We start from the raw sequence: 55860 nt of genomic DNA, 5'->3' as shown, positions 1-55860 counted from the left end.
GGCGTGCGCGCAGGCGTCCGACCGTGCCGCCGAGCGTGCTCGACAAGCCGTTAAGGGCGCCGGCCTGGTGGATCGGCGCTGCCGTCGCCGTGCTGGCGCTGGGCGCCTACCTGTGGCTCAAGCCCGCCGGGCAGCCGGCGGCGCCTGCCGCGGTTGCCGCAGTCCGCGCTCCCGCTGCGGCGCCGGCGCCAAAGCCCGCCGCAGCGCCGGCCGAGCAGGTCCTTGATGAAGAAACCGTCGCCTGGGAAACCTTGAAACAGCTGAACGGCGCGACGCCGCAGCAGGTCGACGCTTTCCTGAAAAAATACCCGGGCGGCCCGCATGCAGAAGCGGCGCGCGCCAGGCTGGCCGAACTGCAAGGCAGCGCCGCGGAGAACGTTGCAGCGGCAGCGGCCAAGCCGGCCGCGCTGAAAGACGCCGAGGCAAAAGCGGTCGATCCTACCGGCGTGGTCTTGCTGACCATCAAGCCATGGGGCAATGTGCTGGTCGACGGCAGCATGAAGGGCGTCAGTCCGCCATTGAAAAAACTGGTCCTGCCGGAAGGCAAACATCAGGTCAAGGTGGTCAATCCGAGTTTTCCTGAGCGCGTATTTGAAATTGACGTCAACCCGAAAAAATCGCGTACCATCGACTACGATTTTTCGTCCCACTAAATGCATTTCAGCCAAGAACGCGTCATGACCATCTCTTTTACTCGTATCAGCAGCTTCGCGATGCTGGCTGCCGCCATGATGCTCGGCGCTTGCGACAGCCTCGACAGCATCACCAAGCCGGCCGCGGCAGCGGCGACGCCGGGCGGAGCGGCAACCGCCGCAGCTGCCGCCGCCGCGCCTGAGCAGCCGGCGCAGCCGTCCGCCCTGGCCGACGGCATTGCCCTTTACAACAAGGGCAGCTACAGCGCCGCCGTCAAGCGCCTGGCGAATGCGCCCGAGATCTGGTCGGCGGATGTCGCGACCCAGACCGAAGCCCTGAAATACATGGCTTTCAGCTATTGCGTGACTTCCAGGAAAAAGCTGTGCAGGCAGCAATTCGACAAGGCCCTGAAGCTCGATGCCGGTTTCGACCTGGCCGCCGGCGAAAAGGGTCATCCGCTGTGGGGCCCGGTGTTCAACCAGGCCAGGAAAGCAGCGGCGACAACCGCAAAAAAATAAGGCCCTAGCGTCCGAAACTCGGCACGGTAAATCCCGGCAGCCGCGGGATCCGCTCAGCCATGAATTGCATGAAAATCGTGGCGCGCAGCGGCTGGTAGCGGCGCGACGGGTACAACAGCGAGGCTTCCTGTCCCGCTGCGCTCCATTCCGGCAGGATGCGCCGCAGCTGGCCCGATTCGAGCAAGTCATGCACCAGCCAGGACGGACAGATGCCGAGCCCGGCGCCCATCAGGAAACTCTCGCGTATTGCCAGCGAACTGTTGACCAGATAGCCGCTGCGGGTAGCGACCTGCACCGTGCCGCCGGGGCCGCTGATCTCGCTCACTTCGCCGTTGGCCGGCCGCGCAAAGCCGATGTAGCGATGGTTTGCCAGGTCCGCCGGCCGCCGGATCTGCGGATGGCGCGCCAGATAGGCCGGCGCCGCCACCAGGTAGCGTTGCGCGCTGGCGATCTTGCGCGCGATCATGTTGGGCGGCAGCGAACCGGCAAGCCGCAGCGCCACGTCGACGCCATCTTCCACCAGGTCGACAAAGCGGTCGTTCAGTATCAGCTCCACTTCGATTTCCGGATACAGCGCGAGGAACTCCAGCACCAGCGCATTAAGCCGCAGCTGCCCCAGGCCGAGCGGGGCATTGACGCGCAGCAGGCCGGCGGGTTTGCCGGTCAAGCCGCGGACATCGCTGACCGCCTCGCCGAATTCTTCCAACACCCGTTTGGCGCGTTCATAAAAACGCTTGCCTTGTTCGGTCGTGGTCAGGCTGGTGGTGCTGCGCTCCAGCAAACGCACTCCGAGTTCCTTTTCCAGCGCAGCGATGGTTTTGCTGACGGTCGGCTGCGTGCTGTGCTGTTCGCGAGCCACCGCCGACAGGCTGCCGAGTTCCACTGCCCGCACGAAGCTGCGGATTGCCTTGATTTGGTCCATGTCATTCCATTTTGGAATAAGTGATATCCAATTATCGCTTCTACCATGCTTATCGGGAAGGATATATCTTGGTGTACGCCTTATTCTTGACCAACCCAAGGAGTCACCACATGCATTTCCCCATGAACTGCCAGAAAATTGGCGCCGCGCTGGCTTTGCTGTCAGCTTTGGGAGCGCCGGCCGCTGCCGTGCCGGCGGCAGACCCGCAGTCTACGCAACCCGGCTGGAGCGCCAGCGGGACCGCCAGTCCGCAGCCGGTCTGGGAAGCCGGGTTTGCCTTGCCGACCAATATCCCCGCCAGTCTCTCGAACCAGACCGTACGCCAGGTCGCCCGCCTCAGCCTGGGCGGTAAGCGCGCCAGGGTGGTGCTGTCCAATGAATACGGCGCGACGCCGCTGACGGTGGGCGCGGCGCATATTGCGCTGGCCGGCGCCGGCGCGGCAACCGTGGCCGGTTCGGACCGCATGCTCACCTTCGGCGGCCGCCAGACGGTCACCATTGCGCCAGGCGCGCCGGCGGTCAGCGACCCGGTCGATCTCACGCTGGCGCCGCTGGCCCAGGTCGCGGTAAGCATCTTCCTGCCGCAATCCACGCCGCTCGCCACTTTCCACTGGGACGGCAAGCAGACCGCTTACATCGCGCCGGGCAACCTCGCTGCAGCGCCTCTGATCAAGATGGGCGAGACCGTGGAAGCACGTTTGTTCCTCAGCGCGATCCTGGTCGATGCCGCGCCTGCAGCCCGCGTGGTGGCGGCTTTTGGCGATTCGATCACCGACGGCGCAGGCTCCACGGCAAACCAAAACCAGCGCTGGCCCGACCTGCTGGCACAACGGCTGGCGACGCAGAACGTGGCGGTGATCAACGCCGGCATATCGGGAGCCAGGGTGCTGAGCGACAAGATGGGCGTCAACGCCCTCGCCCGCTTCGAACGCGATGTGCTGGACCAGCCCGGCCTCGATACGGTGATCGTGCTGATGGGCATCAACGACATCGCCTGGCCCGGCAGCAGCTTCACGCCGCAGGAGCCGGCGTTGGCCGAGGAGCGCCTGATCGACGGCTACCGGCAATTGATAGCGCGTGCGCGCCTGCGCCATGTACGCATCGTCGGTGCTACCCTGACCCCGTTCGAGGGGGCATTGCAGGACAGCGAGCTGAAAAGCTATTATTCCGCCAGCAAGGAAAAAACGCGGCAGGCGGTGAACCGTTGGATACGCGGCAGCGGCGAATTCGACGCGGTCATCGATTTCGACGCCGTGGTCAGGGACCCGCGGCATCCGCGGCGCTTCCTGCCGGCTTTCGATTCCGGCGACCACCTGCATCCTGGCGACCGCGGTTACCGCGCCATGGCGGAGGCGATTGACCTGGGGCAGTTATTGGGCGCGCGCTGACCGGCAGGGATCGCTCGGAATAGGCTAGTGCCTCTAATCGCCGCTAAAACAGGGCTGTTTCAGCGATCCGCCGGCGCTTTTCAGGTAGATTCCGGCCTGTCACCGACTTTTGCAGCGCCACTGCTTTTTGGAAGAAACTATGTCCCACCCCACCTACCCGCACCTGCTCGCCTCGCTCGACCTCGGCTTCACCACCTTGAAGAACCGGGTAGTGATGGGCTCCATGCACACCGGCCTGGAAGACCGCTTTTTTCATTACGGCAAGCTGGCGGAGTATTTCCGGGCGCGCGCCAAGGGCGGCGTCGGCCTGATCGTGACCGGCGGCATTTCCCCCAGCAGGCAGGGCTGGCTGCTGCCGTTCGGCGGCACCATGAACAGCATCGGCGACATCCACAACCACAAGCGCCTGACCAGCGCGGTACATGAAGAAGGCGGCAAGATCGTGATGCAGATCCTGCATGCCGGGCGCTACGGCTACCAGCCGTTCGTGGTGTCGGCTTCAGCCATCAAGTCGCCGATTTCGCCGTTCAAGCCGCGCGCGCTGAGCGAAAGCGGCGTCCAGTCCACCATCGCGGCTTACGTGCGTTGCGGCAGGCTGGCGCAACGCGCCGGCTACGACGGCGTGGAAATCATGGGCAGCGAGGGCTACCTGCTCAACCAGTTCCTGTCGCCGCGCACCAACCGTCGCCAGGACCAATGGGGCGGCAGCATCGAGAACCGCATGCGGCTGGCGCTGGAAATCGTGCGCCGCATGCGCGCGGCGGTCGGCGAAAATTTCATCATCATGTACCGCCTGTCCCTGCTGGACCTGGTGGAAGGCGGCAATACCGGCGCCGAAGTGGTGGCGGTGGCGCAGGCCCTGGAGCAGGCTGGCGTAACCCTGATCAATACCGGCGTCGGCTGGCATGAGGCGCGCATTCCCACCATCGTCACTTCGGTGCCGCGCGGCGCGTTTCGTGAAGCGACGGCGCGCCTCAAGCGCGCCGTCAAGATCCCGGTGATTGCTTCCAACCGCATCAACACGCCGGAAGTGGCGGAACAGATCCTGGCCGAGGGCGACGCCGACATGGTGTCGATGGCGCGGCCGTTCCTGGCCGATCCCGAATTCGTGCTCAAGGCCCAGCAGAACCGCGCCGAGGAAATCAATACCTGCATCGGCTGCAACCAGGCATGCCTCGACCACACGTTCAAGCGCCAGCGCGCCACCTGCCTGGTCAATCCGCAGGCTTGCCATGAAACCGAGCTGGTCTACCGGCGCACGGCAAAAGCGCGGCGGGTGGCGGTGATCGGCGCCGGCCCGGCCGGCTTGTCGGCGGCTACCGTGGCCGCCGAGCGCGGCCATCAGGTGACGCTGTTCGAGGCTGCGGCGCAGATCGGCGGCCAGTTCAATATCGCGATGCAGGTTCCGGGCAAGGAAGAATTCAGCGAAACCATCCGCTATTTCCATCATCGTCTCAAACGCACCGGCGTCGAGCTGCAGCTGAACCAGCGCGTCAGCCGCGAGCAGCTGGCGGCGCTCGGTTTCGACGACGTCATCGTGGCGACTGGCGTGACGCCGCGCAACCTGCGCATTCCGGGCATCGACCATCCGATGGTGCTGTCTTATCTCGACGTGCTGCAACGCAAGGCGCCGGTCGGCAAGCGGGTGGCGGTGATCGGCGCCGGCGGCATCGGTTTCGACTTGTGCGAATTCCTGCTGCACGATGCGCATGTGCCTTTGCCGGTGCCGATTGCGGAATGGATGGATGAGTGGGGCGTCGATCCGCTGGCGGCGGAATCGGGTGGGCTGCGGCCGGCGGCGGTAGCGGCGCCGGTGCGGGAAATCCATCTGTTGCAGCGTAAGCAGAGCAAGGTGGGGGCGGGATTGGGCAAGACTTCGGGCTGGGTGCATCGTAGCGTGATGCAGCGCAATGGCGTGCAGATGCTGGCAGGTGTGGATTACCAGCGTATTGACGATCAGGGTTTGCATGTCAGCATTGGTGGCGAAAGCCGGGTGCTGGCGGTGGATAACGTGGTGATCTGTGCCGGGCAGGAGTCCTTGTACGAATTGGTTCCGGATCAGGTCCTTGCACCGGGAAAGCCTGGCGAACCGGTGAAAACCAGAACGCAGCAGACCGGGTCGCGTTATCACGTGATTGGCGGTGCTTCGTTTGCCAGTGAGCTGGATGCCAAGCGGGCGATACGCGAAGGCGCAGAACTCGCCGCAGCACTGTAGTTAAATGGGGTCAGAGTTTTTTTTCGCGCCTTTTGCGAAAATTACTCTGACCCCATTTAACGGGCTACGGAGTACATTCGGCGGCGTGCGGTGGCATGCGATGGCCTTCGTTCGTCGTTACCTAAAACGTTTTCTACTCCGTGGAGGCAAGCCGGGGGCGGCCCGGCAGCCGCTCACTTTCTTTGCTTCGCCAAAGAAAGTAAGCAAAGAAAGGCGACCGCAAGCCGTTGCCTTCCCTTCGGTCAGGTCCCCAAATGAGCCAGCAGTCAGCCGGGTGGGAAGACAAACTCGCTTCGCTCAAACATGTCTTCCCACAATTCCCGGCTGACTGCTGGCTCATTTGGCAACGTCTCCATGCAGAATTCAAAATCAACCCCAACGTCAAAATCAACGGCAACAGCAACTTCAAAACCAACAGCCTCAGCCTGATTGCTTGTTGGCGAATTTTCCCGTTTTCCTCCTCGCTGGACGCCATCGCCATACTTGCTTATGATCGTATCCTCCGACTCCCACAAGGAAACGATTTCATGACAACCAGCCAACCCGCTGTGCAGCAAAGCGCCATTCCGCAATTACGAGGCTTGTATCCGCCGCTGGAGCCGTTTAAATCTGGTTTGCTGGATGTGGGCGATGGGCACCAGGTGTATTGGGAGTTGTGCGGCAATCCCGATGGCAAGCCTGCGGTGTTCTTGCATGGCGGTCCGGGTGGCGGGTGCAATGCCGATCATCGGCGGCTGTTCAATCCGGAAAAATATTGCGTCATGCTGTTCGATCAGCGCGGGTGCGGGCGGTCGACGCCGCACGCTAACCTGGAAGCCAATACCACCTGGCACCTGGTGGCCGATATCGAGCGGCTGCGCGAGTTGGTTGGTGCTGAAAAATGGCTGGTGTTCGGCGGCTCTTGGGGCAGCACCCTGGCCTTGGCTTACGCCGAGACACATCCGCAGCATGTCAGCGAGCTGGTGCTGCGCGGGATTTTTACCGGCACGCATGAAGAAGTGCAGTGGTATTACCAGGACGGCGCATCGCGCCAGTTCCCGGACAAATGGGAAGATTTCCTGGCGCCGATCCCGGAGGCGGAACGGCATGACATGGTGGCCGCCTACAGCCGCCGCCTGACCGGGAGCGATGAAAGCGCCAAGCTGGCCGCGGCAAGAGCATGGAGCGTGTGGGAAGGCAGCACGGTCAAGCTGATTCCCGATCCTGCGCTGGCCGAAGCGCATGACGAACCGGAGTTCGCGATTGCTTTTGCCCGCATCGAAAACCACTATTTCACCCACGGCTGTTTTTTCGAAGACGGCCAGCTGCTGCGCGACGTGGCGCGGCTGCAGGACATTCCGGGCGTCATCGTGCAAGGCCGCTACGATGTCTGCTGCACGCCGAAAACCGCGTGGGCCTTGCATAAGGCATGGCCTGAAGCGGAACTGCATATCGTTGCCGATGCCGGGCACGCCTACAGCGAACCGGGAATCTTGCATCAGCTGATCCTGGCGACCGACAAGTTCGCCGCTTAAGCAGGAAAGCAAGCAGGACGGGCGGCAGCCCTCCGCGGGACACCGCGCCGGCTGACCATTCAGGAGATCCGTTATGTCACGACGGTTTCACTTGCGATACATGCTGCCGTGGTGGCTGGCGGCCACCGGGATAGCCGCGCCGGCCGCCGCGGAAACCCTGAAAAACTGGTTCAACGATCCTTTCGTCCAGGTACGCGGCGCCGTGGCGGATTGCCCGCAGCCGCTGGGGCCGCTGACGAATGAAGAAGAGATGCGCAGGCAAACGCACTGGCGCAGTGAACGCGGCACCACCTGCTGGCTCGCCGGCAAATGCGACAAGCCGAACTCTTATCTGTACGATGCGCCGATCGCGCGCTCGGTACAGGCGCATTTTGCCGCCGAACCGGGATTCGCCCGCAACAGCAGCCTGTGGCTGACCTTCCAGCGCCGCTTCGTCTGGGTCGAAGGCTGCAGCGCCGATCCTGCCGTCGACGCGGCCGCGCTGGAAACCTTTGTCCGCGCTGAACCGGATATCGAACGGGTGATTGTTAACCTGCGTACCGGCGGCGGCAACCCACCCTACCCGCTGGCGCCGCCGGTGCCATTGGGGCCGCAGCCGGCCAGATAGATTCGGGGCTTGGCCATCCGTTCGATTTTCGATTGTTACGCATTTAACGTAACAATCGATGCCAGGAATATTCGATTTGCTAAAAACCGCAAACGGTTTAGAGTGGCCGTGCAATGCGCCGGATGATCCAACGCGCTGTGTATGGAAAGCAAAAGGCAAGGCATGAAATTGATCCTGATACCCCTGCTGTTTAGCACTTTACTGATGTCCGATATGGCGATGGCGGACGATCTGTCGATGTCCGTCGGCGACATGCTGAGCGACAAGGATGTGATGCAGGCGGCCAATGCCTGTTTGCTGAAACATCCGAAAGGCGGCAATGTGTTTGTTGAAAATGTCTATCCGATGAACCACGGCATGGTTGGCATCGTTACCGCGGACGCTTCGGGACGCCGCTACGACTGCAACGCCGAACTGGGGACCGGGAAAGTGCGCAGCAGCGAACCGATCATCGAACCCAAGGGGCCGCTGTTCGTATCGGCCAGGCAGATGCAGGCGCCGCCGCAAGGCGAATGTTTCAGCAGCAGCCCGCTGGTAATCGGCCGCCAGCTGCAAGGCTGGCTGCTGAGCCAGACCGGCAAGTGCGGCGGCGTTTCCTGGAACGGCATCGCCGCCGGCGCGAAAACGCCATGATTCTCTGACGAACAAGGCTTTTGACGTCGACGCGGCAAGCACCGGCAATAACCTGGCTGCAGCCTATGCCGCCCGTCAAGCCGCGGAAAACGGCGGGCTGAGGTTCATATAGCCATAAGCATGGCGCGCCTTGTGTGTAGAATAAATGCCGCTGGATCAGTTGCCGGGAGGCTGGGATAATCGCTGCACTTCAGCCATATTCAAACCAGAGGAGAAAACATGCAGAACCATGCCAAAACGACGTTGCTGGCCGCCGCCATCGGGTTGACCTTTAGCGTTGCCGCGCAGGCCCAGGAGCAAGTCGTGAAGATTGCGCACGTCGGCCCGATCACCGGCCCGGTTGCGCATGTCGGCAAGGATAATGAAAACGGCGCGCGCATGGCGATCGACGACCTGAATGCCAGGCATCTGGTCATCGGCGGCAAGAAAATCCAGTTCGTGCTGCAGGCTGAAGACGACGCCAGCGATCCGAAACAGGCTACCAGCGTCGCCCAGAAGCTGGTCGACGCCAAGGTGGCGGGGGTGGTCGGGCATCTGCAGTCGGGCACCTCGATTCCCGCATCGAAGATTTATTTCGACGCCGGCATCCCGCAGATTTCACCTTCCGCGACCAGCGCCAAATATACCGAACAAGGGTTCAACACCACTTTCCGCGTGGTTGCCAACGACTCCCAGCTCGGCGCTGCGATGGGCCGTTATGCGGCAAAAACCTTGCATGCAAAAAAGATCGCCGTGATTGACGACCGCACCGCCTACGGGCAAGGGCTGGCCACCGAGTTCCTCAAAGACGCCAAGGCGAATGGCGTCGAAGTGGTGTCGACGCAATACACGAACGACCGGGCCACCGACTTCAGCGCGATCCTGACCGCGGTCAAGGCCAAGCAGCCGGACCTGATTTTCTTCGGCGGCATCGACGCCAGCGCCGGCACCATGCTGCGCCAGATGCGGCAACTCGGCATCACCGCCAACTTCATGGGCGGCGATGCGATCTGCACCGGCGCCCTGCCGCGCCTGGCCGGCGAAGGCCTGATCGACGACAAGGTCTATTGCGCGATCGCCGGCGGGGTTGAAGATACCGCGCCGCTCGACGCTTTCAAGGCGGCTTACAAGAAAAAATACAATGCCGACATCGTCCAGTACGCGCCGTACACCTACGACGCCGTGATGATCATCGCCAAAGCCATGCAGCAAGCCGATTCGGTCGATCCAAAGAAATACCTGCCGGCGCTCGGCAAGATCCAGTACACCGGCGTCACCGGCAAGATCGCATTCGACGGCAAGGGCGATATCAAGAACGGCACGCTGTCGATCTACACCTTCAGGAGCGGCCAGCAGACCTTGCTGTCGCTGACCAGGTAGAACCGTCTAAGGAGACGTATTGGCGCAAGCAGCAAGCCGTACCGGGCGATTGTTCATGCTGATGGATGCTTTGCGCAGCCATCGGCGGCCGGTCACCGCTGCCTGCCTGGCGGAGCAGATGTCGGTCTCGGTGCGCACCATCTACCGCGACGTGCAGACCCTGGTCGAGCTGGGCGCGCCGGTCGAGGGTGAAGCCGGCCTGGGCTACGTGCTGCGCGCCGGCTTTTTCCTGCCGCCGCTGATGTTCAACGAAGACGAACTGGAAGCGCTGGTGCTGGGTGCGCGCTGGGTCAAGCAGCAAGGCGACGACGGCCTGGCGCAGGCCGCGGGGAATGCGCTCAGCAAGATCGCCGCCGCTTCGCCGCTCGACCTGCGCGACAGCATGGCGAACATGGGTTTGCTGGCAGCCAGCTTCCTTGAGGAAGCGCCCAGCAACAATACGCTGGGCCCGATCCGCGAAGCGATCCGGCGCCAGCACAAGATCAATATCAGTTATCGCGACGAGAACGGCAATGCTACCGAAAGACTGGTCTGGCCGATTGCGCTGGCGTTCTTCGAGGGCAAGCGGCTGGTCATCGGCTGGTGCGAACTGCGCAACGGCTTCCGCCATTTCCGCAACGACAGGATCAGCGCCTTGACGGTGACCAGGCTGCGCTATCCGCAGCAGCGCAGCGTGCTGCTGCAAGCCTGGCGCAGCGAGAATCCGTTCGGCGAAGACCAGTAGGCCGGCTTGTCGGAACGCTACTGACACAAGTTGTCAGCAGCCCGCGACTAAGATGCAGGTCTTGCATCAACAACTTCCGGGAGATCGTCGTCATGCGCCTTTACCATCACCCAATTTCATCCAATGCGCGGCGCGTCGTCATGACCGCGCACCACCTCGGCCTGCCGCTCGACCTGGTGCTGCTTGACCTGTCCAGCGCCGACCAGCGCAAGCACCTGCTGGCGATCAATCCCAACGAAAAAATCCCGGTGCTGGTGGACGGCGATTTCATCCTGTGGGAGTCTTGCGCGATCATGCAATACCTGGCCGACAAGACGCCGGGCCAGTCGGTATATCCGGCCGAGCTGCGGGCGCGGGCCGACGTCAACCGCTGGATGTTCTGGTCGGCCCAGCATTTCGCGCCGATGATCGGGATTTTTTACTGGGAAAATTTCATCAAGGGGCTGATCGGCGCCGGCCGGCCGGATCCGGTCGAATTGCAGCGCGCGCAGACCGACCTGGAGAGATACGCCGGCGTGCTGGACGGACATCTGGCGCAGCGCAGGTGGGTGTCGGGAAGCAGCCTGACCCTGGCTGACCTGGCGATCGCCGCGCCGCTGATGGCGGTCGAACCGGGGCGGGTGCCGTTGGCGCCGTACGCACACCTGCGAGCCTGGTTCAGCCGCATGCAGGAACTTGACGCCTGGCGCCAGACCGAGCTTGAAGAAGAGCTGTTGATAGCCTGACAGCTGCCGCCAGGCGGCATGCGCCGCCAACCCGTATCGCCCCTTCCTTTTGCCGGGCAAGACAGTCGCTATTTCTTTTTGGAAATAGCGACTCTGCTATTATGAAGATGCTTTTCTGCAACTTCTCAAGGTCCCAACTGCGCGGACCGTCCTGGCCGCCGCATCGATTGATTGAACAAACTGCATTTCTCACAAGGAAAGGATGTCCCTTATGGAGTGGCTGCATGAGTTATTCAAGAAATCTCCGGAGATAGCGCTGTTTTTATCGCTGGCGGTCGGTTATGCCGTCGGCAAGATCAAGTTCGGCAAATTCCAGCTTGGCGGCGTCGCCGGCTCCCTGCTGGTGGCGGTGCTGGTCAGCCAGGTCGGGGTGCATGTCGATCCCGGCGTCAAGGCCGTGCTGTTTGCCTTGTTCATTTATGCGGTCGGTTACGAGAGCGGTCCGCAATTCTTCAACTCGCTGGGCAAGCAATCGATCCGGGAAATCATCCTGGCGGCGGTGCTGGCGCTGACCGGGCTGGCGACGGTAGTCGTGATGGCCAAGCTGTTCGGCCTCGACAAGGGCCTGGCGGCGGGCGTTGCCGCCGGCGGCCTGACGCAGTCGGCGATCATCGGCACCGCCGGCGACGCCATCGCCAAGCTGGGGCTGGACGCGGCCGAGGTGGCGCGCCTGCAGGGCAATGTCGCGGTGGGATACGCGGTGACCTATGTGTTCGGTTCCTTCGGCGCCATCATCGTCTGCGTGAACATCCTGCCGAAACTGATGGGGCGCAGCATCCGCGACGATGCGATCAAGGCCGAGACCGCGATGCTGGCCGGCGTCAAGCTGCTGGGGCCGGAGCAGCAGGCGGCGCTGCCGGAGCTGGTCGGCCGCCTGTATGAAATCACCCAGGGCAAGATTTCGGTCGAAGAAGTGGAAAACCTCGATCCTGCCACCGCCATCACCATCGAGCGCGTCAAGCGCGCCGGCCAGGTGATCGAAGTCAGCCCGCAGCTGGTGCTGCAGTCGCATGACATCGTGCTGGTGGTCGGCCGCCGTGAAGCGGTGGTCAGCACTTCCGGTTTCCTCGGCAAGGAAGTGTATGCGGTGGAGGGCATGGAGCTGACCATGCAGCACCGGGAAGTGGTGCTGACCAACAAGGCATTCCACAACAAGAGCGTGGCGGAAATCCGCACCCAGACCGCGGGCGAGGTGCGCCACGGCATTTACGTGGTGCAGATCAGCCGCATGGGGCAGGTGTTGCCGATACTGCCTGAAACCATCGTGCAGGTGGGCGACGTGGTGTCCATTTATGGCGCTGAACAAGACGTCAAGCGCGTCGCCGATATCGTCGGTTATGTGATCGTGCCGAGCGCCAAAACCGATTTTGTCTATCTCGGCGCCGGGCTGGTGGCCGGATTGCTGGTCGGCCTGCTGGTGGCCAAGGTCGGCTCGATCCCGCTGACGCTGGGCAGCGGCGGCGGCGCCCTGCTCTCCGGCCTGCTGTTCGGCTGGTTCCGTTCCCGGCACCAGTCGTTCGGCGCCATGCCTGCCGCCGCGGTGCAAATCCTGAAAGACCTCGGCCTGGCGGGCTTTGTGGTGGTGGTCGGCCTGTCGTCCGGCCTGCAGGCGGTGCAGACCGTCAGGCAGCAGGGTTTCACCATCTTCGGCGTCGGCGTGGTGGTGACCATCCTGCCGATGATCCTGACCATGCTGATCGGACGCTATGTCCTGCGCTACGACAATACGGCGGTGTTCGCCGGCGCCCTCAGCGGTTCGCGCAGCGCCAACCCGGCTTTCGGCGAGGTGCTCGACAAAGCGGAGAACGCCATTCCTACCGTGCCCTTTGCCATTACCTACGCCCTCGCCAATGTGTTCCTGACCTTGCTGGGACCGCTGGTGGTGGCGCTGGTCTGATCCTGTTTGCGCATCCCGCTCCGCCGCGGCGGACCCAATCTATCGAATAAGGAGTACCAGAATGGATTTCAGCAACCCGGAAAAACTCGCCCTGCTCAGCCCGTTTGAATTGAAAGATGCATTGATCCAGGCGGCGTCGGGCGCCGACCGCGCCATGCTTAACGCCGGCCGCGGCAACCCGAATTTCCTGGCCACCACGCCGCGCCACGGCTTTTTCCAGTTCGGCCTGTTTGCCATGAGCGAAGCCGAGCGTTCTTATATCTATATGGATGGCGTCGGCGGTTTCCCGCAGCGCGAGGGCATCGAGGCGCGTTTCGAGATTTTCACCAAGGCCCATGCCGGCGTCGATGGCGTGCGTTTCATTGAAGCCGCCGTATCTTATGTGCGCGACCAGCTGGGCTTGTCGGCCGGCGCTTTCCTGTACGAGATGTGCGTAGCCATCCTCGGCTGCAACTACCCGGTGCCGGACCGCATGCTGGACCTGGGCGAGCAGATCGTCGGCCAGTACATCCGCCAGGAGATGATCGGCGAGCAGCCGTTCATCGGCAATTTCGACATGTATGCGGTGGAGGGCGGCACCGCCGCCATGACATACATTTTCAACAGCCTGCGCGAAAACCATATCCTCGAGGCCGGCGACACCATCGCCCTCGGCATGCCGATCTTTACGCCTTACATCGAAATCCCGCACCTCAACGACTACCAGCTGGTCGAGCTGCTGGTCGATGCGCCGGCCGAGAACAACTGGCAGTTCACCAGGAAAGAACTCGACAAGCTGCTGGATCCCAAGGTCAAGGCGTTCTTCCTGGTCAATCCCAGCAATCCGCCTTCGGTCAGGATCAACGATGAGACGCTGGCGTATATCGGCGAGATCGTCAGGCAGCGCCCCGACCTGATCATCCTGACCGACGATGTCTACGGCACTTTCGCCGACAACTTCATATCGCTGTTTGCGATCTGCCCCTACAACACCATCCTGGTGTATTCGTTCTCCAAGTATTTCGGCGCCACCGGGTGGCGCATGGGAGTGGTCGCCACCCATGAAAAGAATATCCTGGACGACAAGATCGCCGCCTTGCCCGAGGCGCGCCGCAAGGAGCTGGACCGGCGCTACAACTCGATCACCACCGAACCGCGCGCACTGAAGTTCATCGACCGGCTGGTGGCCGACAGCCGCACCGTGGCGCTGAACCACACCGCCGGCTTGTCGACGCCGGTGCAGGCGCAGATGACCTTGTTCTCCCTGTATTCGCTGCTGGATGAGCCGCAGAATTACAAGAAATCGATGAAGCGCATCGTCCTGCGCCGCAAGGAAGCGTTATACCGGGCGCTGGCCTTGCCGCTGCCGGTCGATGCCGATTCGGTCCACTACTACCATCTGCTCGACCTGGAAACGCTGGCCACGGCAATGTACGGCGCCGATTTCGCCAAGTGGATGGTGAAGCGCCTGAAGCCGAACGAAGCGCTGTTCCGGCTGGCGGAAGAAACCGGCGTGATCCTGCTGCCGGGGCGCGGCTTCGGCACCGCGCACGCTTCGGCGCGGGTGTCGCTGGCCAATCTCAACGAGTACGACTACACCAACATCGGCAAGGCGATCCGCAAGCTGGCGCTGGAATTCCATGTCCAGTTCGAGAAAGCCGCCGGTGGCGGCAAGGCGGCCGGCGCCAAGCCGAAAGCAACGAAGAGCGCCAAGAAGGCCAGGAAATAACGCTGGCGGCCGGCTCGCGCAAGGCCGCGGGCCGGCTGGCGGTCAAGGCCGGTAGCCGTCGTTCAGGGTTTTGAGGAAGGCGATCACGTCCTTGATTTCGCTATCCGTCAGCGCCGGCTTGTCGCCCGGCTTGCGGTCAAACGGCGCTTCGACGTTGACGTTGCCATGGTATGCCTCAGGCAGGTCGTCATACTTGCGCACCTTGCCGTCTTTCCCGCGCGGATACCATTTCTCCGGCTGGGTATCGCGCTGCACGTAGAATTTCATCACCTGCTCCAGGCTGCTGAAGGCGCCGTTGTGGAAAAACACCTGGCGCGTGGCGACATTGCGCAAGGACGGCGTCTTGAACATCCCGCAGTACTCGGTCTTGTCCTTGAGGTCGGTGCGGTCGGGGCCGCACAAACCCATGTCGTAATATTTCGGATCGGCGTTGGCCGGGATGTTCTTGTTGCGCGGCACGCCGATGGCGATCAAGCCGTAGTCGGTAAATTGCGGGAAGGCGCCGCTGGCCGCGATTGCGCTGATGTGGCAGGAGGCGCAGTTGCCTTTCGACGTATCGTTGAACAGGCGCAGGCCGTTCAGCTCCTGCTTGCTGAGCTGGACCTGCTGGCGCAGGAAGGCGTCGTACTTGCTGTTGTAGGGATAGAATTCGGTCGGGCTTTCCTGGAATACTTCCAGCGCCATCAGCGCCCATTTGAAGGCTTGCTCCCGGTTGTCGAAAATGTCTTCGCCGAAGGTGGCGCGGAACTGCGCCACGTAGCTGGCTTTTTTCAGTTTTTCCACCACTTCGGCCGCATTCGCATTGCCCATTTCGTGCGCCGACAGCAGCGGGATCCGCGCCTGGTCGTGGGTCGACGGCGCGCGGCCGTCCCAGTTGTGGCCGCCGGTGGGGCCGGCGTCGATGCTGTCGTCGCCGTCGTCGTCGAAGAAATGCTCGGTGAAAGCCGGTACGTTCTGTATGTAGCGCAGCGAAGGCACGGCGCGCGTGCCCAGCGTTTTCATTTCCTTGCCGCCCAGCTGCACCGCCAGGTTGTTGGGCGGACCGAATGCATGGTCGGGGCTGTGGCAGGTAGCGCAAGACATCTTGCCGGAGGCCGACAGCGAAGGATCGGAAAACATGGTGCGGCCGAGAGCGGTCATGTCGGCTACCGAGGGCTGCTTTTTCAGCGTCGGCGCATAGGTCGCGCCGACGTAGGCCGGTGCAGCGGGCTTGGCTGCTTCGGCGTCCGCATGCTGCTGGCCGCAGCCGTTCAGGAGAAGCACGGCGACGCCGCTCAGGAATGCAATGACCGCTGGTTTCATAGGAACGTTTGACAAGCCTTGGAGGACGAGCAGAGCGCCGCGTCGAATGGGAGGCAAGCCTAGCAGCGTTGTGTGACAGAACGATGACACATCCACATCCTGAAAATAAATGGCGGCCGCCGCTGCATTTCACACAGCTGAAATATTCGGGGCATACGATTGCGCTTTTTATCGCCCGGGGAGGGTTTATGAAGCGGACCATGCAATGGCTGCCGGTAACGGTGGCAACGGTGACACTATCGGCGGGCCTGAGCGCCTGCGGCGGCGGCAGCTCGATCGGCGAGGCCACCGGTTCAGTGACCAGCGGCCAGGTCACCGGCAGCTATTATGAAAACGCCAAAGTCTGCTTCGAAGACAAGGTCAAGAAGGCGACGTGCGACGCCGCATCGCCGGTAGCCAGGACTGCTCCCGACGGTTCGTTTTCCCTCAAGGGCCAGGGTGCGGTAGTGGCCACCGTCGATACCGACGCCATCCGCCACGAAGCGATAGGCGACAAAGGCAGCGCCGTCACGCAGAAACTGGTGTTCCGCGCGCCGCTCGGCCGCAGCGCCTTCATCAGCGCCATCTCGACCGAACTGACGGCCGCCATGGATGCCAACGGCGGCGATTTCGCCGACGCCAGCAAGAAGCTGGCCGCCAAGATCGGCACTGCCGAAGCCAACCTGCTGGCCGACATCAACAAGCTGAGCGGCAATGACCTGGCCAAGCTGAAAGCGGAAGCGCTGGCGGTCAATGCAGCCATCGCGGCGGCCATCGCCCAAGGCGGCACGGTCGACCTGGGCCAGGCCCTGGCCGGTGCGCTGGCGATGAACAACATCCAGAACGTGGTGGTGATCTTTGCCGAGAACCGCGGCTTCGACAACCTGTACGGCCTGTTCCCCGGCGCCAACGGCATTCCCGGCGTCAATCCGACCTCGACTTCCAGCTATGTGCCGCAAAAGGATTTCGACGGCAGCACCCTGCCGGTCCTGCCGCCGACCTGGGGCGGCATGACCCTGGCCGGCCAGAGCACCGTCATCACCCAGGCGCAATCGGCCAACCTGCCGAACAAGCCGTTCCAGATCGATGACGCCAACAGCCCGATCTATATGTCGTCGTCCGTGATCACGCGCGACCTGGTGCATCGTTTCTTCAATAACCAGATGCAGATCAACGGCGGCAAGAATGACAAGTTCGCCGCGTACTCCGATGCCGGCGGCCTCAGCATGGGCTATTACGACGGCAGCAAGATGAAGCTGTGGAATATCGCCAAGCAATACACGCTGGCCGACAACTTCTTCATGGGCGCTTTCGGCGGCTCCTTCCTGACCCACCAATACCTGATCTGCGCCTGCGCCCCGACTTACCCGAACGCCGACGCCGCCACCTCGCCGGCCAAGGGCAATATCTCGGCCGTCACGCTCGACGCCAGCGGCAACCTGGTCGGCCTGACCCCGGGCACCGGCAATCCGACTTCAGTATTGAACGGCGCCCCGGTCTACCTGAAGGACAGCACCATCACGCCGAAAGACGCTGCCGGGATGTTCTACGCGGTCAACACCATGCAGCCGCCGTACCAGCCTAGCGGCAACAACGCCGCCGCCGTGGCAGCCTACGCAGATCCAAGCAAGGCAACTACCCTGCCGGTCCAGACCCAGACCAACATCGGCGACGAGCTGACCAGCAAGGGTATCGACTGGGCCTGGTATGCAGGCGCCTGGAACGCAGCCTTGGCAGATGCGCCGAACGCCACCCGCAGCGTGATCTACGGCGGCAAGGTCCAGTTCCAGCCGCACCACCAGCCGTTCAACTACTATAGCCGCTTCGATCCGGCCACCGCCGCCGGCGCTGCCGAACGTGCCGCCCACCTGAAGGATTTCGACGCTTCGTTCCTGCAGGACGCCGCAGCCGGCAAACTGCCTGCGGTCGCGTTCTATAAACCGCAAGGTAATTTGAACCAGCATGCCGGTTATGCCAACGTCGCTGACGGCGATGCCCATGTCGCCGACGTCATCGCCAAGCTGCAGGCCAGCCCGCAGTGGAAGAACATGCTGATCGTGGTGACTTACGATGAAAACGGCGGCTTCTGGGATCACGTGGCGCCGCCCAAGGGCGACCGCTGGGGCCCGGGCACGCGTTTGCCGACTCTCCTGGTGTCGCCGTATGCGAAGAAAGGTTTCGTCGACCACACCCAGTACGACACCGCTTCCATCCTGCGCTTCATCACCAATCGTTATGCGTTGCCGGTGCTGCCTGGCCTCGCCGCCCGCGACAAGGCGCTGGTGGCGAATGGCGCCAAGCCGATGGGCGACCTGACCGGCGCATTGACGCCGGTGCCGCAAGAGTAATCCGCGCAAGTCAGCGGGGAAACAGATGAAGCCGGCTGCCTTGGAAAAGGCAGCCGGCTTTTTTCATCGCTGCCAGGAACCCATGGGCGCCAGCGCCGGCGACAGTTCCGCCTCGCTCCAGCGCAGCGGCAGCGAGGCTTCGACCCGTATCGCCTGCTCCACGCGGAAGCGCAGCAAGCGTTCGGCGCCCTTGAATGCCGCCACTTCGGGACCATCCCAGACCAGCTCGGCGCTGGCCGCCAGGTAGAGCACGTCACCGCTGGCGAAATCGATGAACAGCAAACCGGCGCGCGGATGCTCGACCAGGTTGCCGATGGTGTTGAAGAAAGAATTGCCGACGAAATCGGGCACCGTCAGCGTCTTTTCATCGTCTATGCGGACGAAGCCGGGTTTGCCGCCGCGATGCGACACGTCAACTCCGTACTGGCGGTTGCTTGCATCGGCAGGTTTGCCCATGAAGGCCGTGGCGATGAAGAAAGTGTCTGCGCCGGCGACCAGGCCTTGCATCGCGGCGTCGAGCCGGGTTGCCCTGTGCACTACGGGCGCCGCGGCGTCGTCGCCTTCGACCAGGGCGGGACGGCGCGCCTGGATGTATTTCGGGCAGTTGCCGAAGCTCTGGTCTACCTTCACCGTCCATCCTGCCGCGCCGAGTTTCTCGACCTTGCCGTTCATGCGGTTGCGGCGGCGGGTGTGCGGTTCGATGCCGAGCAAGCCGATGGCTGCGTTGGCGGCCAGCGTCTGCTGCAGCGGATCGGCTGCCAGCACATGCGGACGCATCTCCAGGTGCTCGGCGTCCGGCGAAGTCACGAAACCGGGCGCGCCGGTGACGATCGACGCCCACGGCTGCTGTTCGCGGTCGATGCTGCCGACGATCATGAATGGCAGCTGCTGGAAAAATTCGCGATGCTGGTCGGGCATGAAGCTGCGCAGCAGCTGGCCGCGGCTCGCCATCTTTTCAAGCATGCCGGCGCGCTGCTGCGCCGTGCGTTCGCCGCGATGGAAAGGCGTGCTGTCCGGGCCGGTTGCGGCGATTTCAGGATGGGACATTCTTGGCTCCTTGGCAGGGCGCTCCGATCGATTGATGACCGGGGCGCGGTTTCAGGCCGCCAGCACCGGCGGCGTGGCTTGCATGGCGACAAAACCGGGCAGGGCTTCAACCCGTCCCAGCCATGCGCGGATATGCGGGTAGTCGTCCAGCGCCACGCCGCCCTCCGGCGCATGCGCGATGTAGCTGTACGCCGCCACATCGGCAATCGTCACTTGGGCGCCGGCCAGGAACGGGTGGCTGGCCAGGTGCGGCTCCAGCAGGGTGAACAGTCGTGTGGCGGTGGCGCAGGCCGCGCCAAGGTCGAGCGGCATGCCGAACAAGGTCGCCAGGCGGGCGCTGGCCGGGCCGCGGAAAATATCGCCCGCGGCCAGCGACAGGAAGCGCTGCACGGTTGCCGCTCCCAAAGGATCGCGCGGCAGCCAGCCGGCGTCGCCGTATTTGCTTGCCAGGTAGACCAGGATCGCGTTCGAGTCAGCCAGCGTGACTTCGCCGTCTTCAATCACCGGCACCTGGCCGAACGGATTTTTCGCCAGGAACTCAGGCTTTTTCTGTTCGCCGGCGCCGAGGTTGACGTCGATCATTTCAAACGGCAGGTCCAGCAGGGACAGGAACAGCTGGACGCGGTGGGCATGGCCGGACAAGGGGGCGCGATAAAGACGGATCGGTTGTGCTGGGCGGACGGCTGGCATGGGAGATCTCCTGGAAGGCTGGAATAAAAGCACCGCAAGCGATGCCTGGCGCAAACTGCGTGATTATGTACCGAACAATCGGTACAATACAAAAGCAAAACCAGGTTGTCAAGTAAAAACAGGAAACCAACAAATGCCTTACTTGGCCGGCTGAGGGCCAAGCAGGATGGCGGGGAAATTTTCTATCATGCGCAAAAAGGGGCCGTTGCTGTCCAGGGCGCGAGACACGATCAGCGATCCCTGAATCGCCACCACGGCATTCTCCGCGCGTACGGCGGCTTCCACCTTATCCACGCCAGCTTCCTCGGCTACCCCGGCCAGCAAGGCCATCAGGGCCCGCATGCGCCCGCCCAGGTGCTGCTGGAACAGCGACCCGGCTTCGCCGATGGTGAATACGTCCATCAGGCAGGGCGCCATGCCATTGGCGTAATACTCGGTCAGCTTGCCGGCGAAGCGCTGCAGGCGGATGGCGGATGCCTCGCGGCTGTCCAGGGTGGACAGCACATGCTGGGTAAACCAGGCGCCGACCGCTGCCATGGCTGCGCTCGCCATGTCTTCCTTGCCGTTTGGAAAATAATGGTAAAGGCTCGACCGTCCCAGGCCTGTGGCCTCAGACAGGCGCGACAGGCTGCTGCCTTCATAACCATAGCGGCGGAAAGCAGCCAGGATGCGATCGACGACCTGGTCGCGGGAGAGAGTAGCTGCTGGCATGATATTTAGACCTGGTGAGTGTACCGAATGTTCGTTGTTATCAATGTAGTGGTGAAATACCAAAACAGCAAGGGTATCCATGCAAAATCCGCGCATGCCGGTTCCAGGCAGCTAACGGCTGCAGAATAATGGTTGCCTAGCTAACCATGTCGTTCTAGAATAAACCCATGTTTGACCACTGCCTTTATTTCAACACTACCGCCCTGGCGCGCATCGTCGAGCGTGAGTGGAATGCGGCCTACCAGCCGTTCGACCTGACTGCGCCGCAGGGTTTCGTCCTGCGCGCAGTGCTGCGGCGCCCTGGCCTGCTTAACAGCGAACTGGCCGATATCTTCGGCATCGCCAGGCCGACGGCGACGCGCTTGCTGGACGCGCTGCTAGCGAAGCAGCTCATCGAGCGCCGTCCGTCCGCCGCCGACGGCCGCGAATGGAATATCTTTCCGACCGCCGCGGCGCTGGCGCTGGACGGCCCGATCAACGCCGTCAGTGCGGAGGTGGCCCAGCGTTTGCGCGGACAGGTAGGCGGCGACCGCTTCGACGACTCGATCAGCGCCTTGCGCGGGGTCAGGGAAAGCATCGGCTGATTGCCGGTTTGTACACAAGACAGAAGGCAGGCACGCATGCCTGCCTAAATTTTTATCCAATTGGTTGTTTAGCTAACTTCTTTTGCGAAGGAATCGCCATGCCGTCCATGACAGGGGATATGCAAAAAAACGCAGGGGGCCGCATCGCGCTGATGGTGTTTGCCGTTGCCGCCGCGGCGTTCGGCGTCATCTTGTATTTCGGCGCCGACCTCAGCTTGCTGGACAGCCAGGACGCTTGCCTGGCAGCGCATGCGGCGGACCATGGCATCACCGCGCAGCAGCTGCGCAGCGACGCCAGCCGCCAGCCGGAACTGGTGGCGGCGCTTTCATCCTGTTCCGGCATGGCGCCTTGAATTGCGGCAGGCCGGCTTATTCGGCCTGCTGCGACACGGCACGGGAAGCCGGTGCCTGGCGGCTCAGGTATTGGGTTTGATGATACCCATCATGACCGCTCTGCTGATAGCGTGGCGGGTACTATAGACGCCCAGTTTCATCGCCACATTCTTCATGTGGAAATAGACGGTGCGCTGCGATATGCCCAGGATCAGTCCGATTTCGCTGCTGGTCTTGCCGTCGGCGCTCCAGCGCAGGCATTCCAGTTCGCGCGCCGATAAAATCGGTTCCTGGTTCGGAGCAACCTTGCGCCACAAGCGTTCCGCCGCTTCCTGCAGGTATACGCCAAGCAGCAGGGCGTCGGCCTGGGCCGCGACAGGCAACGCGGCCGGGCGCGCCGCATTGCTGTAGAAATCGAGGCGGCTCACCGCGTGCTTGCTGTGCAGCGCCAGGCTCATGCCTTGCGTGACGCCCTTCGCTTTCAACAATGGATAAACCTGTCCGCCATGCAGCAGGCACAGCTGGTCGACTTGCCAGTTCAGCGGCAGGCAAGAGCGCGCGAGATGCTGCCGGACCGGATCGGTCTTGTCGTCGGCCGGCTGGCTGAACTGCTGCAGCAACGGGTTTGGCAGGCTGCCGAACAGTTGCACCTGCGATGTGCCGTTGACGCTGGCGATCTCCATCTGCAGCATGAAATCGCAAATGCCGAGCTGCCCCAGCAGGCGCTGCATGCATGTGCGCAACTGCTCCCAGTCAGGGGCTTGCACGACCTGCAGCAGGTCGGGCGCGGATAATCGAGGAGCGGTTTCGCTTTGCAGCATGTGGTTTTCAGGATTCTATGATTTTATGTCGGCGGACTGGTCGCGTAAAAAATCCGCCAATGAATAAAAAGGTTCACGTAAATAATGCTTGGGGAAATCAAACAGCGCCCAGTAGTAGTCCTGGGCGCCGAAACAAATTTGTGCCGGCAAGCAATATGATAGCCAATCGTGGCGCAACGCGTCGGTATACATGCCGCCGCTGTCGGAAAAGAACGGCACCAGCCGCATTTCGCGCAAACCGGTCAGCAATTCCAGCGGCGCGCCATAGTCCTGCGCCACCTCCAGCTGCGACATCAGGCTGGCCTCGGTTTCCACCACCATCAGGGTCGCCTTGCCGTGGATGTCAAAGAACAGGATGCCGGTCGGGTTGGGAAACAGGTAATACTCGACGAAGCCATGCCGTTTGCACAGCTGCTCGACCAGCGTTTCCAGCGCCGGGTCGGACAGGAAGGTGAAGGAATGGCGCGACAGCAGGTCTTTCAGCGTCAGCGACTGGGCGTGGAAAAATTCCTTTTGCAGGCTGCGGATCTCCAGTTCCAGGCGGTCCAGCGCGTCGTGGTCGCTCTTCTTGATGAAACGGTCGATCAGGCCGCGGTTGAAGGCGTCGATGGCGATCTTTTCGTCGGCCTGGCCGGTAAACAGGATCTTTTTGCAAGGCAGGTCTTGCACCGCCTGGCAAAACGCCAGGCCATTCATTTGCGGCATGGCGTAGTCGATCACCAGCACCGACGGCAGCAGGAAACGCCGGCGGTTCATCGATTGCCGGTAAATCTGTTCGATATCGACCGCCACCGTGCGCCGCTCGAACGAGAATGCCTGTTCGTCGTAGTTGACCCGGATCGACTGGCTCTTGCTGGGCGAATGGCGGTAAGCGTCGCGCAGCCAGTCGAGAGCGGCCTGGGTATCGTGGAACACTTTGCGCGCCATGTGCGGCGGCAGCTGGAAAGCCAGGCTGTCCAGGAAGCTCTGGCTATCGTCGATGAGGATAGTCAGGGTCGGGTGTTGATAAACAGGTAACGAAATATTCATGTCGGGCACTGCAGGCGCAAGGGAAGAGGCAAAACGCCTGATAAGGAAAGACAGTTAATTTAACAGAGAGCGGACGTCTGCTGCTTTTTGTTGCACTATGGGTGGAAAATCCAGCACAAAAATGGTGTAGCCCAGCGGCCGCGAAACCACGCGTATGCGGGCCCCCCAGGCTTCCAGCACATCTTTGCAGAACGCTAGCCCGATGCCGGTGCCGCTGGATTCGGGATAAGCGTAAAAGCGTTCGAAAATCTGCGATGCGCGCCCGGCTTCAATGCCGCAGCCGGTATCGATAAACAGCAACCGGGGCCGGGCGCGGGCGCCGTCCAGCACGATCCGGACGCGGCCCTTGCCGACGCGCTGGATCGAGGTCAGCGCATTGCGCAGCAAATTGATCAGGACCATCGAGCACAGTTCCACCTGCCCCAGCAAACGAAAGTCGGAGCGCACCGTGACGGCCACCAGGTCGCGCTGTTCCTGGTTGACGAACGGATAGCGTTGCATCATCAGTTCGACGGCGGCCGCCATCGACACGATGTCCTTCGGGATCAGGTTCTCCCGGCCGGTCGAGGCGCTCAGCAGGAACAGGTCAATCACATTGTTCATGTGCCGCACTTCCAGCTCGATCCTGGCCAGCGCTTTTTCCATCGGCACCTGGCTTGGCGTCGCCTGCACGGCATTTTCCTGCAGCAGGCGGCTCAGGCCGCGCGCATTGGCGTTGATGCTGCGCAAAGGCGTGCGCAGTTCGTGCGATACCGTCGCCAGCGCGGTCGCCATGCCGGCCAGTTTTTCCTGCGCCAGCACCTTTCTGCCGACCTTGGCGAGCGACACCGTAAAGACAGCGAACAGCTGGATCGGCACTTGTTCCAGCACCTGGACGCTGAGCGGCATGAGACTGCCATGGATCGTTGCATAAACAGCATAAGCCAGTGCGCTTCCTATGACATAGGACAGGAAGGCTAGGGTGGTGTCGAAATGGAACAGGATGATTAACGCTATCAGCAGCGACTGGCCCCAGATCGAGGAGCCACCGTTCATCAGAAACATGAAAGTGAAGAAAAATGGCGCCACATAGGTCAGTCCGATAAAAAAATAGACGGTCAGCCATTTTTTTGGAATCAGGTGCCGGAGGAAGATAGCGGGCAGGCAAAGCACTACACCCAAAATCCGCAAGGCGAGATTTTCATAAGGTTGCGGAAACCAGTACGCCCACACAACGTAGTACAGCGGCATGCCGACGATGGCGACCCATGCCAGCACCATGAAACGCTCGATGGAGTTGTTGTATTGCCCATAAAAGTGGGACCACCATGTACTTGTGGCGTTGCGCCAGGCTGGCCAGCGCTGGCTTATCCGGCTCCAAATGCTTGTGTGCTCAATCATGGGAGGTGAAATATTAGCCTATTATAAATTGCTGCGCTGCACTTAGTTGATGGGCCGGCTGATTACCGCGCTTTCTCAACGATTTGCTCAGCTCGGCTCCAGATTCCAGGCAGGCGAGCGCTGGCTACTCTGTCTGGCATGTCAACAGAGTAGTGTCTTGGGAGAAAATTATGCCACTAACTACAAGCTACCATGCTGATTTAACTTCAGCAGCGGAGCAACGGTTGCCCGCGTTCGTATCAACTCGGATGGACGAGCATTATATTGATCGCATCGAAAGACTGCTGGGTGGCGAACACCTGCATAAATGGCGCGCGCCCGGTCCGGATGCGATTTACCTGTCCAGCAACGACTACCTATGCATCGCGGCGGAGCCGGCCCTGATTGAAGCCCAGGTATCGCGCCTGAAGCAGGGCGACGTTAATTTGCTGATGTCACAGGTGTTTATACAGGAAGGCAGTCCTCAGCACCGTCTCGAGCAACGGCTGGCGCGCTTCATGGAATCGGAAGACGGCCTTATCACGCAATCCGGCTGGAGCGGCAATGTCGGATTGATGCAAAGCATTGCCGGCCCCGGTGTGCCGGTGTATCTGGATATGCAAGCCCATGCATCGCTGTGGGAAGGCGTGCATTCCGGGCAGGCGCGTCCAGTGCCGTTTCTGCACAACGAGATCGAGCATCTGCGGCGCCAGGTGCTTAAGCATGGCGCGGGGGTGATTGTGGTCGACGCCGTCTACAGCACCTCGGGCAGCGTCTGTCCTTTGCCGGAAGTGCTGGCCATCGCCGAAGACAGCGGCAGCATTCTAGTGGTGGATGAGTCGCACTCGCTCGGCACGCATGGACCGGGAGGCGCCGGCCTGGTAGTGCAAATGGGCTTGTCCGAACGCGTGCATTTCCGTACTGCGTCGTTGGCCAAGGCGTTTGGCGGACGGGCCGGATTCATTACCTGTTCCAGCAAGTTCAAAGGCTATTTCCTGTCAGCCTCGCGTCCCGCCATTTTCAGTTCCTGTTTGCTGGGACATGAACTTGCCTGGTTCGATGCAGCGCTCGATTTCATTCGCAGCGCCGACGATCGCCGTCTTGTCTTGCACCGCAATGCGCGCCGCATACGCGATGGCTTGAGCGACTTGGGCTACAACGTCAGCGACGGCACCGAGCAAATCATCGCGCTGGAAGCCGGAACAGAGCCGATGACACTGGTGTTGCGCAAAGCGTTGGAAGAGGAAGGCATTTTCGGCGCGGTCTTTTGCGCCCCGGCGACACCCAAGAACCGTTCGCTGGTCAGGCTGACGCTCAACTCCGGCCTGACCGAAGTGGAAATCGAGCAGATCTTGCAAGCCTGTGCGGCGATTCGTGAAAAAGTCCAGCTGGCCGACTGGTCATCCAGCCGGCGCATGGCCGCCTCCGTCCGTCGACCTCGCTGACGGACATCCCGAAGGCCTATGGTCTTCGGGATGTCTCAGCCATGTTTCAACACCGGGCGCCGCACCGTGTTTCGGCTCCGGCTGCACCTTGCCGTAACAGTCGGGCCGTCCCGGGCTGAGGCTGCGGAAAAAGGCCGCGGATTTCACGCCATTGGATTTGCCGGCCTGCCTCATTTTTGCGCCCGCACCAGCAAATTGATTTTTGCCGCGGCGGCCAGCAGCATGGGCAGGCAGTGTTCCAGCAGGTGCGCTGGAGTCGGATTATTCACTTGGCCGCTGAGGTTGATGGCGGCGACCACCCGGCCGTTACGGTCGAACACCGGCGCGGCCAGCGACACCAGCCCCGGCTCCAGTTCTTCGTTGACCATGCACCAGCCCTGGATCCGCACCTGCCGGATGATTTCCAGCAGGCGCTGCGGGTCGACTACCGTTTGCGGCGTATGCGCCGGCAGCGCAGCGGCAGCCAGGCGCCGGCTCAGGACCGCGTCCGGCAAACCGGCCAGCAGCACGCGTCCCAGCGAAGTCGAGTAGGCCGGCAGCCGGCTGCCCACGCCCAGGTTGATCGACATGATCTTGTGCGCCGGGACCCGCAGCACGTACACAATCTCGTCGCCGTCCAGCACGGCGGCGGAGCACGACTGGCGCAGGTTTTGCACCAGGTCTTCCATCACCGGCTGGGCCTGGGTCCATACCGGCAGCGACGACAGGTAGGCAAAGCCCAGCTCGAGCACCCTGGGCGTCAGCCTGAACAGGCGGCCATCCACCTCGACATACCCCAGGTGCAGCAAGGTCAGCAGGATGCGGCGCGCTCCGGCGCGGGTCAGCCCGGCGGCGGCCGCGACTTCGGTCAGCGTCTGCGCCGGCGACCGGGCGCCGAAGCTGCGCAGCACGGCGAGTCCGCGCGCGAACGATTGTACGTAGCTGTCGCCTGGCTTTGGATCATGGACGCCACCATCTTCGTTGCTTGCGATCGCAGCTGGCGTGGGGAGCGGAGATGGTTTCGACATGGCGTTTGCCTTCAATCAGTTGCCGTTCGAGGGCGGCGGATGCAGACATCACTGTGCAAAGCAGGACCTGGGCAGACGCCCAGGCGCAACAAATCAGCAGTTGACACCGGCCTGCCTGCTGACTATTCTTTTCAAGTAAGTTCTTTATGCGAATATTTGTTCATTATAAGAACTTATGTATATTTTTCAACCGAAATGTTCGTAAAAACCATGATTAATAAAATTATTCCTTCGGTCGAACTGGCGCTCGCGAATATTCATGACGGCGCCACGGTCATGATCGGCGGTTTCGGCGGCGCCGGACAGCCGGCGGAGCTGATCGACGCCTTGATCGCCCAAGGCGCGCGCGACCTGGTGATCGTCAACAACAACGCCGGCAACGGCGAAACCGGCCTGGCGGCGCTGCTGAAGGCGCGGCGGGTGCGCAAGATCATCTGCTCCTTCCCGCGCCAGGCCGATTCGCAGGTCTTCGACGGCCTGTACCGGGCCGGCGAACTGGAGCTGGAACTGGTCCCGCAGGGCAACCTGGCGGAACGGATCCGCGCTGCCGGCGCCGGCATCGGCGCTTTCTTCACGCCCACCGGATACGGCACGGAACTGGCCAAAGGCAAGGAAACCCGCGAAATCAACGGCAAGATGTATGTGCTGGAACATCCGATCCATGCCGATTTCGCCTTGATCAAGGCCGAGCGCGGCGACCGCTGGGGCAACCTGGCTTATCGCAAGACCGCGCGCAATTTCGGTCCCGTCATGGCCAGCGCCGCCAAGGTGACGATCGCCTCGGTGCATGAAATCGTGGAGCTGGGCAGCCTCGATCCCGAGAGCGTGGTCACGCCCGGGCTGTACGTCCACCGGGTGGTGCAGGTGCCGCGCAGCGCTACCGGCCCGGCGGGCTTCAAAGCGGCATAAAAGGACAGGACATAATGACTATCTTGATAAATAAGTGGAACAGAGAACAAATGGCGGCGCGGGTGGCGCAGGACATACCTGACGGCGCCGTGGTCAACCTGGGCATCGGCCTGCCGACGCTGGTGGCCAACCACTTGCCGAGCGACCGCGAAGTCATCTTGCACAGCGAGAACGGCGTGATCGGCATGGGCCCGGCGCCGGCCGTCGGCGAGGAAGACTACGACCTGATCAACGCCGGCAAGCAGGCGGTGACGCTGCTGCCGGGCGGCTGTTATTTCCACCATGCCGACAGTTTCGCCATGATGCGCGGCGGCCACCTGGATGTCTGCGTGCTGGGCGCGTTCCAGGTGTCGGCCAGCGGCGACCTGGCCAACTGGCATACCGGCGCCGCGGATGCGATCCCGGCCGTGGGCGGCGCCATGGACCTGGCGATAGGCGCAAAAAAAACCTATGTGATGATGGAGCACCTGACCAAAGCAGGCGAAAGCAAGCTGGTCGCGGCCTGCACTTATCCGCTCACCGGCATAGGCTGCGTCAGCCGGATCTATACCGACCTGGCGGTGATCGACCTCGACCCGGACGGCGCCAAGGTCATCGCCATGGTCGACGGCTTGCGGTTCGAAGAGCTGCAGAAACTCACCGCGGTGCCGCTCGTCATGGCTTGCTGATTAACCGATCCTGGAGAACCTCATGTCCCACGCTTTCATTTGCGATGCCCAGCGTACGCCCTTCGGCCGTTACGGCGGCGCACTGGCCAGCGTCCGCGCCGACGACCTCGGCGCGATTCCGATCCGCGCCCTGATGGCGCGCAATCCCCAGGTCGACTGGCAAGCGGTGGCCGACGTCATCTACGGCTGCGCCAACCAGGCAGGCGAAGACAACCGCAACGTGGCGCGCATGTCGGCCCTGCTGGCCGGCTTGCCGCTGGAAGTGCCGGGGGCGACGCTGAACCGCTTGTGCGGATCGGGCCTGGATGCGCTGGGCACGGCGGCGCGCGCCATCAAGAGCGGCGAAGCCGGCCTGATGATCGCCGGCGGCGTCGAGAGCATGAGCCGGGCGCCGTTCGTGATGGCCAAGGCAGAGAGCGCATTTTCGCGCAGCGCCAGGATCGAAGACACCACCATCGGCTGGCGCTTCATCAACGCGGTGATGAAGCAGCAGTACGGCGTCGACTCGATGCCGGAGACCGCTGAAAATGTCGCCGCCGAATACGGCATCAGCCGCGCCGACCAGGACAAGATGGCGCTCGCCAGCCAGGCCAAGACAGTGGCTGCGCAAAACGCCGGTTATTTCGACAGCGAAATCACGCCGGTTGCGGTCCCGCAAAAAAAGGGCGAAGCCATCATCGTCGATAAAGATGAGCATCCGCGCGCTACCAGCCTGGAAGCGCTGGCCAAGCTGAAAGCCGTGGTCAGGCCGGACGGGACCGTGACGGCGGGCAATGCATCCGGCGTCAACGACGGCGCTTGCGCGCTGCTGCTGGCCGACGAAGCCAATGCCGCCAGGCATGGCCTCACGCCCAGGGCCAGGATAGTCGCCATGGCGACCGCCGGCGTCCCGCCGCGCATCATGGGCATGGGCCCGGCGCCGGCGACGCGCAAGGTGCTGGCGATGACCGGCCTGGCGCTGGCGCAGTTCGACGTGATCGAGCTCAATGAAGCGTTCGCGGCCCAGGGGCTGGCAGTGCTGCGCCAGCTCGGTTTGGCGGACGACGATCCGCGCGTCAATCCGAACGGCGGCGCAATTGCACTTGGTCATCCTCTTGGCGCTTCCGGCGCGCGCCTGGCAGCCACCGCGGTCAACCAGCTGCAGCGCATCCAGGGCCGTTACGCGCTATGCACGATGTGCATCGGCGTCGGCCAGGGCATTGCGGTGGTGCTGGAACGGGCCTGACCGCCGACGGAACGAAAAACGCTTGCGGCGCGTGGTATAAAACAAGGATCTGCCTTAAATTTACTGACTGCCCATGAGCTATCTCTGCGATGCCTCCCGCACGACACTGATCGTCGTCGACCTGCAGGAAAAACTGATGCCGGTGATCGGCGACGCCGCGCAGGTCTTGCAACGCGCGGTGCTGCTGGCGCAGGCCGCCAGGCTGCTGGAGATTCCCGTGATCGGCACGGTGCAGCAGCCCTTGCGGCTGGGGCCTACCGTTGCGCCTGTCCATGCGTTGCTGGACAGAACCATAGAAAAAACCAGCTTCGATGCCTGCGCCCAGCCGAAATTCATGGCGGCGCTGAGCAATGGCCGCGACGAGCTGGCGGTGCTGGGCTGCGAGGCGCATGTCTGCGTGCTGCAGACGGTGCTGGGTTTGCTGCACCGGCAGCGCCGGGTAAAACTGGTGAGCGATGCAATCGGTTCGCGCCGCGGCAGCGACAAGCAGGCGGCCATCGAACGCGCCCGCACGGCCGGCGCCGAAATCGTCAGCAGCGAAATGCTGATGTTCGAATGGATGGGCAATAGCGGCCATCCGAAATTCCGCGAAATACTCAAGCTGATCAAGTAAGCCGGCGGGTTGTCGCCCGGCGCGCCGTACGATCGAAGACAACATGGGGCATTTGCTGCCCCTGGATTAAGTCATCCCTTATGTATTTTTCAATCGAAATGATCAAAAATGTATCGGGCAATTTGATAAACATCATCAAGGCACGATATGGACGATTTGGACGATATGGATCTTCGAGAAGAGCATTGGCAAAAACTGAAACCGCTGCTATTGGGAGGCGACGCCGATCCCGGCGCCACCGGCCGCGACAACCGCTTGTTCCTGCGAGCCATCTTCTGGGTGGTGGATAACGGTTCCAAGTGGTCGGCGCTGCCGCCGGAATTCGGCCGCTGGCAGACCGCCTACGTGCGCTTCATGCGCTGGAACCAGGCCGGCATCTGGCGGCGGCTGGCGGACGAGCTGGCCGATGACCTGGACCTGCACGGCATGCTGAGCCGGACTGCCGCGTTTGGCGATACCTATACCCGGCGCGCAACGCAGAGGCTGAAAAATAAAAGCAGCCGGGATGCATACCTCTCGATGCTGGGCAAGACAGGCAAGCCCAGCCTGCATGCTTCAAGCGAGGAAATCATGCTGGAAAATATCGGCTCCAGCTGGATCTGGCTGCTGACCCGCAAATAAGCCGGAGCCGGCTGTGCAGGAGCTGGAATCCTGTGCGGCGGATCAGCCGCGGTTGCGGGAGAACTTGGCGGTCAGCTGGTTCAGTTTTTCCGCATGCTGGCGCGCTGCCTTTTCGGCTGCTTCCTGCGCCGCTTCGGCGGCGCGCTGGGCCTTGCGCTGTTCGGCGTTTTTCTTGAAACGTTCGCGCAGCGTCTCGGTCGCATGGGTGCGATGGACTTCCGTCACTTCGTCCGTGCTGTTGCCCTCGAGGTCGAACCTGTGCGTCGCTTTTTCCATGCCCTTGAGATAGCGCAGCGAATTGGTGTGCATGCCGAGCGCTATGCGCAAAGTCTTGCGGTTGAGTTCCGGCGACAGCGCGATGAGCTGCTTGTCGATGCCGATCGCGAGCGGCTGGTAATCGCGGAACACAGCGAATTTTTCCTGGAGTTCCTTGAGCAGGACGCGCGCGGTTTGGACAGGGTTGGGAGTGGTGACGACAGCAGGTGTATTCATTGACAACAAAAGCAGTGTGTTTTAGAACGATCAGGATATCACGGAGAAGCCGTCAAACTCTTGCCGCCACTGCGTTTTGCGGCCTGGAGCGTCTTTTTTTCCGTGGCGTGTTGTTCTGCGGAGAACCGCGGAGCTGCGAGTCTACATTACAGCCAGTCTACCGTGCATTGATCCAGCGACATACTGTCAATATTGCGAGGCGTCACTCTAAAGCCAGCGCCATCAATCTTTGTGCGCAGGTCCGGACGGCATCGCGCAGTTCCGGCGGATGGCGGATCTCGAATGCGAACGGCAGCCGGGCCAGCTGCCGGGCAAACCAGTCGAGGTCGTCCGACTGGTTGTGGACCAGCACGCCGTCTCCCGCCTGTTCGAAGATGCCGATGGCGTCCGACAAGTGATCGCGCGCCGACTTGAGATCGGTCTTCAGCAATACCTCTATCGCAAACGCGCGCGGCATGGTGGCCACCGAAAACGCCAGGTGCGCCAGGGCGTCGAAATCGGCGGGGCGGATAAAGCGCTGTTCCAGCAACTGCACCTGGCCGATGCGATCCAGCCGGAATGAGCGCAGGTCCTTGCGCAGGTGGCACATGCCGGCCACGTACCAGCGGCCGCCGCGATACACCAGGCCATAGGCGTCGAAATCGCGCTCGCTGTCGCCGCCTATGGCGCTGCGGTAGTGCAGGTGCACCCGCTGCCTGTTTTGCGCCGCCGTGCTCAGCGCAACCAGGGCGGCGTTGTCGGCCGGCGAGACGGCTTGCGACAGGTCGAGCCTGACCGTTTCATCGACGGCGCTGACCCGGCGCTTCAGGTTGGCCGGCATGATCCGCTCCAGCTTGGCCTGGGCGCTCGCCACGGCCGGCGCCGCCTCGGCCAGGCCCAGGCTGCGCGCCGCCAGCAAGCCGATCGACAAGGCCAGCGCTTCGTCGTCGGTGAACATCATGGGCGGCAGCTTGAAGCCGGCGACCAGCGCATAACCGCCGTGGCGTCCGCGATCGGTGGTGATCGGGATGCCCATTTCCTCCAGGGTCACGATATAGCGGCGCAGCGTGCGGCCGTCGACCTCCAGGCGCGCAGCCATCTCGGCCCCGCTCATCCGGCCATGGGTTTGCAGCAGTTCGAGCACTGCCAGCACGCGTGTGGTTGGGTGGTACATGCTTCGCAGGATATTTTATATATAGGACTGATTATGTCCTATATAGACATTATCTTCGGTTCCAGCAACAAAAAATCCAAGCCGACCAAATGCTGGAGGAGCGCCATGTATCGATTCATCGCCGCAGTTGTTCTGCTGTCGGCAATGCTTGGGGCGCCGCTTGCGCGAGGTTGCACGGTTCCATCAACCAGCCAGCGGCCAGCCATGCAAAACAACAGCCATCCCAGCGATTTCCAGGTGATCGAATTCCGCCGCTACCAGATCAAGCGCGGCGGCCTGTCCAGCTTCGTCGCCTATTTTGAAAGTTTTTTCCCGGAAGCCTTCCAGCAACTCGGTGCGCTGGCGCTTGGCCAGTTTTCCGAACGCGGGAACCAGGACAGCTTTACCTGGCTGCGCGGCTTCAAGAGCATGGACGAGCGCGCCATCGTCAACAGCGCTTTCTACTACGGACCGGTGTGGAAAGAGCACCGGACCAGGCTCAACGACCTGATCGTCGACAGCGACAACGTGCTGCTGCTGCGGCCGCTGCGCCGGGACAGCGGCGTCAGCGTGCTGCCGGCGGTTGACCCGGTGTGCGAAACAGGCGGCGCGCAGGGTGTGGTGGTAGCGCAAATCTTCGCGCTCAAGGCGGGCGATGTCGAACTGTTTGCGCGCCAGGCAGCCTCGGCCTTCGATGCTTACCAGGCGGCCGGCATGCGCCAGGCCGGGCTGCTGGTGACGCTCGATGCGAAAAACAATTTCCCGCAGCTGCCGGTCAGGACTGACGGCCTCTACCTGGTATGGCTGGGCATCGCCAGGGACGACCGGCAGCTGGAAACCGATTTTTATCCCCTGGCCGACCGCGCTGCCAGGCAGCTGGCGGGCGACGGCCTGCTCAGGTCGGCGCCGGAGCTGGTGATCTTCGATCCGGCCCGGCGCTCGCGCCTGCGCTGGCTGGCGGAATAGCCGCGCCGCCGCTGATCCTTCGTGCAAGCTTTTTACTTTTACTTTCAGGAGACATCAACATGCACCCATCCGCCAATCTCTGGCTGTACTTCATGATCGTATTCGGCGTCATCATCCTGCCGGGGCTGGATATGGCTTTCGTGCTGGCCAGCGCCTTGGTCGGCGGCCGCCGTTCGGGCCTGGCGGCGGTGGCCGGGATTGTCGCCGGCGGCATCTGCCACATGACCATGGGCGCCCTCGGCCTGGCGGTGGTGCTCAAGCTATGGCCCAGCCTGTTCAACCTGGTGCTGCTGGCCGGCGCCGCTTACATTGCCTGGATCGGCTGGTCGCTGTTGCGCAGCAAGAGCGGCTTCCACTTTGCGTCGGCGTCGCCGCAGCAGGCGGCCAAGGCGCCTGCAACCACTTTTTACCAAGGCATGCTGACCAGCCTGCTCAATCCGAAAGCCTACGTCTTCATGCTGGCGATATTTCCGCAGTTCCTGAAAATCGACGCCGGGCCGATCTGGAGCCAGGCGCTGGTGCTGTGGATCATCACCGCGCTTACCCAGGCCGGCGTGTACGGTTTCATTGCCATCCTGTCCAGCCGCACCCGCAGCTGGTTCGACGCCAATCCGCGCGGCAGCCTGGTCGCGGCGCAGGCGGTCGGCGCATTGCTGATTGCCGCCGGGATAGTTACCGGGATCGAGGGCTGGCAGGCGATATAGCCGGCGCACGGCCGCTGCACCGAAATAGAGTGCGGCGCACCATCTTCACGCAAAAAGTCCGGCGCCACGCGCTGCAACGGCGCGGCGGGTAAAATTTCCTTTGTCTTTGAAATTAAAAACCCCTTTTAAATCAATGATTTAAGTTGATGGCACGGCGTTTGCTCTGGATCAGGCCATAGGATCAACGAAGATCCGACCTTTTCTAACGCAGGTCCAATGATGGATCTGTTGGACAACGGCGTCCTCTTGGCCCGACCACTCTATGGTTGGGACGAGAGGACGCCTTTTTGTTTTTAAAGAGACAAAAAAATGGCAAACAAAGCGACCAGTATCCAACTCTTCAGCCTGCGTACACCTCAGATGCGCGCCTTTCACCTGACCTGGATGGCGTTCTTCGTCTGTTTCTTCGCATGGTTCGCCTGCGCGCCGCTGATGCCGCTGATCAAGGGACAGCTCGGACTGAGCATGGCGCAAATCGCCAATATCAATATCGCCGCAGTAGCAGTGACGATACTGGTGCGCTTGCTGGTCGGTCCGCTGTGCGACCGCTACGGCCCGCGCAAGACTTATGCCGGGTTGCTGCTGATCGGCGCCTTGCCGGTGTTCGGCGTGGCCATGGCGCAGAGTTACGAGAGTTTCCTGTTCTTCCGCCTGTGCATCGGCGCGGTCGGCGCCAGTTTTGTCATCACGCAATATCACACCTCGGTCATGTTCGCCTCCAATGTGGTCGGCACCGCCAACGCCGCCTCGGCCGGCTGGGGCAATGCCGGCGGCGGCGCGGCGCAAGCCTTGATGCCGTTGCTGGCGACCGCGTTGCTGATGCTGGGTGTCAGCGAGACCTTGGGCTGGCGTCTGGCGCTGCTGGTGCCGGGCGCGTTCATGCTGATCATGGCGGCGCTGTACTGGCGCTATACGCAGGATTGCCCGCAAGGCAATTACGCAGATTTGCGCGCCCGCGGCGTGGCGATAGAGGGTGGGAAAAAGGGCGGCTGGGCCAGCTTTCGCGCCGCCAGCGCCAACTACCGGGTGTGGCTGCTGTTCGTTACCTACGGCGCTTGTTTCGGCGTCGAGATTTTCATTCACAACATCGCCGCCATTTATTACGTCGACCACTTCGGCTTGTCGCTGAAGGGAGCGGGCATGGCCGCCGCCAGCTTTGGTTTGCTGGCCTTGTTTGCGCGTGCGCTGGGCGGCTGGCTGTCCGACCGCGCAGCGTTGCGCGGCAACCTGGACAGCCGCGCCGTCCTGCTGTTCGTGCTGATGCTGGGCGAGGGCCTGGGTTTGCTGTGGTTTGCCCATGCCGGCAGCGTGGCGCTGGCGGTGGTGGCGATGCTGACGTTTGGCCTGTTCACCCACATGGCCTGCGGCGCCACTTATGCGCTGGTGCCGTTCATCGACCGCAAGGCGCTGGGCGGCGTGGCCGGCATCATCGGCGCCGGCGGCAATGTCGGCGCGGTGGCCGCCGGATTCCTGATGAAGGGGCTGAGCGATACCCAGCAAACGCTGACCATGCTCGGCGCGCTGGTGACGGTTTCGGCGCTGTGCGCCATCGCCGTGCGCTTCAGCCCGGAACACAAGGCGCAGGAACAGGAATTGCACGATCTCGCACTAGCCACCAGAAATGCATAAAGGACGCACCATGAAAATCATCGTCATCGGTCACGGCATGGTCGGCCACAAATTCCTGGAATGCCTGGCGGATGCAGGCGCACCGGATATCGACGTCACGGTTTTGTGCGAAGAGCCGCGTCCTGCTTACGACCGGGTCCACCTGTCGGCGTTCTTTGCCGGCAAATCGGCACAAGACTTGTCGCTGGTGGCGCCTGGATTTTTCGAGCGCACCAGGATCGACCTGAAGCTGAACGCCAAGGCGCAGCTGATCGATAGCGCCGCCAAGACCGTCACTTTCAACCTGGACGGCGTCAGCCGCACGCTGCCTTACGACAAGCTGGTGATCGCCACCGGGTCCTATCCGTTTGTGCCGACCCTGGCCGGCAATCAGCGCAAGGATTGTTTTGTCTATCGCACCATCGAAGACCTGGAAGCGATGCTGGAATGCGGCAAGCGCTCGCGCAGCGGCGTCGTGATCGGCGGCGGCCTGCTGGGACTGGAATGCGCCAAGGCCTTGCGCGACATGCAGCTGGAAACCCATGTGGTCGAATTCGCGCCGCGCCTGATGGCGGTGCAGGTGGATGAAAGCGGCGGCCGCATCCTGCGCCAGAAGATCGAAGAGCTGGGCGTCATTGCGCATACCCAGAAGAACACCCTGGAAATCGTCGACGGCAAAAGCGGCACGCACCGCATGAATTTCGACGACGGCACCCATCTCGACACCGACATGATCGTGTTTTCGGCCGGCATCCGGCCGCGCGACGAACTGGCGCGCGACAGCGGGCTGAAGGTCGGCGAACGCGGCGGCATCGTGATCGACAACAGCTGCCGCAGCTCCGATCCGGACATCTATGCCATCGGCGAATGCGCGTTGTGGAACGGCCGCATATTCGGCCTGGTGGCGCCGGGCTACGACATGGCGCGCATCGCTGCCAAGCATATGCTGGCCGCTGGCGGCAGCACGGCGGCGCCGGAGTTCAACGGCGCCGACATGAGCACCAAGCTCAAGCTGATGGGCGTCGATGTCGCCAGCATCGGCGATCCGCACGGCAAGGAAGCCGGCAGCCGTTCTTACCAGTTCACCGACGAACGCAAGCAGATCTACAAGAAGATCGTGGTGTCGGAATGCGGCAAATACCTGCTGGGCGGCGTCATGGTAGGCGACGCCAGCGAATACGGCACGCTGCTGCAGATGATGCTCAACCGCATCGAGCTGCCGGCCTCGCCGGAATTCCTGATCCTGCCGCAGGCTGACGGCCAGGCCAGGGCCGGGCTGGGGGTCGATGCCTTGCCGGACACGGCGCAGATCTGCTCTTGCAACAATGTATCGAAAGGCGACCTGTGCGCAGCCGTGGGCGGCGGCGCCACCAGCATCGGCGCGCTGAAGAGCTGCACCAAGGCCGGCACTTCCTGCGGCGGCTGCGTGGCGCTGGTGACGCAGGTCATGAAGGCCGAGATGAAAAAACAGGGCATGGCGGTCAACAACCATGTCTGCGAACATTTTCCGTATTCGCGCCAGGAGCTGTTCCACCTGGTGAAGGTAGGCCAGATCAAGACCTTCGGCGCCTTGCTGGAACAGCACGGCAAGGGCCTGGGCTGCGATATCTGCAAGCCGGTCGCGGCCAGCATCCTGGCTTCCTGCTGGAACGACTTCGTGCTGAAAAAGGAACACGCCAGCCTGCAGGATTCCAACGATTATTTCCTCGGCAATATCCAGAAAGACGGCACTTATTCGGTGGTGCCGCGCATGGCCGGCGGCGAAGTCACGCCTGACGGTCTGATTGCAGTCGGCCAGGTCGCCAAGAAATACGGCTTGTACACCAAGATCACCGGCGGCCAGCGGGTCGACCTGTTCGGCGCCCGCGTCGAACAGCTGCCGCTGATCTGGGAAGAGCTGATCGCGGCCGGTTTCGAATCCGGCCATGCTTACGGCAAATCGCTGCGCACCGTCAAATCCTGCGTCGGCTCGACCTGGTGCCGCTACGGCGTGGATGACAGCGTCGGCCTGGCGATCGCGCTGGAGAACCGCTACAAGGGTTTGCGCGCGCCGCACAAGATCAAGTTCGGCGTCTCCGGCTGCACCCGCGAATGCGCCGAGGCGCAGGGCAAGGATGTCGGCATCATCGCCACCGAAAAAGGCTGGAACCTGTATGTGTGCGGCAACGGCGGCATGAAGCCGCGCCATGCGGAGCTGCTGGCCTCGGACCTGGACCGGGCGACCTTGATCCAGACCATAGACCGCTTCCTGATGTTCTACATCCGCACCGCCGACCGCCTGCAGCGCACCAGCGTCTGGCGCGACAACCTGGAAGGCGGGCTCGACTACCTGAAGCAGGTGGTGGTGCAGGACAAGCTGAACATCGCAGCGGAACTGGAAGCCGACATGCAGCACGTGGTCGACACCTACGAATGCGAATGGAAAAAAGCCGTGACCGACGCCGAAACGCGCAAGCGCTTCCAGCATTTCGTCAACAGCGACCAGGCCGACAGCAATGTGGTGTTCGTGGAAGAGCGCGGCCAGATCCGCCCGGCCACGGTGACCGAGCGCAAGCGCATCAGCATTCCGGTCGTCGTCGAAACCGTTTAAAGGAAGCCACATGCACAATGACCGCCAAAGCAAGCAATGGACCGCCGTCTGCCGGCTGGACCAGATCGTGCCGAATACCGGCGTCTGCGCCCTGGTCAACGGCGAGCAGATTGCCGTGTTCCATGTCCTCGACGGCGAGCAGCGCGTGTTCGCCATCGGCAACTACGATCCCAACGCCGAGGCGGCGGTGCTGTCGCGCGGCCTGGTCGGCAGCCTGGGGGAACGCATCGTGGTTGCATCGCCCATCTACAAACATCATTTCGACCTGCAAACCGGGGAATGCCTGGAAGCGCCGGAACACTCGGTGAGCGCTTATCCGGCCCGCATCAGCGACGGCCAGGTCTGGATCGCGGCATGACAGCCGGCGCGCCATCGGCAGCCAGGCCGGCGCTGGCGGTGATCGGCAACGGCATGGCCGGCATGCGCACGGTCGAAGAGCTGCTCAAGCTGGCGCCGGACCTGTACGACATCACCGTGTTCGGCGCCGAGCCGCACGGCAATTACAACCGCATCCTGCTGTCGCCGCTGCTGGCGGGCGACAAGAGCATGGACGACATCATGCTCAATACGCCGGAGTGGTACCGGCAGCACGGCATCACGCTGCACGCCGGCGATCCGGTGACGGCGATAGACCGCCAGCGCCGCATCGTCCGTTCGCGCGCGGGTGTCGAATTGCGTTACGACCGGCTGCTGCTGGCGACCGGCTCCAAGCCTTTCATCATCCCGGTGCCGGGACACCAGCTGCCGGGCGTGATCGCTTTCCGCGATATCCAGGATGTCGAAACCATGCTGGCGGCGGCGCGCGATCACCGGCACGCGGTGGTGATCGGCGGCGGCCTGCTCGGGCTGGAAGCGGCCAACGGCCTGCTGCGGCAAGGCATGGACGTGACGGTGGTGCATGTCATGGACAGCCTGATGGAAAGGCAGCTGGACAAGTCGGCGGCGATCCTGCTGAAGAAAGCGCTGGAACAGAAGGGCCTGCGTTTTTTACTGAGCGCTCAGACCGCTGAAATCGTCGGCGCCGGACAGGTTAACGCCGTGCGCTTCAGGGACGGCACGGAAATCCCGGCCGACCTGGTGGTGATGGCCGTCGGCGTCCGCCCCAATATCGAACTGGCGCAGCAGGCCGGGCTGCATTGCGAACGCGCGATCGTGGTCGACGATACCTTGCAGACCTACGATCCGCGCATCTATGCGGTAGGCGAATGCGTGCAGCACCGCATGGCCACTTTCGGGCTGGTGGCGCCGATCTGGGACCAGGCGCGCGTGTGCGGCGCCCACCTCGCCGGCGCCGGCCATCGGCGCTATGTGCAGCAAGCCACCGCCACCAAGCTCAAGGTCACCGGCATCGACCTGTATTCCGCCGGCGATTTCATCGGCGGCGAAGGCAGCGAAGACCTGGTGCTGCGCGACCCGCGCCGCGGCATCTACAAGCGGCTGGTGATCAACGGCCCGCATATCGTCGGCGCGGTGCTGTACGGCGACGTCAAGGACGGTCCCTGGTATTTCGAGATGATCCAGCGCCGCACCGATATTTCCGCGCTGCGCAGCCAGCTATTGTTCGGCCAGGCGCTGTGCGCCCAGGCTGCCTGAACGGAGCGCCGATGAATCCGGTCCCGACTTTTCCTTTGCTTGCCGCCGGCCAGCTGGCCGCCAGGCAGCACGGCACGCTGACCACCTGCCCATACTGCGGCGTCGGCTGCGGCGTGCGCGCCACCGTGGCCGGCGATGGCCAGGTCGACATCGCCGGCGATGAAAGCCATGCCTCGAATGCCGGCCGGCTGTGCGTCAAAGGTTCGGCGCTGGGCGAGACGGTCGACCTGGAAGGGCGTTTGCTGCATCCGCGGATGCTGGTCGAGAACGATGGCCGGCAGTCCATGCAGCGCGTATCCTGGGATGCGGCGCTGGACAAGGTCGCGCACGGTTTCCGCTCGATCGTGGAGCAGCACGGGCCGGACGCGGTCGCGCTGTATGTCTCCGGCCAGCTGCTGACGGAAGACTATTACATCGCCAACAAGCTGATGAAGGGCTACATCGGCAGCGCCAATATCGATACCAATTCGCGCTTGTGCATGTCGTCCGCGGTGGCCGGCCACAAGCGCGCGTTCGGCGCCGACCTGGTGCCGGTCTGTTATGAAGACCTGGAGCTGGCCGACCTGGTGGTGCTGGTCGGCTCCAACACCGCCTGGTGCCATCCGATCCTGTTCCAGCGCATCGCCAGGGTCAAGGAAATGCGGCCGCAGATGAAGCTGGTGGTGATCGATCCGCGTCGCACCGCGACGTGCGAGCTGGCCGACCTGCACCTGCCGCTGAAGGCCGGCAGCGATGTCTGGCTGTTCAACGGCTTGCTCAGTTTCCTGGCGCGCCACGATGCCGCCGATGCCGGTTTCATCGAAGCGCATACCGACGGCCTGGCCGCGGCGCTGGAAGCGGCGGAAGCCGATTGCGCCGACCTGGCCGCGGTGGCAAAAAGCTGCAAGCTCGATCCGCAAGACTTGCTGACTTTCTACGAATGGTTCGCGGCGAATGAAAAAGTGGTCACCGCCTTTTCGCAAGGCGTCAACCAATCGTCGTCCGGCACCGACAAGGTCAACAGCATCATCAATTGCCATCTGCTGACCGGGCGCATCGGCAAGGAAGGCATGGGACCGTTCTCGATCACCGGTCAGCCGAACGCCATGGGCGGCCGCGAAGTCGGCGGCCTGGCGAACATGCTGGCGGCGCATATGGAGCTCGACAATCCCCAGCATCGGCAGGCAGTGCAGGATTTCTGGCAGGCGCCGCGCATGGCCGACCGGCCGGGATTGAAGGCGGTCGACCTGTTCCAGGCAATCGAGGCCGGCCGCGTCAAGGCGGTATGGATCATCGCCACCAACCCGGTAGTCAGCCTGCCGGATGCCGACCAGGTGCAGCGCGCGCTCGCCAAGTGCGAACTGGTGGTGGTGTCCGACATCATCGAAAAAACCGACACCAATGCCTTTGCCCACGTCTTGCTGCCGGCCATGGGCTGGGGCGAGAAGGATGGCACGGTCACCAGCTCCGAACGCCGCATCTCGCGCCAGCGCGCTTTCCTGCCGGCGCCGGGCGAAGCCCGCGCCGACTGGCAGATCCTGTGCCAGGTGGCGCAGCGCATGGGCTACGCAGGTTTCGATTTCAGCGCGGCGCACCAGGTGTTCGACGAGCACGCGCGCCTCAGCGCTTTCCGCAACGGCGACGCTTTCGGCCTGCGCCGCATGTTCAACCTGGCCGGCCTGAGCGGCCTCGGCCAGGCTGCCTTCGATGCCTTGCAGCCGGTGCAATGGCCGATCGTCACTGCAGCCTCCGGCGAAAAACAGGGTACGGCGCGGCTGTTCGCCGACGGCCGGTTTGCCCATGCCGACGGCAAGGCGCGCTTTGTCGCCACCGTGCCAAGGGCGCCGCGCCACGCCACCGACAGCGCATATCCGCTGAGCCTGAATACCGGCCGCGTGCGCGACCAGTGGCACACCATGACGCGCACCGGCAAGTCGCCCAAGCTGGCCGACCACGTGCCGGAATCCTTTGTCGACATGCATCCGCAAGACGCTTTGCTGTATGGCGTGCGCGAAGGCATGCTGGCGCGCGTGGCCAGCCGCTGGGGATCGATGGTGGCGCGGGTGCAGCATGGCGGCGGCATCGCGCGCGGCAGCATTTTTGTGCCCATCCATTGGAACGGGCAATCGGCTTCGGATGCGCGGGTGGGCGCGCTGGTCAATCCGGTGGTCGATCCGGTTTCGGGCGAGCCGGAATTCAAGCACACGCCGGTGCTGGTCGAAGAGTTCCGCGTAGCCTGGTACGGTTTTGTGCTGAGCCGCAGGCTGCCGATGCTCGACGACGTCACCCATTGGACGCGGATCCAGGGACGGCGCTTCAACCGTTACGAACTGGCCGGCCGCAGCCCGATCGCCGACCATGGCGCCTGGGCCGCCAGCTTGCTCGATGTCGACGTTGCCGACGCCGACTGGCTGGAATACCAGGATGCCAGCGCCGGCATCTATCGCGCCGTGCATGTGGTGGACGATCGCATCGACGCCTGCGTGTTCCTGTCGCCGCGGCCCGACCTGCCGTCGCGCGCCTGGCTGGCCAGCCTGTTCGCCAAGGACCGGCTGGAAGATGCGGACAGGGTCGGCTTGCTGCTGGGCCAGCCGATAGCGAAGGGCGCCGACACCGGCCCCACCGTGTGTTCGTGTTTTGGCGTCGGCCGCAACACCATCTGCGCAGCGGTCCGCACACAGGGCCTGAGCACCGTGGCGCAGGTGACCGCTTGCCTGAAGGCGGGCGGCAATTGCGGATCCTGCGTTCCTGAGATCAAGAAACTGCTGACGGAAATCCTGGCGGAAGAAACCGCATAAACGGATCGGCCTGCTCGACTGCGTTACCATCATCCCTGCCTGGACCAGAGATGATGGAGCCGAGACATGTCTTTTTCTTTAACCTTGACGTCGCACAACTGCTTGCGCCTGGCGCTCGTGGCGCTAGCCGCCAGCGTTGCTTTTGCCACGCCGGCGCGCGCCGATGCGCCAGCCGGCCGCCATGCCGCCGTCGCCGCATATCCGGCGCCGCCGGCCGAGCTGTATCCGCAACTGTTCGCCGCGGTGCAGCTGGGCCATGTTTTCGGCGACGGCAAGACCTTTGCCGACGCCTTGCCGAAAGGCCTGCCCGCCGCCATCGAGGCGGAATACAGACAGGCCAAGGATCGGCCGGGTTTCATCCTGGCGGATTTTGTCCGCCTGCATTTCGACCTGCCGAAGGACAATGCGGACGCCTACACCAGCGACCGCAGCCAGTCGCTGCAGCAGCATATAGCCGGCCTGTGGCCGCACCTGACCCAGCAGCCGGCGCCGGCCAGCGCGGCCTCTTCGCTGCTGCCTTTGCCGCAGCCTTATGTGGTGCCGGGCGGGCGCTTCCGCGAAGTGTATTACTGGGATTCCTACTTCACCATGCTGGGCCTGCTGCAGAACGGCAAGCCGCAGCTGATGCGGGCGATGGTCGACAATTTTTCCAGCCTGATCGACCGCTACGGCCACATCCCGAACGGCAACCGCAGTTATTACCTGAGCCGCTCGCAGCCGCCGTTCTACTACAAGATGGTCGGCCTGTTGTCGAGCGGGGACGAAGCCGGCGCTTATGCGCGTTACCTGCCGCAGCTGCGGCGCGAGTACGGTTTCTGGATGGATGGCGAACACGACCTCAAGCCCGGCGCGGCATACCGCCGGGTAGTGGCGCTGGCCGACGGCAGCGTGCTGAACCGTTACTACGATGACCGCGCCGCGCCGCGCGACGAATCGTATGCCGAGGACGTCAAGCTGGCCCGGCAAAGCGGCCGCCAGGCTGCCGAGGTTTACCGCGACGTGCGCGCCGGCGCCGAAAGCGGCTGGGATTTCAGCAGCCGCTGGTTCGCCGACGGCAAGACGCTTGCCGCCATCGAGACTACCGCCATCCTGCCGGTCGACCTCAACAGCTTGCTGTATGGCCTGGAAAACGCGATCCGCCTTGGCTGCGAACGAGTGCGCGACCTTGCCTGCAGCAGCGATTTCAAGCAGCGCGCCGAACGCCGGCGGGTCGCGGTGCAAAAGTACCTGTGGGATGAAACGGCCGGCTACTACGTCGACTATCAGTGGGTCAAACGGCAGCCGACCGCGCGCCCCGGCGCCGCCACGCTTTATCCTTTGTTCACCGGCATCGCCGAACCGGGGCAGGCAGCGCGTGTGGCGCGCTGGACCGGCAATGAATTGCTCAAGCCGCATGGCGTTGTCACCACGCCGGTCGACAGCGGCCAGCAGTGGGATGCTCCCAACGGCTGGGCGCCGCTGCAATGGATTGCGGTGGACGGCTTGAACCGTTACGGCTTGCACGCCTTGGCGCGCGACATCGCTGCGCGCTGGATGGGCAAGGTGCAGCAGGTCTATGCCGGCAGCGGCAAGCTGGTGGAAAAATACGATGTGACCGCCGGCGGCGCCGCAGCCGGCGGCGGCGAATACGCCTTGCAGGATGGTTTCGGCTGGACCAACGGCGTGGCGATGCAGCTGATGGCGCTGTATCCCGAACTGCAGCGTCCATGACCCGAGGCCTGCTGCCGGCAGGCCCTAATGCACCGGCTTGGCCTTGCGCTCGGCCAGCAGCCAGACGGCCAGGCCGGCTGCGCTTAATCCGGCGCCTGTCATCGACACGCCGAACCAGCCGGCGTAGCCGTACATCGAGGTCGACAGCACCGAACCGCAGGCGCCGCCGATGAAGTAGCACGTCATGTAGCCGGCGGTCAGGCGGTTCCTCGATTCAGGATGCAGGTGATTGATCACGCTCAGGTTGGTGACGTGGATTGCCTGCACCATCAGGTCCAGCAGCAGGATGCCGACGACCAGGCCGATCAGCGAACTCTTGGCAAACACCAGAGGCAGCCACGACAACAGCAGCAGCGCCAGGCCGATGGAAGTCGAACGGCCGGCATGGCCGCGGTCCGCCAGCCGTCCGGCGTGCGAGGCCGCCATGGCGCCGGCGGCGCCGACCAGCCCGAACAGGCCGATGGTGCCGTCGGAATAAAGGAAAGGCTCAGCCGCCAGCAAAAAGGAAATCGACGTCCACAGCACACTGAACACGGCGAAGATGATCGCACCCAGCAGGGCGCGGATGCGCAGCACCGGCTCCGCTACGAACAAAGTCAGGATCGACGCCAGCAAGCGCGGATAGCTCAGGCTTTGCGATTGATGGTGGCGCGGCAGGGCGCGTCCCAGCGCGATCGCCGTCACGATCATCAGCGCCGCGCCGAACCAGTACACGGTCTGCCAGCCGCCCAGCGCCGACAGGTAACCTGCCACGGTGCGCGCCAGCAGGATGCCCAGCAGCAGGCCGGTCATCACGTGGCCGACCACCTTGCCGCGCTCCTGCGGCGCCGCCAGGGTCGCGGCAAACGGCACCAGCACCTGCGACACCACGGAAAACAATCCGGTCAGCGCGGTCCCGAGCAGGACGAACGCCATGCTCTGCGCGGTGGCAGTGATCAGCAGCCCGCAGGCGGACAGCAGGGTCATGATGACGATCAGTTTCTTCCGTTCCAGGATGTCGGCCAGCGGCACCAGCAGCATCAGGCCCAGCGCATAACCGAGCTGGGCCACGGTCACGATCAGGCCGGCGCTGCCGTTGGAAATGCCGAAGCGGGCGGCAATGGTATGCAGCAGCGGCTGCGCGTAATAGTTGCTGGCCACCGCGACGCCGGTAGCGACCGACATCATGATCACCAGGCCGGGGCTGAGTTTGCCGGTTTGTGCTTGTTCCATCTTGAAATGCCTTTGAAAATGCCAGGCGACACTTTATCCCTTATCGCAGGGCGGCGCTTTGCCGCACCGTAAAACGGCCGCCAGCGGGCCGGCGAAATATTGCGTAGAGTATTGGCTTGTCCGCAGCCAGCGTCTGCCGCAGCCTTTCATCCATCGACCCAGGAGCCTTACCATGAGCCAAGCCAGCGAAGCCCGTCCGCCGTTCCCGCCCTTCACCCGCGAGACCGCGATTCAGAAGGTGAGGATGGCGGAAGACGGCTGGAACAGCCGCGATCCGCAGCGCGTGTCGCTGGCGTATACCGTCGACACCATCTGGCGCAACCGCCATGAATTCCCGCAGGGACGGGAACAGGTGGTGCAATTCCTGACCCGCAAGTGGGAGCGCGAACTGGATTACCGCCTGATCAAGGAGTTGTGGGCTTTCGACGGCAACCGGATCGCCGTGCGTTTCGCCTACGAGTGCCACGATGCGGCCGGCAACTGGTTCCGCTCCTACGGCAACGAGAATTGGGAGTTTGATGAACATGGCTTGATGCACCGGCGCTATGCCAGCATCAACGACTTGCCGATCAAGGAATCGGAACGCAAATACCACTGGCCGCTGGGGCGCCGTCCCGACGATCATCCGGGATTGAGCGAGCTCGGCCTGTAAGCTGTAAAGGCGGTGCTTAGTGCGACCGCCTGTATTCGTTGTAGATCAGCGAAAAAACCACCGGCACCCGGTTGGCGTTGCCGAAATTGACCGGGTCGTCGGTGCGCGGATAGGCGACCGGGTAGGCGCGCAGCATGTTGATCTGCGCCAGCTCGGCATCTTCCAGTTGCGCCAGCGCCGCGATGGCTTCGTTTTCGATCTGATGCATCAATGACCAGGTCAGCAGCGCATCGGCGTTGCGATAGCGCCTCACGATGGCTGCGATGGCGGCTTTCAGTCTGGCAGTCATGGCGTCAAGCTCCGGTCTTCTGACAACAATCATCACATCTCTCCACGCAAATTATACTGTATGTATGTACAGTATAATTCAAGCCGCGGAAATCCCCAATCGATACCCGGCTGCTGTCGGCCAACTATCGCAGCGTCGCGTTGAGAATCCGCGCGGCGCTATACAATAGCGTTCTCTTCGTTAGCCAGGATGCTAGTTGCCATGACCGCCATCAACCCGCTGTTGCAAGACTGGAATACCCCATACGGACTGCCGCCTTTCGACCTGGTAAAGGCGGAACATTTTGTCCCGGCGTTTGAAGCCGCGCTGCCCGCGCACCTGGCCGAGATCGACGCCATCGCCGCCGAATCCGCGGCGCCGACTTTCGCCAATACGCTGGCCGCCTTCGACGCTTCGGGCCGCCTGAACAGCCGCATCAGCCTGCTGTTCGAGAACCTGACCGCGAGTGAAACTTCGCCTGCCCTGCAAGCGGTGGAAGTCGAACTGGCGCCGCGCCTGGCTGCGCACAGGAATGCGATCTACCTGCATGCCGGCCTGTTTGCGCGCATCGCCGCGCTGTACGCGCGCCGCGCGGAACTTGACCTGGATCCTGAACAGCTGCGCCTGCTGGAGCGCGTGCACCTGGATTTCGTGCGCGCCGGCGCCAGCCTGCCGCCGGCATCGCGGCTGCGCTACAGCGCATTGACTGAACGGTTGGCCGCCTTGAGCACGGCGTTCACGCAAAACGTGCTGGCTGACGAATCCGGTTTTTCGCTGGCGCTGGAAGACGAAGCCGCGCTGGCCGGCCTGCCTGAATTCCTGCGTGCTTCGGCCGCGGCGGCGGCGCAGCAGTGCGGCCTGCCGGCCGGCAGCCATGTGATCACGCTGTCGCCCTCGCTGGCCGAACCGTTCCTGACATTCTCGGACCGGCGCGACCTGCGCGAAGCGGTCTGGCGCGGCCGGGTCGCGCGCGGCGCCCATGACGGCGTCCACGACAACCGGCCGGTCGCCGCCGAAATCATGGCGCTGCGCCAGGAGCAGGCGCAGCTGCACGGATATCCGACCTATGCCGATTACCAGCTGATCGACCGCATGGCCGGCAAGCCGGAAGCCGTGTCAGCCCTGCTCGGCAAGGTATGGGAACCAGCCAAGAAGAAAGCCGAGGACGACCGCGCGGCGCTGACCGAGATGGCGCGCAGCCTGGGCCAGCCGACGCCGATCGCGGCCTGGGACTGGCGCTACCTGGCCGAGAAAGTGCGGCAGGCACGCTACGACCTCGACGACGCCGAACTGAAGCCGTATTTCGCGCTGGAAAACATGATCGGCGCCATGTTCGACTGCGCCCAGCGCCTGTTCGGCCTCAGCTTTGTCGAGCAGCACGGCGTCGCGCTGCATCACGCCGATGCCCGCCTGTGGGAAGTGCGCAACCGCGACAACGCACTCATCGGCTTGTTCATCGGCGACAACTATGCGCGCGCCAGCAAGCGCAGCGGCGCCTGGATGCACATCTTCCGCAGCCAGTCCGGCCACAACGGCGGCACGCTGCCGGTGGTCATCAACAACAATAATTTCGCCAAGGCGGATGTCACCCTGCTGAGTTTCGACGATGTCCGCACCTTGTTCCATGAATTCGGCCACGGCTTGCACGGTTTGCTGTCGCAAGTGAAATACGAGCGCCTGGCCGGCACCCAGGTGCTGCAGGATTACGTCGAATTGCCGTCGCAGATTTTTGAGAACTGGGCTGAGGAAGAAGTGGTGCTGCAGCGCCATGCCCGCCATTACCAGAGCGGCGCGGCGATGCCTCCGGCCTTGCTGGAAAAGCTGAAGCGCGCGCGCCAGTTCGACCAGGCCTGGGCCACCATCATGTACGCCGGCCCGGCCCTGATCGACATGGCTTTGCATTCGCTGCCGAACGGCAGCAAGGTCGATATCGCGGCTTTCGAGGCGCAGCAGTGCGAGCTGCTGGGCGTACCGCAAGATATCGGCCAGCGCCATTACCTGTCGCACTTCCAGCATCTGTTCAGCGGCTCGGATTACGCGGCGGGTTATTACGTGTACATGTGGGCCGAAGTGCTGGATGCCGACGCTTACGATGCCTTCATCGAAGCCGGCGATCCGTTCGAGCAGAAAATCGCCGAACGCCTGCGGCGCTACATCTACAGTTCCGGCAACAAGCAGGATCCGGCGCTGGCGTTCCGCGCCTTCCGCGGCCGCGATCCGAAGGTGGAGCCGATGCTGGCGAAACGCGGCTTGATTGCATAGGCAGCGCTGCCCTGGCCGCCGTCCGGCGACCGGGGCGTCAGGTACATTGCATTTCACATTTCATTTTTTCCCGGCAAACGGCGATGCCAGGACGGCAGCGCCCGCAGCCGCAGCTGTGGTCGCGCTGTTGCCTAAAGCATCGTTGAGAACCTTGGCAAGGCGCACGCCGGCCCGGCTCAGCTGGGTGGCGACCACGCTGCCGGCATTGCTGACGTAAGTCGCCGGCAGCTTGTATTTGCCTGTGGAATCCGGCGTCGGCAGTTTGCCGTAGACATCGGTGCGGGCGATATCGAAAGCTTCCAGCGACCAGTCGCGCGGCGTCTGTTGCTGCCATTGCCTGACCTGGGCGCTGCTGATCTTGGCGATCAATGCTGACGCCACCTTGTTCTGGTCGGTCCCCAATTTATTGACGAAAGCGGTATCCCAGTAGGCATGCAGCTTGCCGGCTGCGATGCCGGCGGCCGACACCGTCTCGTCGTTGCCGCCGCGGTCGTGCGAATCGCTGGAGTGCAGCGGCTGGTGCAGGTCGCCGACGAAGTGCAGCAGGAACTGCAGCGCCAGCAGGCGTTCAGCCGGGTCCGTATTCGGATCGCGCAGTTCCGCGCTGAATTGATCGACTTTATCGACCACGCAGTCCTGCGCCACGCCGCCGGATGCCGGAGTGCCGGCCGGCAGGGTCGGATGGCCGAAGCAGGCGGCGTCGATGTCGCCATCGCTGATTTCGGTATCGACAAAATGCCAGGACGCGGTTTCCCGGTGCGCATTGCGGTATTTGTCGGCCCAGGTTGCTTCGGATGCCATATCGGTGGCGGTCAGGCCGCTGCTGTCGGCCGCCAGCATGGCGTCGACCTGGGTGCGCACGCCGGCGGTGAGGTAATGGTCGGCGATCAGGCCGACCACCATATGGCCTTCGTCGCCCCAGGCCAGGGCGCTGGGGCTTGCCAGCATCAACGGCGCGGCGCAGGCAACGCTGCCGGCAAGAGCGAGGAACAGCTGACGATTCAGTTTCATGGCGACTCCATTCAGGAAGGTAAAAGTTTCATTTGATGCACTTTTGCCGCCCGAATATATGCCGCATTTATGACCGCGGCATGTCAGCGCTGCCTGTCAGGACTGACAGTTGCCAGCTGTATGAATTTGGCTCATGCAAACTTGAGAGTTTGTCGCTTGACGCCGCGAGCTCGAATCGAGACACTCGGCAATAAGCGCTGCCTCGCCCCTGGCAGCCGCATTTCCTGATGCCGACCATGACCCAACGCCAGAAACTCGTCCTGCCGGGCGGCCACCACAAGCTGTTATTGCATTCCTGCTGCGCGCCCTGCTCGGGCGAAGTGATGGAAGCCCTGCTCGCCAGCGAGATCGATTTCTCGATCTATTTCTACAATCCGAATATCCACCCGCAACGCGAATACGCGTTGCGCAAGGATGAAAACATCCGCTTCGCCGAGCAGCACGGCATACCGTTCATCGATGCCGACTACGACCTCGACAACTGGTTCGCCCGCGCCCAGGGCATGGAAGACGAACCGGAGCGCGGCAAGCGCTGCACCATGTGTTTCGACATGCGCTTTGAACGCAGCGCGCTGTATGCCTACGAACACGGCTTCCCGGTGATCAGCAGCTCGCTCGGGATTTCGCGCTGGAAGGACATGGCGCAGATCAACGGTTGCGGCGCGCGCGCGGCGGCGCATTATCCCGGCATCACTTATTGGGACTACAACTGGCGCAAGCAGGGCGGATCGGCGCGCATGATCGAAATCTCCAAGCGCGAGAATTTCTACCAGCAGGAATATTGCGGCTGCGTCTACTCGCTGCGCGACACCAACCGCTGGCGCAAGGAACAGGGGCGCGAGCGAATCAAGATCTGCGAGAAGTTTTACGGCCAGGAGGAAAAACAATGAGCGCCAATCCAAGGAAGGCTGCCGCGCCATGGCCGGTCGCAATGGCGGCTGCGGAAAACCAGCCCGGCTCCATGACTCCGGCTGACCGCCTGGCCAGCATGGAAAAACTGCTGGCCGCGTTCATGCAGACGCTGGACCGGAACGAAGACGCCGGCACGCCGCACCTGATGGGCCAGCATCGCGGTTGCCCGTGCTGCAGCGAACGCGGCGAATGAAGCCGGGATGCCGGTTCAGGACCCGCTGAACCAGTTGTAGCCCTGGTCTTCCCAATATCCGCCCGGGTTTTCATTGGTGACGAAGATGGCGGCGATGTGCTTGGGATTCTTGAAACCCAGCTTGGTCGGCACCCGCAGTTTCAGCGGATAACCGTATTCCGTCGGCAGCGGCTCCTGGCCGAAATCCAGCGCCAGGATGGTCTGCGGATGCAAGGCGGTGGCCATGTCGATGCTGGAGTAATAACGGTCGGCGCATTTGAAGCCGACATACTTCGCGGTCGTGTCGGCGCCGATATGGGCGAGGAAGGTGCGGAACGGCACGCCGCTCCACTGGCCGATGGCGCTCCAGCCCTCGATGCAGATATGGCGCGTGATCTGCGACGCTTGCGGCAGGGCGCGCAGCTGCGCCAGGTTCCAGCTGCGCTTGTCGCGCACCAGGCCGGAGACTTCCAGCTTATAGGCATCGCCATCGATTTCCGGCGCCGAATCGGCGTCGTAGAAAGCGTTGAACGGGAACGGCTTGGTGATCATGCTGGCCGGATAAGTCGGCGCCAGGTGGCTGGGGCGGAACAGCATGGCCTGCACCCGGTCGTTCCAGCGCGACATTGCCCACAATACCTTGTCGACCTGGTCGCCATCCTGCAGGTTGCAGCCGGACAGCAGCGACAGCGCCCCCAGCGACAGGCCAGAACGCAGGAACAGGCGGCGCTGCAGCTGCACCAGCTCGGGCTGCAGTCCGCTGTTTTTCGGCAGGTTCTTTTTCTTGTCGCTCATGCCTGCTGCTCCTGTTTCGAGGTCTTGTTACGGGAATGGCGCGGCGCCCGCCCGGTCAGCATCGGCAGCAGGGTGCTCGGCACGATCAGCACCAGCGCCAGGTGCACCGCGACGAACGCCACGATGCCGGCCATCGCGATAAAGTGCACGCGGCGCGCGGTATCGTAGCCGCCGAACAGGCTGGCCAGGCCATCCAGCTGCACCGGTTTCCAGATCGACAGGCCGGACGCCACCACCAGCACGCCGAGCAGCAGCACGACTATGTACATCAGGCGCTGCACGGCGTTGTAGATGCCCGGCTGGTGCGCCAGCCTGAATGCCAGCGCGTCCTTGGTATCGCGCAGCAGGTCGCGCGGCCGCAGCGGCAGGAAATGGCGGCGGAAATGGCCGGCCAGGAAACCGTAGCCGACATAGATCAAGCCGTTCGCCACCAGCAGCCACATCGCTGCCAGATGCCAGGCAATCGCGCCGCCGAGCCAGCCGCCCAAGGTAGCCCAGTGCGGGAAATCGAAACCGAACAGCGGCGAGGCGTTGTAGATCGCCCAGCCGCTCATCACCATGCAGACGATGGCGAAGGCGTTGATCCAGTGGACCACGCGCACCAGCAATGGATGGATGATGCGCACGCGGGAATCGGGTTGGTCAGCAGTCGCCATGGAAACACCTTGTCAAGAATCGCCGCGGGCAGTTAGTGTGGTGTTTCGCACATAATGGCCGCCCGCAAACGCATTGCAAAACCGCATTACATCGGCGGCACTACGCCATTGACGCCAACCGTGGCGCGGCCGACAACGTCGCTGCCGTCGGCAGCCTTGCTGACGAAAAACACGCCGTGCGCGCCAGCCACCAGCAGGCTGCGGTCACCCTTGTCGAGGCTGACGATAGGGACATCGGCCGGCACCACGATCTTCTTTTCGCCATCCGGGTACTTGACCGTGATGGTGCGGCCGCTGGTCACCACCACATCGCCGACGGTGCCGTTGGTCATGCTGCTCTTTTTGCCCAGGTCCCAGGCGTAATGGCCTTCGCCGACCTTCATCCCGGCCGGGAATACATGCACTTCCAGCGCTTTCAGGCTGCCGTCGGGCAGCGGCACGGCGGCGCTGCCGATGAAGCTGTCGGATTTGATGTCGGTGATCGCCGCATGGCTGACCGAGAACAGCATCAGGTCCGGCGCCAGCTTCAAGGTTTGTTTCTTGCCAGCCTTGGTGCTGACTTCCAGGCTGTCGGGATTGACCTTGTCGATGGTGGCGCGTACCCGCACCACTGGCGCTGCGGTTTGGGCGGCGGCGATGCTGCCGTAGGCCAGGAAAGCGGATGCCGCCAATACAGGAACAAGCCGGCGCAGAAGTTGTGTGGTTTTCATGAAAACGGTCTCGGTGGTTGCTGGGAATCCCAGTTTAGGACCGCCGCAGTGTCTTATCGGTGACATATGAATGACAATATTGTCATTATTCGCGGCAGGCGAATTGATAGAATGGAGCGTATTTCCATCACCGGTTCAAACCCAGGCCCAGCATGTCCATCCTCGTCATCGAAGACGATCCCAAGACCGGCGCTTACCTCAAGAAAGGCTTGCGCGAATCAGGCTATGCGGTCGACCTGGTCCGCAACGGCAGCGACGGCTTGCACATGGCGCTGGAAAACAATTACGAGCTGGTGGTGCTGGATGTCATGCTGCCCGGCACCGACGGCTGGAAAATCATGGGCGCCTTGCGCGCCAAGCGCGATTTGCCGGTGATCTTCCTGACTGCGCGCGACCATGTCAACGACCGCATCCGCGGCCTTGAACTGGGCGCCGACGATTACCTGGTCAAGCCGTTTTCGTTTACCGAACTGCTGCTGCGCATCCGCACCCTGTTGCGGCGCGGCGTGGTGCGCGAGGCGCACGAGCTGGATTTTTTCCAGGTTGCCGATCTCCAGCTCGACCTGCTGCGGCGCAAGGTCACGCGCCAGGGCATCGATATCGTGCTGACCAACAAGGAATTCCTGCTGCTGCACCTGCTGGTCAAGCGCAAGGGCGAACCGTTGTCGCGCACCGTCATCGCGTCAGAGGTATGGGACATGAATTTCGACAGCGACACCAATGTGGTCGATGTCGCCATCAAGCGCCTGCGCGCCAAGATCGACAATCCCTTCGAGCATAAACTGATACACACGGTACGCAGCATCGGCTACATGTTTGCGGAAGATCCATGAACGCCTGGCGCAGGCAGTCGCTGACGGCGCGCGTGACTTTCCTGTTCGCGCTGATCGCCTACGCGATCGTCAGCATTCTCGGCATGTACCTGTATTCGTCGACCCGGCAGGCGCTGGAAACCCGCGCCGACTATTCCCTGATCGGCAAGGTCGAGCATTTCCGCCACCTGCTGCACGACCTGTACAACGTCAAGCAGATGGAAGACCGGCCGACCTTGTTTGAAACCATGCTGGGCAGCGAACAGGATGTGCTGATGTTCGCTTATCCGGGCCAGGCGCCGTTCGTACGCGTCAATCCCGACAACATGACGCCGCCGCCGATGACGCCGCAAAGCCTGGGCCAGCCGTTGACGCTGGCGCAGCTGCACGCGGGCGTACGCGCCGACGGCGTGCGGGTGCGCTGGGTATCGGCGCTGGCCGACGTCGGCGGCGACGGCACCGTGGTCATGATTACCGGCGCCCATGTGATGACCCAGGAGTCGCATATCCTGGCGCGCTATTACTGGCAAGTGATGGCAGCGGCGGCGGTGTCGGTGCTGCTGGCGGCGCTGCTGGGGTTCCTGGTGCTCAAGCGCGGTTTCCTGCCGCTGAAGGCAATGGCCGGCCGCGCCGCCGAAGTCAGCCCGACCAATATCGCGATACGCCTGCGGGAAGAAGATGCGCCGCAGGAACTGCGGCGGCTGGCGGCGTCATTCAATGCGATGCTGGACCGGCTGGCCGACGGCTACGAACACCTGTCGCAGTTTTCCGCCGACCTGGCGCACGAGATACGCACCCCGATCGGGGCGTTGATGGGGCAGACCCAGGTCACCCTCGGGCAGGTGCGCAGCGCCGCCGAATACCAGCAGGTGCTGGAATCGAACCTGGAAGAGCTGGAGCGCCTGAGCCGGATCGTTGAAAACATCCTGTTTCTGGCGCATGCCGACCACGCCGGGCTGGCGGTGGAAAAATCGCCGCTGGTGCTGGCCGACGAGCTGCACAAGATTGCCGATTATTTTGAAGGGGTGGCCGAAGAGCGCGGCATCCGGCTGGAGGTCGACGCCAGCGGCAAAGTGCAGGCCAGCCCGGTGATGTGGCGGCGCGCGGTCAGCAACCTGGTGGTGAATGCGGTGCGTTATGCGGTGCCCGGCAGCACGGTGCGGCTCAGCGGCCGGCCGCAGGCGACGGGAGTCCATGTCGAGGTGGAGAACCAGGGCGATCCGATTCCGCCGGAGCAGCTGGAGCGGCTGTTCGACCGTTTTTACCGCGGCGACAAGTCGCGTAGCGAATAT

The 55860-nt window shown here is 62.9% G+C and carries 54 protein-coding genes (2 of these 54 running past the window's edge); 36 read left to right on the top strand and 18 right to left on the bottom strand.

The features are described 5' to 3' along the window. On the top strand, positions 1-653 hold the final stretch of the coding sequence (locus AC07RZ_RS17085; protein ID WP_494668825.1) for a serine/threonine protein kinase. Its footprint begins 1015 nt before the window's first position; the window shows 653 of its 1668 coding nt (coding positions 1016-1668); its start codon lies beyond the left edge, outside the window; it ends in the stop codon at positions 651-653. Positions 654-677: 24 nt separating this feature from the next. Further along, positions 678-1151 (top strand): TssQ family T6SS-associated lipoprotein, encoded by a 474-nt coding sequence (locus AC07RZ_RS17080; RefSeq protein WP_494668824.1) that lies wholly within the window; start codon positions 678-680, stop codon positions 1149-1151. 4 nt (positions 1152-1155) lie between these two features. On the opposite strand, the gene AC07RZ_RS17075 is transcribed toward AC07RZ_RS17080, so the two are convergent. After that, a complete protein-coding gene (locus AC07RZ_RS17075) occupies positions 1156-2073 on the bottom strand; it encodes a LysR family transcriptional regulator (RefSeq protein WP_494668823.1) in 918 nt (305 codons plus the stop codon). A gap of 110 nt (positions 2074-2183) precedes the next feature. Here AC07RZ_RS17075 and AC07RZ_RS17070 point away from each other — a divergent pair, with 110 nt between their 5' ends. Together AC07RZ_RS17070 and AC07RZ_RS17065 are read left to right on the top strand one after the other, a co-directional pair. Further along, a complete protein-coding gene (locus AC07RZ_RS17070) occupies positions 2184-3461 on the top strand; it encodes an SGNH/GDSL hydrolase family protein (RefSeq protein WP_494668822.1) in 1278 nt (425 codons plus the stop codon). A gap of 139 nt (positions 3462-3600) precedes the next feature. Then, positions 3601-5676 (top strand): 2,4-dienoyl-CoA reductase FMN-binding domain-containing protein, encoded by a 2076-nt coding sequence (locus AC07RZ_RS17065; RefSeq protein ID WP_494668821.1) that lies wholly within the window; start codon positions 3601-3603, stop codon positions 5674-5676. 266 nt (positions 5677-5942) lie between these two features. On the opposite strand, the gene AC07RZ_RS17060 is transcribed toward AC07RZ_RS17065, so the two are convergent. Then, positions 5943-6191, bottom strand: a complete 249-nt coding sequence (locus AC07RZ_RS17060; RefSeq protein WP_494668820.1) for a hypothetical protein — start codon at positions 6189-6191, stop codon at positions 5943-5945. Positions 6192-6203: 12 nt separating this feature from the next. Here AC07RZ_RS17060 and pip point away from each other — a divergent pair, with 12 nt between their 5' ends. The 8 genes from pip (at position 6204) to AC07RZ_RS17020 (ending at position 14843) form a co-directional block, all read left to right on the top strand. Further along, positions 6204-7190: a prolyl aminopeptidase gene (pip, locus tag AC07RZ_RS17055; RefSeq protein ID WP_144738096.1), complete on the top strand. Its 987-nt coding sequence runs from the start codon at positions 6204-6206 to the stop codon at positions 7188-7190. A gap of 73 nt (positions 7191-7263) precedes the next feature. Next, the gene (locus AC07RZ_RS17050; RefSeq protein WP_494668819.1) at positions 7264-7797 is read left to right on the top strand and encodes a BON domain-containing protein; all 534 of its coding nucleotides are present in this window, start codon (positions 7264-7266) and stop codon (positions 7795-7797) included. A 162-nt stretch (positions 7798-7959) separates the two neighbouring features. Next, complete coding sequence (locus AC07RZ_RS17045) at positions 7960-8430, top strand: hypothetical protein (RefSeq protein WP_092400102.1); 471 nt, start codon at positions 7960-7962, stop codon at positions 8428-8430. A 219-nt stretch (positions 8431-8649) separates the two neighbouring features. After that, positions 8650-9789, top strand: coding sequence for a branched-chain amino acid ABC transporter substrate-binding protein (locus tag AC07RZ_RS17040; RefSeq protein WP_144738094.1), 1140 nt, complete (start codon positions 8650-8652; stop codon positions 9787-9789). 19 nt (positions 9790-9808) lie between these two features. Continuing rightward, the gene (locus AC07RZ_RS17035) at positions 9809-10513 is read left to right on the top strand and encodes a helix-turn-helix transcriptional regulator (RefSeq protein ID WP_144738093.1); all 705 of its coding nucleotides are present in this window, start codon (positions 9809-9811) and stop codon (positions 10511-10513) included. Between the two features lie 92 nt (positions 10514-10605). Beyond that, a complete protein-coding gene (locus tag AC07RZ_RS17030; protein WP_494668818.1) occupies positions 10606-11238 on the top strand; it encodes a glutathione S-transferase family protein in 633 nt (210 codons plus the stop codon). 211 nt (positions 11239-11449) lie between these two features. Continuing rightward, complete coding sequence (gene aspT, locus AC07RZ_RS17025; protein WP_494668871.1) at positions 11450-13135, top strand: aspartate-alanine antiporter; 1686 nt, start codon at positions 11450-11452, stop codon at positions 13133-13135. Positions 13136-13196: 61 nt separating this feature from the next. Next, positions 13197-14843, top strand: coding sequence for a bifunctional aspartate transaminase/aspartate 4-decarboxylase (locus AC07RZ_RS17020; RefSeq protein ID WP_494668817.1), 1647 nt, complete (start codon positions 13197-13199; stop codon positions 14841-14843). 42 nt (positions 14844-14885) lie between these two features. On the opposite strand, the gene AC07RZ_RS17015 is transcribed toward AC07RZ_RS17020, so the two are convergent. Then, positions 14886-16145, bottom strand: a complete 1260-nt coding sequence (locus tag AC07RZ_RS17015; RefSeq protein ID WP_494668816.1) for a cytochrome-c peroxidase — start codon at positions 16143-16145, stop codon at positions 14886-14888. Positions 16146-16333: 188 nt separating this feature from the next. On the opposite strand from AC07RZ_RS17015, the gene acpA reads away from it, so the two are divergent. Next, positions 16334-18472: an acid phosphatase gene (gene acpA / locus AC07RZ_RS17010; protein ID WP_494668815.1), complete on the top strand. Its 2139-nt coding sequence runs from the start codon at positions 16334-16336 to the stop codon at positions 18470-18472. 63 nt (positions 18473-18535) lie between these two features. On the opposite strand, the gene AC07RZ_RS17005 is transcribed toward acpA, so the two are convergent. Further along, complete coding sequence (locus AC07RZ_RS17005; protein ID WP_494668814.1) at positions 18536-19519, bottom strand: pyridoxamine 5'-phosphate oxidase family protein; 984 nt, start codon at positions 19517-19519, stop codon at positions 18536-18538. A gap of 51 nt (positions 19520-19570) precedes the next feature. After that, positions 19571-20209 carry a glutathione S-transferase family protein gene (locus tag AC07RZ_RS17000; RefSeq protein ID WP_494668813.1) on the bottom strand — a complete coding sequence of 213 codons (639 nt, stop codon included), beginning with the start codon at positions 20207-20209 and terminating at the stop codon, positions 19571-19573. Here AC07RZ_RS17000 and AC07RZ_RS16995 point away from each other — a divergent pair. Beyond that, the gene (locus tag AC07RZ_RS16995; protein WP_494668812.1) at positions 20208-20363 is read left to right on the top strand and encodes a hypothetical protein; all 156 of its coding nucleotides are present in this window, start codon (positions 20208-20210) and stop codon (positions 20361-20363) included. The two genes, AC07RZ_RS17000 and AC07RZ_RS16995, sit on opposite strands and share 2 nt — an antisense overlap. Here AC07RZ_RS16995 and AC07RZ_RS16990 read toward each other — a convergent pair. Next, positions 20348-20920 (bottom strand): TetR/AcrR family transcriptional regulator, encoded by a 573-nt coding sequence (locus tag AC07RZ_RS16990; protein WP_254785176.1) that lies wholly within the window; start codon positions 20918-20920, stop codon positions 20348-20350. The genes AC07RZ_RS16995 and AC07RZ_RS16990 overlap by 16 nt on opposite strands. Before the next feature lie 167 nt (positions 20921-21087). On the opposite strand from AC07RZ_RS16990, the gene AC07RZ_RS16985 reads away from it, so the two are divergent. Then, the gene (locus AC07RZ_RS16985) at positions 21088-21504 is read left to right on the top strand and encodes a MarR family winged helix-turn-helix transcriptional regulator (protein WP_494668811.1); all 417 of its coding nucleotides are present in this window, start codon (positions 21088-21090) and stop codon (positions 21502-21504) included. A 119-nt stretch (positions 21505-21623) separates the two neighbouring features. Continuing rightward, positions 21624-21857, top strand: a complete 234-nt coding sequence (locus AC07RZ_RS16980; protein WP_342830757.1) for a hypothetical protein — start codon at positions 21624-21626, stop codon at positions 21855-21857. A gap of 63 nt (positions 21858-21920) precedes the next feature. Here AC07RZ_RS16980 and AC07RZ_RS16975 read toward each other — a convergent pair whose 3' ends face one another. From AC07RZ_RS16975 to AC07RZ_RS16965, 3 genes are read right to left on the bottom strand one after another with little or no spacing between them, the layout of a single operon-like run. After that, complete coding sequence (locus tag AC07RZ_RS16975) at positions 21921-22658, bottom strand: LuxR C-terminal-related transcriptional regulator (protein WP_494668810.1); 738 nt, start codon at positions 22656-22658, stop codon at positions 21921-21923. Positions 22659-22673: 15 nt separating this feature from the next. After that, positions 22674-23687, bottom strand: a complete 1014-nt coding sequence (locus tag AC07RZ_RS16970; RefSeq protein WP_494668809.1) for a response regulator — start codon at positions 23685-23687, stop codon at positions 22674-22676. A gap of 54 nt (positions 23688-23741) precedes the next feature. Beyond that, positions 23742-24947 (bottom strand): sensor histidine kinase, encoded by a 1206-nt coding sequence (locus AC07RZ_RS16965; protein WP_494668808.1) that lies wholly within the window; start codon positions 24945-24947, stop codon positions 23742-23744. A 290-nt stretch (positions 24948-25237) separates the two neighbouring features. On the opposite strand from AC07RZ_RS16965, the gene cqsA reads away from it, so the two are divergent. Continuing rightward, positions 25238-26491, top strand: coding sequence for an alpha-hydroxyketone-type quorum-sensing autoinducer synthase (gene cqsA, locus AC07RZ_RS16960; protein ID WP_144738076.1), 1254 nt, complete (start codon positions 25238-25240; stop codon positions 26489-26491). A gap of 170 nt (positions 26492-26661) precedes the next feature. Here the strand turns inward: cqsA and AC07RZ_RS16955 are convergent, their stop codons facing one another. Next, complete coding sequence (locus AC07RZ_RS16955; RefSeq protein WP_494668807.1) at positions 26662-27498, bottom strand: IclR family transcriptional regulator domain-containing protein; 837 nt, start codon at positions 27496-27498, stop codon at positions 26662-26664. A 210-nt stretch (positions 27499-27708) separates the two neighbouring features. Between AC07RZ_RS16955 and AC07RZ_RS16950 the strand changes: the two genes are divergently transcribed. From AC07RZ_RS16950 to AC07RZ_RS16930, 5 genes are all read left to right on the top strand, one after another. Next, on the top strand, positions 27709-28407 hold the full coding sequence (locus AC07RZ_RS16950; RefSeq protein WP_494668806.1) for a 3-oxoacid CoA-transferase subunit A: 699 nt from the start codon (positions 27709-27711) through the stop codon (positions 28405-28407). Between the two features lie 14 nt (positions 28408-28421). Next, positions 28422-29075 (top strand): 3-oxoacid CoA-transferase subunit B, encoded by a 654-nt coding sequence (locus AC07RZ_RS16945; RefSeq protein WP_494668805.1) that lies wholly within the window; start codon positions 28422-28424, stop codon positions 29073-29075. 22 nt (positions 29076-29097) lie between these two features. Beyond that, positions 29098-30300, top strand: a complete 1203-nt coding sequence (pcaF, locus tag AC07RZ_RS16940; RefSeq protein WP_494668804.1) for a 3-oxoadipyl-CoA thiolase — start codon at positions 29098-29100, stop codon at positions 30298-30300. A 73-nt stretch (positions 30301-30373) separates the two neighbouring features. Continuing rightward, the gene (locus AC07RZ_RS16935; protein WP_494668803.1) at positions 30374-30913 is read left to right on the top strand and encodes an isochorismatase family protein; all 540 of its coding nucleotides are present in this window, start codon (positions 30374-30376) and stop codon (positions 30911-30913) included. A 147-nt stretch (positions 30914-31060) separates the two neighbouring features. After that, complete coding sequence (locus tag AC07RZ_RS16930; protein ID WP_494668802.1) at positions 31061-31534, top strand: transposase; 474 nt, start codon at positions 31061-31063, stop codon at positions 31532-31534. A 42-nt stretch (positions 31535-31576) separates the two neighbouring features. On the opposite strand, the gene AC07RZ_RS16925 is transcribed toward AC07RZ_RS16930, so the two are convergent. Continuing rightward, positions 31577-32026 carry a ProQ/FinO family protein gene (locus AC07RZ_RS16925; RefSeq protein ID WP_186450483.1) on the bottom strand — a complete coding sequence of 150 codons (450 nt, stop codon included), beginning with the start codon at positions 32024-32026 and terminating at the stop codon, positions 31577-31579. Between the two features lie 202 nt (positions 32027-32228). Beyond that, entirely contained in the window at positions 32229-33179 is a 951-nt protein-coding gene (locus tag AC07RZ_RS16920) for a helix-turn-helix transcriptional regulator (RefSeq protein WP_144738069.1), read from the bottom strand. Between the two features lie 105 nt (positions 33180-33284). Here AC07RZ_RS16920 and AC07RZ_RS16915 point away from each other — a divergent pair, with 105 nt between their 5' ends. The 8 genes from AC07RZ_RS16915 to treF all read left to right on the top strand — a co-directional run bounded on the left by AC07RZ_RS16915 (position 33285) and on the right by treF (position 45106). Then, complete coding sequence (locus AC07RZ_RS16915; RefSeq protein WP_494668801.1) at positions 33285-34124, top strand: NIPSNAP family protein; 840 nt, start codon at positions 33285-33287, stop codon at positions 34122-34124. 59 nt (positions 34125-34183) lie between these two features. Beyond that, positions 34184-34828 (top strand): LysE family translocator, encoded by a 645-nt coding sequence (locus AC07RZ_RS16910; protein ID WP_494668800.1) that lies wholly within the window; start codon positions 34184-34186, stop codon positions 34826-34828. A 309-nt stretch (positions 34829-35137) separates the two neighbouring features. Beyond that, the gene (locus AC07RZ_RS16905; protein WP_494668799.1) at positions 35138-36457 is read left to right on the top strand and encodes an MFS transporter; all 1320 of its coding nucleotides are present in this window, start codon (positions 35138-35140) and stop codon (positions 36455-36457) included. Positions 36458-36467: 10 nt separating this feature from the next. After that, positions 36468-39026 carry a nitrite reductase large subunit NirB gene (gene nirB / locus AC07RZ_RS16900; RefSeq protein WP_494668798.1) on the top strand — a complete coding sequence of 853 codons (2559 nt, stop codon included), beginning with the start codon at positions 36468-36470 and terminating at the stop codon, positions 39024-39026. A 10-nt stretch (positions 39027-39036) separates the two neighbouring features. Next, entirely contained in the window at positions 39037-39384 is a 348-nt protein-coding gene (gene nirD, locus AC07RZ_RS16895) for a nitrite reductase small subunit NirD (protein WP_494668797.1), read from the top strand. Then, positions 39381-40619: an NAD(P)/FAD-dependent oxidoreductase gene (locus tag AC07RZ_RS16890; RefSeq protein ID WP_494668796.1), complete on the top strand. Its 1239-nt coding sequence runs from the start codon at positions 39381-39383 to the stop codon at positions 40617-40619. Before nirD ends, AC07RZ_RS16890 begins: the two co-directional genes overlap by 4 nt. Before the next feature lie 11 nt (positions 40620-40630). After that, positions 40631-43396, top strand: coding sequence for a nitrate reductase (locus tag AC07RZ_RS16885; RefSeq protein ID WP_494668795.1), 2766 nt, complete (start codon positions 40631-40633; stop codon positions 43394-43396). A 66-nt stretch (positions 43397-43462) separates the two neighbouring features. Next, positions 43463-45106 (top strand): alpha,alpha-trehalase TreF, encoded by a 1644-nt coding sequence (treF, locus tag AC07RZ_RS16880; protein ID WP_494668794.1) that lies wholly within the window; start codon positions 43463-43465, stop codon positions 45104-45106. Between the two features lie 24 nt (positions 45107-45130). On the opposite strand, the gene AC07RZ_RS16875 is transcribed toward treF, so the two are convergent. After that, complete coding sequence (locus AC07RZ_RS16875) at positions 45131-46318, bottom strand: MFS transporter (protein WP_494668793.1); 1188 nt, start codon at positions 46316-46318, stop codon at positions 45131-45133. A 172-nt stretch (positions 46319-46490) separates the two neighbouring features. Between AC07RZ_RS16875 and AC07RZ_RS16870 the strand changes: the two genes are divergently transcribed. Continuing rightward, positions 46491-46970 (top strand): nuclear transport factor 2 family protein, encoded by a 480-nt coding sequence (locus AC07RZ_RS16870; protein WP_494668792.1) that lies wholly within the window; start codon positions 46491-46493, stop codon positions 46968-46970. Positions 46971-46986: 16 nt separating this feature from the next. Here the strand turns inward: AC07RZ_RS16870 and AC07RZ_RS16865 are convergent, their stop codons facing one another. After that, complete coding sequence (locus AC07RZ_RS16865; protein WP_494668791.1) at positions 46987-47259, bottom strand: DUF2471 family protein; 273 nt, start codon at positions 47257-47259, stop codon at positions 46987-46989. A gap of 201 nt (positions 47260-47460) precedes the next feature. Between AC07RZ_RS16865 and AC07RZ_RS16860 the strand changes: the two genes are divergently transcribed. After that, positions 47461-49500, top strand: a complete 2040-nt coding sequence (locus tag AC07RZ_RS16860; RefSeq protein WP_494668790.1) for a M3 family metallopeptidase — start codon at positions 47461-47463, stop codon at positions 49498-49500. Positions 49501-49560: 60 nt separating this feature from the next. Here the strand turns inward: AC07RZ_RS16860 and AC07RZ_RS16855 are convergent, their stop codons facing one another. After that, positions 49561-50511: a S1/P1 nuclease gene (locus AC07RZ_RS16855; RefSeq protein ID WP_494668789.1), complete on the bottom strand. Its 951-nt coding sequence runs from the start codon at positions 50509-50511 to the stop codon at positions 49561-49563. Positions 50512-50738: 227 nt separating this feature from the next. Between AC07RZ_RS16855 and AC07RZ_RS16850 the strand changes: the two genes are divergently transcribed. Both AC07RZ_RS16850 and AC07RZ_RS16845 read left to right on the top strand, forming a co-directional pair. Continuing rightward, positions 50739-51401, top strand: coding sequence for an epoxyqueuosine reductase QueH (locus tag AC07RZ_RS16850; protein ID WP_217647620.1), 663 nt, complete (start codon positions 50739-50741; stop codon positions 51399-51401). After that, positions 51398-51616: a hypothetical protein gene (locus AC07RZ_RS16845; RefSeq protein ID WP_144738057.1), complete on the top strand. Its 219-nt coding sequence runs from the start codon at positions 51398-51400 to the stop codon at positions 51614-51616. The genes AC07RZ_RS16850 and AC07RZ_RS16845 overlap by 4 nt, the downstream gene beginning before the upstream one ends. 15 nt (positions 51617-51631) lie before the next feature. Here AC07RZ_RS16845 and AC07RZ_RS16840 read toward each other — a convergent pair whose 3' ends face one another. The 3 genes from AC07RZ_RS16840 to AC07RZ_RS16830 all read right to left on the bottom strand — a co-directional run bounded on the left by AC07RZ_RS16840 (position 51632) and on the right by AC07RZ_RS16830 (position 53756). After that, complete coding sequence (locus AC07RZ_RS16840) at positions 51632-52390, bottom strand: molybdopterin-dependent oxidoreductase (protein WP_494668788.1); 759 nt, start codon at positions 52388-52390, stop codon at positions 51632-51634. Further along, positions 52387-53046 (bottom strand): cytochrome b/b6 domain-containing protein, encoded by a 660-nt coding sequence (locus AC07RZ_RS16835; protein WP_494668787.1) that lies wholly within the window; start codon positions 53044-53046, stop codon positions 52387-52389. The genes AC07RZ_RS16840 and AC07RZ_RS16835 overlap by 4 nt, the downstream gene beginning before the upstream one ends. 86 nt (positions 53047-53132) lie before the next feature. Beyond that, positions 53133-53756: a hypothetical protein gene (locus AC07RZ_RS16830; RefSeq protein ID WP_494668786.1), complete on the bottom strand. Its 624-nt coding sequence runs from the start codon at positions 53754-53756 to the stop codon at positions 53133-53135. Positions 53757-53908: 152 nt separating this feature from the next. On the opposite strand from AC07RZ_RS16830, the gene AC07RZ_RS16825 reads away from it, so the two are divergent. Further along, on the top strand, positions 53909-54589 hold the full coding sequence (locus AC07RZ_RS16825) for a heavy metal response regulator transcription factor (RefSeq protein WP_494668785.1): 681 nt from the start codon (positions 53909-53911) through the stop codon (positions 54587-54589). Then, on the top strand, positions 54586-55860 hold the 5' portion of the coding sequence (locus AC07RZ_RS16820; RefSeq protein WP_494668784.1) for a heavy metal sensor histidine kinase. The gene runs 138 nt beyond the window's last position; the window shows 1275 of its 1413 coding nt (coding positions 1-1275); it begins with the start codon at positions 54586-54588; the stop codon falls past the right edge of the window. The genes AC07RZ_RS16825 and AC07RZ_RS16820 overlap by 4 nt, the downstream gene beginning before the upstream one ends.

This window comes from Collimonas sp. GW821-FHT07E08, from assembly GCF_059418905.1.
This window is presented reverse-complemented; position numbering and strand designations above follow the sequence as displayed.

Bases quoted from the DNA above. Each gene is read 5' to 3' on its own strand.
- AC07RZ_RS17080 (WP_494668824.1), top strand. From the start codon at position 678: ATGACCATCTCTTTTACTCGTATCAGCAGCTTCGCGATGCTGGCTGCC.
- AC07RZ_RS17075 (WP_494668823.1), bottom strand. From the start codon at position 2,073: ATGGACCAAATCAAGGCAATCCGCAGCTTCGTGCGGGCAGTGGAACTC.
- AC07RZ_RS17070 (WP_494668822.1), top strand. From the start codon at position 2,184: ATGCATTTCCCCATGAACTGCCAGAAAATTGGCGCCGCGCTGGCTTTG.
- AC07RZ_RS17065 (WP_494668821.1), top strand. From the start codon at position 3,601: ATGTCCCACCCCACCTACCCGCACCTGCTCGCCTCGCTCGACCTCGGC.
- pip (WP_144738096.1), top strand. From the start codon at position 6,204: ATGACAACCAGCCAACCCGCTGTGCAGCAAAGCGCCATTCCGCAATTA.
- AC07RZ_RS17050 (WP_494668819.1), top strand. From the start codon at position 7,264: ATGTCACGACGGTTTCACTTGCGATACATGCTGCCGTGGTGGCTGGCG.
- AC07RZ_RS17045 (WP_092400102.1), top strand. From the start codon at position 7,960: ATGAAATTGATCCTGATACCCCTGCTGTTTAGCACTTTACTGATGTCC.
- AC07RZ_RS17040 (WP_144738094.1), top strand. From the start codon at position 8,650: ATGCAGAACCATGCCAAAACGACGTTGCTGGCCGCCGCCATCGGGTTG.
- AC07RZ_RS17030 (WP_494668818.1), top strand. From the start codon at position 10,606: ATGCGCCTTTACCATCACCCAATTTCATCCAATGCGCGGCGCGTCGTC.
- aspT (WP_494668871.1), top strand. From the start codon at position 11,450: ATGGAGTGGCTGCATGAGTTATTCAAGAAATCTCCGGAGATAGCGCTG.
- AC07RZ_RS17020 (WP_494668817.1), top strand. From the start codon at position 13,197: ATGGATTTCAGCAACCCGGAAAAACTCGCCCTGCTCAGCCCGTTTGAA.
- AC07RZ_RS17015 (WP_494668816.1), bottom strand. From the start codon at position 16,145: ATGAAACCAGCGGTCATTGCATTCCTGAGCGGCGTCGCCGTGCTTCTC.
- acpA (WP_494668815.1), top strand. From the start codon at position 16,334: ATGAAGCGGACCATGCAATGGCTGCCGGTAACGGTGGCAACGGTGACA.
- AC07RZ_RS17005 (WP_494668814.1), bottom strand. From the start codon at position 19,519: ATGTCCCATCCTGAAATCGCCGCAACCGGCCCGGACAGCACGCCTTTC.
- AC07RZ_RS16995 (WP_494668812.1), top strand. From the start codon at position 20,208: ATGGGAGATCTCCTGGAAGGCTGGAATAAAAGCACCGCAAGCGATGCC.
- AC07RZ_RS17000 (WP_494668813.1), bottom strand. From the start codon at position 20,209: ATGCCAGCCGTCCGCCCAGCACAACCGATCCGTCTTTATCGCGCCCCC.
- AC07RZ_RS16990 (WP_254785176.1), bottom strand. From the start codon at position 20,920: ATGCCAGCAGCTACTCTCTCCCGCGACCAGGTCGTCGATCGCATCCTG.
- AC07RZ_RS16985 (WP_494668811.1), top strand. From the start codon at position 21,088: ATGTTTGACCACTGCCTTTATTTCAACACTACCGCCCTGGCGCGCATC.
- AC07RZ_RS16980 (WP_342830757.1), top strand. From the start codon at position 21,624: ATGCAAAAAAACGCAGGGGGCCGCATCGCGCTGATGGTGTTTGCCGTT.
- AC07RZ_RS16975 (WP_494668810.1), bottom strand. From the start codon at position 22,658: ATGCTGCAAAGCGAAACCGCTCCTCGATTATCCGCGCCCGACCTGCTG.
- AC07RZ_RS16970 (WP_494668809.1), bottom strand. From the start codon at position 23,687: ATGAATATTTCGTTACCTGTTTATCAACACCCGACCCTGACTATCCTC.
- AC07RZ_RS16965 (WP_494668808.1), bottom strand. From the start codon at position 24,947: ATGGTGCTGGCATGGGTCGCCATCGTCGGCATGCCGCTGTACTACGTT.
- cqsA (WP_144738076.1), top strand. From the start codon at position 25,238: ATGCCACTAACTACAAGCTACCATGCTGATTTAACTTCAGCAGCGGAG.
- AC07RZ_RS16955 (WP_494668807.1), bottom strand. From the start codon at position 27,498: ATGTCGAAACCATCTCCGCTCCCCACGCCAGCTGCGATCGCAAGCAAC.
- AC07RZ_RS16950 (WP_494668806.1), top strand. From the start codon at position 27,709: ATGATTAATAAAATTATTCCTTCGGTCGAACTGGCGCTCGCGAATATT.
- AC07RZ_RS16945 (WP_494668805.1), top strand. From the start codon at position 28,422: ATGACTATCTTGATAAATAAGTGGAACAGAGAACAAATGGCGGCGCGG.
- pcaF (WP_494668804.1), top strand. From the start codon at position 29,098: ATGTCCCACGCTTTCATTTGCGATGCCCAGCGTACGCCCTTCGGCCGT.
- AC07RZ_RS16935 (WP_494668803.1), top strand. From the start codon at position 30,374: ATGAGCTATCTCTGCGATGCCTCCCGCACGACACTGATCGTCGTCGAC.
- AC07RZ_RS16930 (WP_494668802.1), top strand. From the start codon at position 31,061: ATGGACGATTTGGACGATATGGATCTTCGAGAAGAGCATTGGCAAAAA.
- AC07RZ_RS16925 (WP_186450483.1), bottom strand. From the start codon at position 32,026: ATGAATACACCTGCTGTCGTCACCACTCCCAACCCTGTCCAAACCGCG.
- AC07RZ_RS16920 (WP_144738069.1), bottom strand. From the start codon at position 33,179: ATGTACCACCCAACCACACGCGTGCTGGCAGTGCTCGAACTGCTGCAA.
- AC07RZ_RS16915 (WP_494668801.1), top strand. From the start codon at position 33,285: ATGTATCGATTCATCGCCGCAGTTGTTCTGCTGTCGGCAATGCTTGGG.
- AC07RZ_RS16910 (WP_494668800.1), top strand. From the start codon at position 34,184: ATGCACCCATCCGCCAATCTCTGGCTGTACTTCATGATCGTATTCGGC.
- AC07RZ_RS16905 (WP_494668799.1), top strand. From the start codon at position 35,138: ATGGCAAACAAAGCGACCAGTATCCAACTCTTCAGCCTGCGTACACCT.
- nirB (WP_494668798.1), top strand. From the start codon at position 36,468: ATGAAAATCATCGTCATCGGTCACGGCATGGTCGGCCACAAATTCCTG.
- nirD (WP_494668797.1), top strand. From the start codon at position 39,037: ATGCACAATGACCGCCAAAGCAAGCAATGGACCGCCGTCTGCCGGCTG.
- AC07RZ_RS16890 (WP_494668796.1), top strand. From the start codon at position 39,381: ATGACAGCCGGCGCGCCATCGGCAGCCAGGCCGGCGCTGGCGGTGATC.
- AC07RZ_RS16885 (WP_494668795.1), top strand. From the start codon at position 40,631: ATGAATCCGGTCCCGACTTTTCCTTTGCTTGCCGCCGGCCAGCTGGCC.
- treF (WP_494668794.1), top strand. From the start codon at position 43,463: ATGTCTTTTTCTTTAACCTTGACGTCGCACAACTGCTTGCGCCTGGCG.
- AC07RZ_RS16875 (WP_494668793.1), bottom strand. From the start codon at position 46,318: ATGGAACAAGCACAAACCGGCAAACTCAGCCCCGGCCTGGTGATCATG.
- AC07RZ_RS16870 (WP_494668792.1), top strand. From the start codon at position 46,491: ATGAGCCAAGCCAGCGAAGCCCGTCCGCCGTTCCCGCCCTTCACCCGC.
- AC07RZ_RS16865 (WP_494668791.1), bottom strand. From the start codon at position 47,259: ATGACTGCCAGACTGAAAGCCGCCATCGCAGCCATCGTGAGGCGCTAT.
- AC07RZ_RS16860 (WP_494668790.1), top strand. From the start codon at position 47,461: ATGACCGCCATCAACCCGCTGTTGCAAGACTGGAATACCCCATACGGA.
- AC07RZ_RS16855 (WP_494668789.1), bottom strand. From the start codon at position 50,511: ATGAAACTGAATCGTCAGCTGTTCCTCGCTCTTGCCGGCAGCGTTGCC.
- AC07RZ_RS16850 (WP_217647620.1), top strand. From the start codon at position 50,739: ATGCCGACCATGACCCAACGCCAGAAACTCGTCCTGCCGGGCGGCCAC.
- AC07RZ_RS16845 (WP_144738057.1), top strand. From the start codon at position 51,398: ATGAGCGCCAATCCAAGGAAGGCTGCCGCGCCATGGCCGGTCGCAATG.
- AC07RZ_RS16840 (WP_494668788.1), bottom strand. From the start codon at position 52,390: ATGAGCGACAAGAAAAAGAACCTGCCGAAAAACAGCGGACTGCAGCCC.
- AC07RZ_RS16835 (WP_494668787.1), bottom strand. From the start codon at position 53,046: ATGGCGACTGCTGACCAACCCGATTCCCGCGTGCGCATCATCCATCCA.
- AC07RZ_RS16830 (WP_494668786.1), bottom strand. From the start codon at position 53,756: ATGAAAACCACACAACTTCTGCGCCGGCTTGTTCCTGTATTGGCGGCA.
- AC07RZ_RS16825 (WP_494668785.1), top strand. From the start codon at position 53,909: ATGTCCATCCTCGTCATCGAAGACGATCCCAAGACCGGCGCTTACCTC.